Genomic DNA, 57,671 nt, shown 5'->3' on the forward strand with positions numbered 1-57,671 from the left:
GGTGACCACCATCGACAAGGACGTGAGAACGTACGGCCTGGAAGGCAAGGTCGAACGCTTCGTCGGCGCCAACTGGCTGTTCGGTTCGGCCTTCAACTGGGTCAAATCCGAGGAGAAGGTCGGAGGTGAATGGGTCGATACCAGCGTCACCGAGGCCAGCCTGCCCACCGCCACCCTGTATGGCGAATGGTCGGACGTCGATACCCGCGCGCGCCTGCAGGTCAACCGTGCCTTCGGCATCGACGACGCATCGGGCAACGAAATCGACGGCTTCACCACGGTCGACGCCACGGCCAGCCAGGACACGGCCTTAGGTACCTTCAGCCTGGGCATCGAAAATCTGCTCGACGAGAGCTACGTGACGATCTGGGGGCAACGCGCCGCCGTGTTCTATGAAGCCTATGACGCGCAATCCCTGTGGGATCTTCAGGGACGCGGGCGCACCTATACCCTGACCTGGTCGCACGCTTACTGATAACTACACCTACCTTTGCATCGCCTTCACCATGCAACGCCCATTATTGAAACGGGCGTTGCATGCTTCCCCTCGCCTTACTCTTTGTCTCCCCCTAAGACGGTACCGTCTCGAGATTTTTGATAACCGTTCTTATTTGAATTACGATTGCGCTCTAAGATTCTCCCGCTTGGGGTTCACCTGTAATGTTCAACGTCGACGCTGCCAGCTTCGAGGTCAACGGCCAGTGCCTATTGCACCCCACCGACCTCGCCTTCGAGGAAGGCAAGGTGTATGGGCTGATCGGCCACAACGGCTCGGGCAAGTCGACTTTGCTCAAGCTCCTCGCGCAGCAGCAGGCCCCGAGCCGAGGCGAGATCCGCCTCGACAAGCGCCCGCTCGCCGATTGGGGAACGCGTGAATTCGCCCGCCACGTGGCGTATCTGCCCCAGCATCTGCCCAGCGCCGACAACCTCTCCGGCCGTGAGCTGGTGGGCTTTGGGCGCTATCCCTGGCACGGCCTGCTGGGGCGTCTCAACGGCAAGGACAAGACGCAGATCGATCGTGCCATCGCGCTGACACAAACCGAGGCCTTCGCCGACCGTCTGGTGGATACCCTTTCCGGAGGCGAGCGCCAGCGCGTGTGGTTGGCGATGCTGCTTGCCCAGGAAAGCCGCTTCCTGCTGCTGGACGAGCCCCTGGCGGCACTGGATATCGCGCATCAGGTGGAAGTGCTGGCCCTGGTGCGCTCGCTGTGTCGCGAGCTGGGTCTGGGCGTTGTCATCGTCCTTCACGACGTCAACATGGCGGCGCGCTACTGTGATCACCTAACCGCGCTGCATAGCGGGCAAGTGCTTGCCCAGGGCGCACCCCGCGACTTGATGTGCGATGCCACGCTGGAAGCCATCTACGGTATCCCCATGCGCGTCATGTCCCACCCCGGCGGGGAGCACCCCATTGCCGTTTTGCACTAGGGAGTCGATGTGAGGCCATTTTGGAAGCGTGAAGGCCTGCGTCGCTCGCGGCTCGTGACATTGCTGACGCTGGTGCTGCTGGTCTGGTCTCACACCGCCAGCGCCGAGACACCGCGTATCGCCACCGTCGACTGGACCATCGCCGAAACGCTGCTGGCGCTCGGCGTGACGCCCGTGGGCGTGGCACAAACGGATGCCTACCGCGAATGGGTGGGAGCACCACCGCTGCCCGACGAAGTGGCCGACATCGGCCTGCGGGCGCAACCCAACCGGGAATTGCTGGCCCAGTTGTCACCCGACCGCATTCTGATCTCGCCGATGTTCAGCACCTTGAAGCCAAGCCTCGAACGTATCGCACCGACGGATACCGTCGCGCTCTATACCCCGGGTAGCGATCTGTGGACGCGACTGAAAAACGCCACCCGCGAGATTGCCGCCATTGCTAACCGCGAGGCGGAGGCAGACACGCTGCTCGCCTGGCTGGACGCCCATCTCGCCCTCTTGCGGCAAACGCTCGCTAGCCAGGAGGTTGACGACCGCCCCTTGCTCGTCGTGCAGTTCATCGATGACCGTCATGTGCGCGTGTTCGGCGAACATAGTCTCTACAACGCTGTCATGGCGCGCCTGGGCCTGGAAAACGCCTGGCAGGACGCCACCAATTACTGGGGCTTCGCCACCGTGGGCCTGGAAGCATTGGCCAAGCTCGATGATGCACGCCTGGTCGTGATCGAGCCAATGCCCGTCGGCGTCGACGAACGCCTCGCGTCGAGCGCCCTGTGGCAGCACTTGCCTTCCGTACGTCGCGACGACGTGCTCACGCTGCCACCGGTATGGAGCTTCGGCGGTGCCCCCTCGGCGGCACGCTTCGCCGATCACCTGAGCCAGGCGCTCATCGACGATGCAAAACCGCCGACCCATGAGGCGCCCGATGCGTGACTGGATCTCCCGTTCCTTGCCGTTCCCGCATTTCGTGCTGACCCCCGCGCGGCTGTGCACGCTGCTCGCGCTGGTGTGTCTCGTCCTGAGCGGCCTCTCGTTGGCGACGCAACTACCCGTCGCGCAGTGGTCGCAGGCACTGTTCGTCCCCGATGAGGACAACATCGACCAGTTGCTGACGCACTACAGCTGGCTGCCGCGCTGGACCATCGCCCTGCTGGCCGGTGGCGCCCTGGGCATCGCCGGGGTCCTTATGCAGCAAGTATTGCGCAACCCCTTGGCCGCACCCACGACCCTGGGTGTCGCCACCGGGGCGCAACTTGCCTTGTTGCTCGCCACCCTGTTCGCACCGGGGCTGCTCGTTCTCGGCCGTGAGTGGGTGGCTGTGGCGGGCGGCGGTCTGGCCATGGGGCTGGTGTTCGCGCTGGCCTGGCGACGTGGTCTCGCACCCATGGTGGTGGTACTCGCGGGGCTGGTGGTCAACCTTTATCTGGGCGCGGTCAGCACCACGCTGATCCTCTTCCATCAGGAAGAGCTGCGCGGCCTGATGGTGTGGGGCGCGGGCTCGCTCTCGCAGAACAGTTGGGACGGCGTGCTCTACCTGCTCCCGCGATTACTCATCGCGCTTGCCCTGGCCGCGCTGATGCTGCGTCCGCTGGCGATTCTCGAGCTCGACGACGTCAACGCACGTAGTCTCGGTGTCTCGCTCAAGCACCTGCGCCTGATGAGCCTGGGGCTGGCGGTCTTCATCACCGCCTGCGTGGTCAGCGTGGTGGGCATCATCGGCTTCATTGGCCTGGCGGCACCGGCCATCGTCCGCCTGCTGGGCGCGCGCACGCTGCCCCAGCGCTTGCTGTGGGCACCGATTTTAGGCGCCTTGCTGCTGACCACGACCGATCAGCTTTTGCAGCGCTTTTCCAGTGCACTCCCCACGATGATTCCCACTGGCGCGACTACCGCCGCCCTGGGCGCGCCGCTGCTGTTATGGTTGATTCCGCGTCTCAAACTGGGGGGCGACCGCCCGCATGCCGCGCCCATGCTGACGGCGCCGCGTCGTCGGCATCCGATGCGCCTGCAGCTGGTACTGGGGTTGTCATTGCTGGTCGCGCTCGCAGCATCCCTGCTGCTCGGCCAGGACGCTCAAGGCTGGGCCCTGCCCTCGTGGTCGGTGTGGCAAGCCACCCATGAATGGCGCTTGCCGCGTACCCTGGCGGCGGCGGGTGCCGGGACGCTGCTGGCCCTGGCCGGCACGCTGATCCAACGCGTCACCGGCAATCCCATGGCCAGTCCAGAAGTCGTCGGGATCAGTGGCGGCACCGCCATCGGCCTGATCGGCGTGGTCATGTTCGTGCCCGGTGTGGGCCTGCCGATGCTACTGATCGCCGGCACCCTGAGCGCCTTGGTGACGCTCGGGGTACTGCTGCTGATCAACCGCCGCAGCGGCTTTCAACCGGAGCGCGTGCTGCTAACGGGGATCGCCATCACCGCCCTGTTCGACCCCCTGCGCAGCATCGTGCTGGCCAATGGCGACCCGCGCACGCAGCAACTGCTCGCCTGGATGTCCGGCTCGACCTATTACGTCGATACCGCCCTAGCCGTCGCCGTGGCGGCCAGCGCCGTGGTACTGACGCTGGCATTGCAATGCCTGGCGCGTTGGCTGGACCTGTTGCCGATGGGCAACTCCAGCGCCCGCGCGCTGGGGGTCAACGTCGACCGGGCACGTCTTTCCTTGCTTGGCGTCGTCGCCCTGCTCACCGCCGCCGCCACCCTGGTGGTCGGACCGCTTTCCTTTGTTGGCCTGCTCGCACCGCACATGGCACGCCTGCTGGGGGCATCGCGGGCACGCACTCACCTGCTCGCCGCCGCCTTGCTGGGTGCGCTATTGATGGTCCTCGCCGACTGGCTGGGGCGTCAGTGGTTGTTCCCGCAAGAGATCCCCGCCGGCCTGATGTCCTCGCTGATCGGCGGCGCCTACTTCATGTGGTCGCTGAGGAAGCTCTAGGGAAAGATGGAAGATGGAAGATGGAAGATGGAAGATGGAAGATGGAAGATGGAAGATGGAAGATGGAAGATGGAAGCCAATAGTATCGGCACGTGAAGTATGACGATCAAACAAAATGGCCCGGTAGATCCCGGGCCATTTCCTTACCTTCTCTCTTTCTGACTTCTTATAACTTGACGCTTACCAACGATACTTGAGGCTGCCGATCACGCTGCGTGACTCGCCGTAGTAGCACCAGGAATCACACCCGCTGATGTAATCTTTATCGGTCAGATTGGTGACATTGACCTTCGCCGTCCAGTCGGGGGTGATGTCGTAACTGGCCATGGCATCATAAACTGTATAGGAAGATACCTCGTCGTCACGATTGGGATCAGCATTGACGCTTTCACCCACGTAACGCGCACCAGCGCCAACATCTAGCCCATTAAGCGCACCATCCTCGAAGCCATAATCCAACCACAGCGAGGCTTGGTGACGCGGCGTTAACCCCGCGCGAAATTCACCACGTTCGGGATCTTCAATGGTGGTATCCAAGTAGGTGTAAGCCGCCGTCAGCTGAAGCTGCTCGGTCAGATAGCCCACGCCTTCCAGCTCAAAACCTTGTGAATGACGTTCGCCGCCTTGTGACTGAATGAACTGATCGTTCGTATAAAGCGTATTGGTTTCCTTGAGATCGAACACAGCGGCGGTCATATAGCCATCCAGCCAGTCGGGGGTGTACTTGATCCCGGTTTCCCACTGCTCGCCTTCACTCGGCTCGTAAGCTTGTCCTTCCGGACCGCGCCCAACTTGCGGGCTAAATGACTCGCTATAGCTCAAATACGGCGAAAGTCCGTAATCGCCCAGATACATGACACCGCCACTGAACGACAGCTGGTTCTCGGTCTCATCATAATCATTCGCAGAGGGGTCCTCACTATAACTTTCCACGCTGGCCGAGTCGTGGCGCACGCCCCCCAGCAGAATCCAGCGATCGCCTACGCGCAGTTGATCTTGGATATAGACGCCGATCTGCGCTTTTTTCTCTTCGGCATGATACCGCAAGTTCCCTGGCGAATAATTGCCGTACTCAGGATCGAACACATCAAAACCTGAGAAATCCCCCGTGCCATCACCATTTTGATAATCGACATCGAAATTTTGGTAATCGACACCCAACAACAGGGTGTTCTCGGTGTTCGCGGTAAACCACTTGCCTACCAGACGGTTGTCCACTGTAAAGGCGTCGTAACTACCATCACGATATGTCAGATAACGGCCTACCGTACGACCGTCTGTGTTGAGCATCGTATCCGGTGACAATGACCGCAGAGTGAGATCCATGCTGTTATAGCGCAGGTTCTGCTGGAATTCCCAGGTGTCATCGATCTTGTGCTCGAGCTCATAACCCAAGGAGATTTGCTCACGTTCCTGACGCTCGTAATCCGGCTCGCCCAGATTGGTCTCGCGGTCGATACGCCCGAACTCGGTCCCTTCCAAGGAGCCATCTACCGGACGGAAGCCCTTGCTCGGCGTGCCGTGGTCCTTCATATAACTGGCCATGAAGGTCACGGAGGTGTCGTCGGAGAGATCCACAGCCAAGCTCGGCGCCAAATACACGCGCTGGTTGTCGGTGTGGTCCAGCGCTCCATCGCCCTCGCGGAATAACCCGACCATGCGATAGCGCATGTCGTCGGTACCCGCAACCGGACCGGAGGTATCAATGCCCACTTGACGGTGGTCCTTGTTGCCGCCCTGAATCTCGAACTGGCCCTGCTTTTCTTCGGTGGGACGCTTGCTGACCGCGTTCACCACACCTCCTGGAGGCGCCTCGCCGTAAAGGATCGACGCGGGCCCCTTGAGCAGATCGACGCGCTCCAGACCGAAGGGCTCGGTCACCCACCAGAAGTAACCGCCTTCGCGGAAAAGACGCAATCCATCCTGATAAGTCGAATCCTCACCGCTGAAGCCGCGGATGTTAAACCAATCGACGCCGTTATCAGTGCCGTAAGGCGCCGACTGCACCCCGCTGCGATAGCGGAAAGTCTCGTCGTAGCTATTAACGGCGCGTTTATCGAGTTCATCGCGACCGACTTCGGACACGGAGCGCGGCGTTTCCATTGGCGGCGCGGCAACTTTCATTGCCGTGGCTGTAACCACCACGGTATCGGATTCTTGCGCGTTGGCATCTTGTGCCTGCGCCGCCAGCGGGCAGCTCAGCAGCAACGTTGCCATGGCCAGGCGATGTGCAGGGGATGACAACACGTTGATCGGCTGCGACGAGGAGAGGGAGCGGGACATGAGGTTTCCTTGTGACGTTTTATTAGCAGACGGCAGGGAGCACGCGTCAAGCAAAGCCTATCGCATATGATAAGAATTGTGATTTGTTTTCACAATGACGAACGTTCAACGCACGCCCTGCCCCCTTCGCGCATTGCCTGTATAAGCTCTCGATCGTGCCACTGTGCCGCAGCCAAGGCGTCGAAATTCCCCCAAGAGAAAACGTGGCATGACGCCCCTCCTCCCCGGATCATGCGATGCATCTATATTGCAAATAAAAAGAATTATCATTATCATAAAGATTCAAAACCCATAACAGCAAATCATCACGTCACATCCAGCAAGGGGATATCGGTTACCATGCAAGCCTTCCAACGACCACGACATAGGCAGCTCTCACTGCTCCCATTGGTGCTCGTCTCTGCTCTGCCGGCCACGGCACTGGCCCAAGCCTCCACGAGCACGGAATCGCAAGATGCCAACGACCAGGGGCTGGATCCACTGGTCATCACCGCGACCCGTAACCGCAGTAGCGAAGGCGAGACCCCGCAGAGGGTCACCGTCATCAACCGCGAGCAGATCGAGCAGCAGTTGGCGATCACTCAGGATCCCGGCCAGGTACTCAGCAACCTGATCCCCTCCTACTCGCCCAGCCGTCAGAAGCTATCCAGTGCAGGCGAAACCTTCCGCGGCCGCTCGCCGCTTTTCATGATCGACGGCGTGCCACAGTCCAACCCACTGCGTAATGGCAGCCGCGCCAGCTACACCATCGATCTCTCCATGGTCGAGCGAATCGAAGTTATTCATGGCGCCAGCGCCGAACAAGGCCTGGGCGCGACCGGCGGCATCATCAACTACGTGACCAAGCGCCCCGAAGGCGCCGGGGTAAGCCAGCATGTCGGCGCCAGCCTGACCAGTGACGACGATTTCGAGTCGGAAGGTTTCGGCCACAAGTTGGACTACCGTCTCAGCGGCCAGACCAGTGATTGGGACTATATGTTCGCCGCTAGTCGCCATAAACGTGGTGTCTTCTACGACGGCAACGATGACGAAGTAGGCATTGCCTATCCCGGCGAGTCGCAGAACTCCGAGAGCTATGACTTGATGGCCAAGGCGGCCTACTGGATCGACGACAACCAGAATGTCGAGGTCTTGATCAATCGCTTCGAGCTCGAAGGCGAAGGTGACTACGTACCAGTGGCCGGCGATCGTGACGCCGGCGTTGCCACCACCGCACGCAAGGGAGATCCGGATGGCGATCCTGGTTATAACAAGGTCACCACTGCCCAGTTGTCCTACGAGAACCGTGACTGGCTTGGCAATGAGTTGAATGCCCAGCTCTATACCCAGCGTTTTCGTGCCCAGTTCGGTGTCAGTTCCGGCTCATTCCCCTACCCGGACGACGCGGGCAATATCCTCTATGATCAGACACGCAACGAGTCCGACAAGCTCGGCGCCAAATTCACCCTGAGCCGCGACGAGCTGCTCGACGATCGCCTCAAGCTAACCACTGGTATCGACCTGCTGCAGGATGATACTCGCCAGATGCTGGTCCAGACCGATCGCACTTATGTGCCGGAAACTCGCTTCCGCAATGCAGCAATGTTCCTCCAAGGGGACTACTCCCTGACCGATGCGCTCAGCTTGCATGCTGGGGTTCGCCAGGAATATGCCGAGCTGGAAGTCGACGACTTCTCGACCATCGATCGCAGCAACGTGACCCAAGACAACGTCAGCGTCGAAGGTGGCAAGCCCGACTTCAACGAGACGCTCTACAATGCGGGCATCGTCTATCAGGCCACCGACTGGGCACAGGTCTATGCCAACTATTCCGAAGGCTTCGGCATGCCCGATGTAGGCCGGGTACTGCGTGGCCTCGATACGCCCGGTCAGGGTGTCGACTCTCTGCTGACGCTGCAGCCTCTCGTCACCAAAAACCGCGAGATCGGCATGCGCTTCGACTGGGATCGCTATGGCCTTGAGCTGAGCTACTATGAATCGGACTCTGACTATGGCGACCGCCTCTCCGAGGAAAACGGCACCTGGGTCGTTAACCGTGAAAAGACCGCAATCCAAGGCTACGAGATCACCGGCGATGCCCAGGTGAATGACGCTCACAACTTGCGGCTTACCTACACCCACGCCGAGGGCAAGTCGGACCAAGACGGCGACGGCAGCGTGGATACTAAGCTGACCGGCATCAACATCGCGCCGGACACTCTCAAGCTGGCCTGGAGCGCCGCCTGGAACGAAAAACTCTCCTCGCACCTGCAGTACAGCCGCTACTTCGACCGCAGCGTCGACGATCCCGAGCTCGAATTCGACGGCTACGGCCTGATCGACGCCTCGCTGGCTTATAGCCTGCCAGTGGGCCGTACCAGCCTGGGTGTGGAAAACCTCACCGACGAGGACTACTTCACCTATTATTCCCAAGCGGCCAGGGTCAGCGACGAATATTACTTCAAGGGCCGGGGACGTACTTTCACCCTGAGCTATCAGCTCGACTTCTAAGCAAAAACATCCGACAGATCTGGCTTGTTGAGCGGCGCCTCCATGGCGCCGCTTTTTTGTAGCGCATCATCTTTTACGCAAAGTGTGCCGCAGACGCGCCATCAGCCAACTCGAGAGTCGCCTTCTCGAAATCAATCGCAATTGATAATATTTTGCATTAAAATGCGCATCGTGTCATTATCCTACTCCATGACGCATTCCTCATTAGCGTTATGCTCGAGCGATGCCCTCTGTACTCCCATCAAGTGAGTATCCATGCCGCATGCTACCCAGCATGGCGGAAAGGTACTGTTCAGTGTGCTGCTGGGTACCTTTACCGTCAGCCTCAACAACAGTGCCCTGAATCTTGCCGTCGCCGAATTGATGGCTACCTTCGATGCCAGCGCCACACAAGTCAGTTGGGTGGTAACGCTGTTCATGATCACCATGGGCATGACCATGCCGCTCACCGGCTATCTCGCCGACCGCTTCGGTCGTAAGCACGTCTACCTATTGGGTCTGTGGGGGTTTCTGGCCGGCTCGGCGCTTGGCGCCATGGCCCAGAGCTTGGCTGGCATCATCCTCGCACGCGGACTGCAGGGGGTGGCAGCGGGGCTGATGATCCCTCTGTCTCTGTCACTGATATTCTCCGCCTACCCCAGCGATCAGCGAGGCCGCGCCAGCGGAATATGGGGTTTCGCGGTGATGCTCGCGCCTGCCATCGGCCCCAGCGTCGGCGGGCTGCTGCTAGAGGTCAGTCACTGGCGGGCCCTCTTCCTGATGAACATGCCGTTCGCACTGCTGGGGCTCATGTGCGGCTATCGTTACCTCCCAGCGGAGCCCCCCAATCACCGACGTCGGTTCGACCTGCCGGGCTTCGGGCTGATCACCCTGGGAATGGGCACAGTGCTATTTTCCCTCAGCCGAGTGGAGACGCTGACGGACCTCTTGCGCGTCGAGGCCGTGCTGACGCTCGCAGTCGGCCTGCTGGCACTCGTGCTCTTCGTGCGCGTCGAGCGGCACGCTGACACGCCCTTGCTCGACCTCTCACTGTTTTCCCATCACGGGTACCGGCTCAGCGTCATCCTGGCCTGCTTGCAGTCCATCATCCTGTTCGGCTGCATCCTGCTGGTGCCGCTGTGGATGCAAAATACGTTGGGCTTCGGACCACTGACCACGGGGCTGGTATTTCTGGCCACTGCGCTGGCCGCCGCCGCCTGCTCGCCCATTGCAGGACGTCTGATCGACCGCTATCCGCCACAGTGGTGCATCGGCGCCGGACTGATGATCACCATGATAAGCTTGGCGGGGCTCGCCACTCTGACAAAAGCCACGCCCGTGTGGATGATCGGTGCCTGGATGGGCCTGCGCGGCCTCGGCCTCGGCTGCGCCTATCTGCCCTCCACCACGGTGGGCATGCAGGAACTCCCCGAGCCCAGCGTCGCCCAGGCCTCCGCCATGAACAACATGTCCCGCCGCCTGATCTCTTCGCTCGGCATCGTCGCACTTTCTATCTACTACGATACCGCCGTGCAGGCTTCACTGAGCCAGGGCATTTCCTATACCGAGGCGAGTGCCTCTGCCCTGCACCATGCCTTCATGGCACTGGCGACGATCGCCGCTTGCTGCCTACCGCTGGCCTGGCGACTCGGCCGCGCCGTGACACGAAACGACGCTGCATCGCTAGACGCTGTGTCATCATCTGATCGCGACTCCAATCGTTTCTTGAAGACCGCATCCGCCAGGAGGCCGGAATGAAAGCTCGCATCCAAACCCGGCGACTATGTCTGGCGGCGTTGCTGGCGTCACTCATCCCGATAGCGGCCAACGCCGACGATGCACGCGATGGACGCACCGTCACCAATGCGTTCGGCGACACCCACATTCCCGCTCGCCCGCAGCGTGTCGTCACCCTCTACCAGGGCGCGACGGATAGCGCGGTGGCGCTGGGCATCACGCCGGTCGGCGTCGTCGACTCCTGGCTGGAAAAGCCCATGTATCGCTACTTGCGTGATGATCTCGCAGGCGTGGAGCACGTCGGCCTGGAGACCCAACCCAACCTGGAGAAGGTCGCCTGGCTGGAACCCGACCTGATCGTGGCCACGCGCTTTCGCCACGAGCGGGTGCGGCCGCTGCTGAAGAAGATCGCGCCGACGGTCGCGACAGACACCGTCTTCGATTTCAAGGCCACCCTGAGGCTGATCGCCGAGGCTACGGGACGAGAAGCCCGCGCCCATGAGCTACTCCAAGAGTGGGACGCGCGCGTGGCGGACTTCCGCCGAAGAATCGCCGACAAACTGGGCGACGCCTGGCCACAGAAAGCCGCAGTAGTGCGCTTCAAGAGCGACCATGTGCGCATCTACTCGACGGGATTCGCCGGCTCCATCCTCAATGAGCTGGGTTTCGAGCAACCCGACTCCCTGCACGACCAAGGCTGGGGTATGAAGCTTACCAGTGAGGAAAACATCCCGGTCATGAATGCCGATGTGATCTTCGTGCTACTGGAACCGAACGATCCCGCCATCATGCGGAACTATCAGCATTGGACCTCTCACCCTCTCTGGAAGCGGCTGGATGCCGTGCAAGACGAGCGTGTCTTCGAGGTGAACGCGGTGGACTGGATCATGGGCGGGGGCATCCTGGCCGCCAATGCCATGCTGGATGATCTCTACACGCATTACGGGCTGGATGATCCTCATGAGTTCCCGACGTCCACCACTGCCTGCGCCGATGGAACGTCCATGAAGCCTCTCGCCCACCACGAGGAGCCAAGCGCATGCTGAATCATCGTGCCTCCCGAATCGTGGGGCTCTTGATAGGCCTGGTACTGGTCGCGGCGTCCTTCGCGGCAAGCGTCATGCTGGGCACTACGGATATCGCACCGCCGACTTTCATCCAAGCTTTGGTGCACTACGACCCCGCTCGGGTCGCGCATATCATCATTGTTACGGAACGCCTGCCACGAGCGGTCATCGCCGCCCTGGTCGGCGCCAGCCTGGCCATCGCCGGCGCTCTGATGCAGACCATGACCCGCAATCCTCTCGCTTCGCCGGGTATCCTGGGAATCAACGCAGGCGCCATGTTCTTCGTGGTGATCGCGGTTTCGCTGCTGCCCCTCCACACTCCGGCCGAATATGTCTGGGCGGCGCTGCTGGGCGCCCTGGTCGCGGCCTGTCTGGTGGCCATGCTGAGTCGCGGGCGCCAGGGGGAGCTTTCATCGCTGCGGGTCGTGCTGGCGGGCGTGGCCGTCACCGCCATGTTCGTCTCGTTCAGCCAGGGCCTTTTGATCGTCGACCAGCAGAGTTTCGAAAGCGTGCTCTACTGGCTGGCCGGTTCCGTATCCGGACGCGAGCTGTCGGTAGTGATACCTCTGCTACCGCTCTTCGGCATCGCCCTGCTGCTATGCATGCTGCTGGTCCGCCATGCCAATGCCCTGATGCTCGGCGATGACATGGTCGAGGGCCTTGGCATGCGTCCCGGCATCATCAAACTGTTGCTGGGCCTGGTGGTGATTCTGCTCGCCGGGAGCTCGGTCGCGCTCGCCGGCATGATCGGTTTCGTCGGCTTGATCGTGCCACACATGGCGCGGGGGCTCTTCGGCGTCGACCATCGCTGGCTGCTGCCGGCCTGTGCCCTGCTGGGCGCGAGCCTGTTGCTGCTGGCCGATGTGGCCTCGCGCTTCCTGATGCCACCTCAGGATGTGCCGGTAGGCGTGATGACGGCGTTGATCGGCACACCCTTCTTCATCTACTTGGCACGCAGGAAGCAGGCCTGACCATGACGCATTCCGCCTCCCTGACACGGCCAGACAACGACACCGTCGCCACGAACCGCACTATCATCCTCAGCGCCCTGCTCGCGCTAGTACTTCTGGCCAGCATGGGGCTCTCGCTGAGCCTGGGCAGCTTCCCTACCTCGTTCGACCAGATAGCGCACGCGCTGACCGCGCCGCAGGACAGCGACATCGCCTTCATCGTCTGGGAACTGCGCCTGCCGCGCATCCTGCTGGCGGTGTTGGTGGGGGCGGCCCTGGCCGTGGCCGGCGCTATCCTCCAGGGCATCGTACGCAACCCGTTGGCCTCGCCGGACGTGATTGGCATCACCAGCGGCGCTGCCATGGCCGCCGTGACCTTCCTGGCACTATTCGGTACCGGCCTGAGTATCCATTGGCTGCCGGCCTCCGCGCTGCTCGGGGCGGTGTTCTCCGCCCTGCTGGTGTTCTTGCTCGCCTGGAAGGGGGATATTTCACCTTCGCGCATGGTGCTGGTCGGTATCGGGCTCTCCGCTGCGATGGGCGCCATCACCACTCTGTTGATCGTGATCAGTGACGATGCCGCCGCCATGGTCGCCTACGTGTGGCTGACCGGCAGTCTCTATGCCGCCCAATGGCAGGACGTGCTCGGCATGCTCCCTTGGCTACTGATCGCCGTTCCCCTGTGCCTGACCTATGCACGCCATATGGATGCCATGGCGCTGGGCGATCACGTGGCCGTGGGGCTGGGCGTTAACGTGTTGCGCAGCCGACTGGTGCTGATGGCCTGCAGCGTAGCGCTGGCGGGCGCGGCCGTGGCCTTTGCCGGGGGGCTCAGCTTCGTGGGCTTGATCGCCCCCCATATCGCCGCCCGCCTAGTCGGGCGGGGATTCGGCCGATTGGTCCCTGCCAGCGCCCTGGTGGGGGCGCTGATCGTGCTCTATGCCGACCTGCTGGGCCGAGTGGCGTTCCTGCCCAAGGACCTACCCGCCGGCATCTTCGTATCGGGCGTGGGCGCACCCTTCTTCGTCTATCTGCTGCATCGAAGCCGCTATCAGAATCATTGAAGCGATTCGCCCATCATCACTCACTCTTCATCGCTGATACCCGTGGCAGATAAGGGAACCCCCATGTTTCATATCGCTCCCCGTCAGGACACCATCACGGCGGCGCAACGGCAACGCTATCGAACCATTGCCACTTCCACCCTGGGACATTTTACCGACTTCGGTGCCATCGCCACCCTCTCGCCGCTCCAGCGTCCCGTGCGACTGCTCGGCACGGCACTAACGGTCAGAATTCCCCACGTCGACGGTAGCATCATCCGTGAAGCGCTGAAGTTGGCCTGCCCAGGCGATGTGCTGGTGATCGACGTGTCCGGCGATCAGCATCGCGCCTGCTGGGGCGAATTTCGCGCCTATGCGGCACTACGCAAGCAACTCGCAGGCGTTGTCACCAACGGTGCCATCACCGACCGGGATGCCCTTTCCCGGCTAAACCTGCCCACCTATGCTCAGATGAGTAGCCCACTGACAACCCGCGCGCTGGAGCTGGAAGGCGAGATCAACACTCCAGTCACCATCGACGGGGTGACGATCAACCCGGGAGACCTTGTAGTAGGCGACGACGACGGGCTTTTCGTCATTCCTCCGCATCGTGCCGATACACTCGCCGATGCCGCAGAACATAAGCAGGCTCAGGAGGAAGAGAAGCGAAACGCCCTCGCAGTCGAGTTTCCCGAATGGTTTCGCTGAAGTAACCGCTGCGCAGAAAACGCCACCTGTATGAAAAAACCGCCCGATGCTATGTCGGGCGGTATAGGTATCAAACCTCAGGCCTCGGTCAGTGCCTCTTTGATGCTTTCACTGGCCTGTCGCCTCACCCGCACGAAAGGATTACAGGTCGCGCTGGTGCCAAAGGGCATGCTGCCGGGCCCGCCGGCACGCTCGATGATCGGCGCGATGACCCGTTTGTAAGGCCATTGCTCCCTCTCGAAGAGCTGCTTCTTGAGCATTTCGCGATCATGATCGTCGAAGAGCAGAGCGTCGATTCGAGCCTCGAGACGCATCGCCATTTCCCTCCACAGGTCATCCCGCGACAGCGTGTAGTGATCCGCCAGGGTATCGATGATCGCGCGCAGATTGACCTGGATCGCCAATGTCTGCAGCCAGAACAGCAGAGCCTCTAAGCTATCGTGATAGAGAGTGTTGGCATGGCCGGGCTTGATGCAGTAGCAAGGATCCTGCATGCCATGCCGCTCGAGGCGGTCGACGCTGATCCTCAGCGAATCGTGATCGCGCAGCAGCAGTCCCTGGCACTGGCCGTCTCTGAAGACCAGCACGGCGTTCTGGCCATGCACTTCCGCCAGCATGCCGAGCCGCAACATGCGCAGGTTGATGTCGAAAAACACCTCGCAGAGCTCGCCGAATAGCCCCTGCACCGAGACAGCAGTGGCCGCCATGCCGCGCTGCGCCAGCCAGTCGTCGACCACATGGTGCTCGCCGCCCGGCAACGGGGTCCCCAACGTCGCCATGGGCACCAGGCGAACGCCGGGATCGTCCAGCAGTTCGGGGGGATAGCTGCGCACCATGGCGGACAGATGCCTGGGAGCCTCGTCGAACAGCGTCGTCTCCTCCGGCATATATGCCCACCATTTGCCCTCGTCGCACAGATAGAGCGTCTCGGCGAGCCGGACGTCTTTCTCCCTGGCTTGGTGCAACAGGCAAGCGCTGAGATCGCCGTTGAGCATCTTGACCGCCGGCAGGTAGCGCGAGGCGCCGAGCGAGTGGATGGCCATCGGCAGCTTCAGGAAGTGCGGGCTCGCCGTGGTGGGGGCCAGCGAACGCAGCGAGGACGTCGCGAACCAGGGCTCCGTGACCGATTCCAGCGAGACGCAGTCTCCCGCCGCGAAGGCCGCTTCCAGCCAGCGAGGCAGCGCATGTTCGTGCTGCCAGGGATGCACGGGGATGGCGACGTGGGTCCGGAGCAGGCCGCGCGCTGTCATTTCACGCTCGAGCGCCTCACGGCCTTCGTCATCGGTGAGCCACTGTACCGGCTCGGCACCAGCCTCGTCGACGCCGGCACCGGTCATGACCTGATCGCGGGCCAGTGCGACCCAGCGCAACGTGACAGGCGCATTGAATTCGGCCATGTAGGCACGATATTCATTCTCGCTGAGCCCTTGCTTGGCCTTGGCCGTGGGATGGTAGGGCCGGTCGAGCAACGATGCCCACTGCTCCATGATCGCGAAATGCTCGGTCGTATCACGGGACGGCAAATCATGCGTTTCTACCCGGTGCGCCACGGAACTTTCCGCCTGCCAGAGGCTGTCGACTAGCGCCTGGAGGAACACCCGCTGTCCCTGCCCCAGGATCTGATCGTTATCCTGCGTCACGGCACCGAAGACACGGCGCATGAAGGTGACCGGATCGAGCGCATTCCACTCCCCGCTCTCGTGATCCAACAAGATCACGGGGGTCCGGGGCACTTTTTCCCACGCCTGGGCGATACCGCGCTGCAACAACATGCCAATCCCGTTACCTCGACCCTGCGGCCAGTGCCAGAATCGCGTCGAAGGATCGTCGACATGACCTTCGAACACCGGCAGTTGGGTGATCCAGTGATCGATCTCGGTGGTGACCAACCAAGCGGCCCCTAAGTCATCCAGTAGTCCTTCGACCAGCAGGCCGTCCACCAGCGACTGCATGATCTGCGCCTGGGCATGGCGCTGGGCATCGAGAGCTTTCATGGTCGTGCGCTCCATGGGGGATTCGGAAATGGGAGTATCGGAAATGGAACCCTGCACCGTCGGTGATCTCATGCTCGGGTAGCCTCGCTATCCAACGGCGCCCGAGCATCGTCGAGCGCTCGCTGCAGGGCGCGAAAGGCAATCCCACGCTCGTCGCCCAACATGAAGGTGTCGACGCCGCGCGCCTGCCACCGAGCCTTGGCTTCGGGATTACGCAGGAAGGCGCAATAAGGGATGCGATGCTCACTTGCAGTGTGCTGGACCGCTTCCAGTGCCTGGACAACATCAGGGTGGCCGGTCTGCCAAGTCACGCCCAGTGACTGGGATAGGTCCGCCGCCCCTTCCAGCACCATGTCGAGCCCCGGAACCGCGCAGATCGGCTCGATCTCTGCCACGCCGCGATGGCTTTCGATCATGGCGACCACCATGATCTCCCGATTGGCCTCAGCGACGTACTCGGCAAGCGACGCCTTGCCGAAGCCTCCAGGCCGCCCGGCATTGAGGCTGCGCTCGCCCTCTGGCGCGTACTTGCACGCAACCACTGCGCGCTCGAGGGTCGCGGCGTCTTCCACCTGAGGCAACACGATCCCTTGGGCACCACCGTCGAGAAGACGCAGCAGTGTCTTGGGGTCGGCATCCGCCACCCGCACCAGCGGTGTCAATTGGTAGCTCTCGGCGGTACGAATCATATGCTCGATGGTTTCCGGGTTGATCAGCACGTGCTCGGTGTCGATCACCACGAAGTCGAAGCCCGCCTCTGCGATCAACTCGATGGAAGCGGCCGCCGGCAGGGAGGCCAGAACCCCATGGACCTCCCTGCCCTCGGCTAACGACTGCTTGAGTCGGTTGGTCCTCAGCATGCAGCCTCCTTACCGGGCGCGAAGGCCGCCAGCGGGTTGGGAACGTGCTTGATCTGGGGGGTGTCATCACCGAACAGGCGACGTCGGGCCAGGGCTTCCACCTCCCACCACGGTGCGAAGACATCGAAGCACCGGTAGCGCTCGGCATGCTGAGGGTGGGCGCGCTGATAGGCCTTGATCACGTCCGCCGCCATGGACCAGAACCGCGACTCTTGCAGCCCGAAATGCCGCTGCAGGAAGATCGCCATCTCCGCCAGGGCAATGAAGAAGAAAGCATCGCAGGAGTAGTCCCGAACCGCCTGCGGGTCATCGGTGACGATGAAGGAGTTGCGGTTGAGGGCAGCGTGGCGCTCGGGGACGGGCTGCAGGTCCGGCGCCAGCTCGGGGCGCGCCAGATGCGAGGGGCTGAAGCGCACGCCATCGTGGAAATCCTTCAGCGCCACCCGGAGCGGCCAGCCGTCGCGATGAATGACCACGATATTCTGGCCATGGGACTCCATGCCCACGCCCTCGGCGAACAGCAGGTGGATGATCGGCCAGGTGGCGACATGCACCAGTTGCCGGGTCCAGGCGTCCAGCCCATGGTGTTCCACCCAGGGCGCGATGAAAGGGCTGACGGGCATCCCCTCGTCATCGCGAGTGAACTGGCTCAACCCATTAAAGGGCACGGCCTGCTCACCGTCTTGCAGAAACTCGTCGATATTCTGGCGCCAGATAGCACCAACCTTGCCGTACACGTCGTGGTAACGAGCGTCCGGGAAGGCCCGCTCATCCAGCGCCACGCCCGCCACTTCGCCGAGAATCACGAAGCCTGCGGCTTTGGCCGTCTCGTCGGTGGCGATGAGCCGCTGGAGCCATGCGGTGATGACGGGGGCGTTGGTGACGGTATGACGTGCAAGTATTCGCGTGCTCGAGGTGTTGGTGATGTTCATCGCCAACTTGAGATAGGGGCGCTGCGTGTCCTGTGGGGCCAGGGTGCGAATCGACTGTTGGGCGGTGTAGACCGTCTCGCCCTCGCCGAGCAGGGCGACCTCACCGCGGGCGAGCTCCGGATAGAGTGCCGCCACCAGGGCGTTTTCCCACTGCCAGGGATGCACCGGCATCAGCACGACGTCGTCCCTCATCATCTGGCGTCTGGCGAGGTAATCGTCCAGGCGTGCCAACACCTGCGCACCGGCGTCTTTCGTGACGCGCTCGGCGAGCGCCAGCCCGTCGATGGCTCCCCGATGCGCCAGGCGCGTCGGCACGGCCAGCCACAAGACCTTCAACGGCTGGGCGAACTCCGGCCCGTAACGCTGATTGTCACGCAGTGAGAAACCCAGCCGTGACTTATAGCAGGGGTGGTAGCTGTGCGCATCAGTGAAATACTGCTCGAGGGCGTCGGCATCCAGGGTCTGCGGAGACGCGTGACAGGGCACCGGCCACGCGGATGACTGCATGTCTTTGATCAGGGTCTGCGTCAGTTCATCGACGAAGCCGGGCTGAATCGTCACATCGCCCAGCACCGCCTCGAGATCCTCGAGGAACTGCGGCAAGCTCACCGGCACGGAGTCATCCTCCGCCTCCTCGACCACCAGCGACGAGTGTTCGAGGCGGATCAGACGGAAGCTATGGCATCGCCAGCCGCTAACCCGATAGCGACGCTTACCCAAGGTCAGGAAAAAGATTGTGGCCACGCAGCCCCCAGCCTCTGACTCGGCGACGGCCCCATGGGGCAGTACGTCCTCGTAGAGCAAGGTCTGCAAAAGCTGGCCGGCAACGCGCTGCTCGATGCGAGCGTAATGACGCCAGTCCGATGCATGAGCAAAGGGCAAGGCAGCGCACGGCCGAGCTTCGGCCTTAGCGTCGCTGGCCGAAGCCAGCGGCATGACACGTTCATGAGATGACATGGTGCACCTTCAAAACCTGGAAAATTGACACGTGAAATCCCTCGCTCAGTTCACCGGCTCGGCGTACTGACGCCTTCGACTCGAGGATTCGCTGTCCTCGCGGGCGTTACGGATGAATATCTGATCGGGACGTGGATGGCACAGGAAGTCCGCATGGGAGATGTTGTAGCCATAGGCACCGGCCAGCGGCAGTACCAATAGATCGCCCACCGCCACCCCGGACAGCGCCTGACGACGGCTCAGCACGTCCTTGGGGGTACACAGCTGCCCCACCACCGTCCATGGCCGACGCTCTCCCTGGTTCACGCGGTGAGTGTCGCGCGGCAGGTGAACGACCGGATGATCGTGCCCTTGGGCGGCGGGCAGGCGAAACTGGTGCGTACCGCCTCGACAGACGACGAAGCCCTCTCCATGGCTGATCTTGGTATCGAGCACTTCGATCGCGTAGTAGCCGCAGAAGGCGGTGAGGAAACGGCCGATTTCGAAACGCACTCGCGGTGGTTCATGCATGGCCGCCAGATGCTGACCCAAAGCCTCACACAGGCCGGGCCAGTCGAACTGTTCGGCAGGCTGGAGATAGTTCACGCCGATACCGCCTCCCACGTTGAGCTGGGTGACGCGCTCGGGGTGGCGTGCCAACGCTCGCCACTGTGGCCAGCGCTCCAGATAGGAGGCCAGCAGCCGCTGGTGACGCCGCTCGCAGGTCTGGTGCGACATGGCGTGAACATGAAAGCCGACCAGCGTCAGGTTCGCAGCGTCATCGACAGCCCGGATGGCTTCGATCAACTGCGCCTCGTCGATGCCGAAAGGCGTGGCCGTGCCGGCCATCCTTAGACGACTGGAGAGGTCTTCGGGCAGAGCGGGGTTGATGCGCAGCAGCACCGGTTGCACGCACTCCAGCGAGGCCGCGACTGCCTGCAGGCGGGCTACTTCCCCGAGACTTTCGACATGCAAGGCCTCGGCGCCTCGTGTCATGGCCTCATGCATGTCGGTATCCAGTTTGCCCGGGCCGGAGAGCACCCAGGGGCGCGGCGTCGAGCAGGCGCAGGCCCGCGCGATCTCGCCGCCGGACGACAGTTCCAGCCCGTCCACTACGGGTGCCAGCGTATCGAGGATGGCCGCCTCGCTATTGGCTTTGATGGCATAGTAGAGCTCGACGCCCGGGGGCAACGCCGCCTTCATGGCACAACCATGCGCGGCGAGCGCCGGAAGGTCATAGAAGAATGCCGCCATGGGCTCGCGGCACGCTTGTCGATGCGAGGCGATGGCATCGAGCACATACTCGGGAACGGTAACGGGCTCACCCATAGGCCACCTCCTGGCCCACGGCCCGAGTGACACACCAGGGATTGGGCAATGCCACATACTCGGCCTGGCGGTCCGCTTGGGCCATGAGCCTCAACTTGAAGTTAGTCTTGCAGGGCAGGTCACCGCCTTCCAGCAGTGCATCCAGCTCGGGGGCGGACGTACCCAGGGTCTGGCGAACGCGATGCAGTTCGTCCAGGGTGTCCTGCCACAGCGCATCGCCGAGGGCCGGGCGCTGCCAACTCAGCGCCAGGATCGCTTCGGCGACATGATTGACGAGTAGGCAATAAGCGATACGGTTCCAGCCCTTCTCGCGAGAATAGGTCATCGACTCCCTGACGTGGGGATGCAATGACTCTCCAGTGAGCCAGTCCACTCCCTTGTCATGGGTCAGCTTGACCCCTTCGAAGTCGCGCAGCAGCATCTGCCGGGGCATGCCCTGATCATGGATCAGCACGCAATTCTGCAGATGGGGTTCCATGACGATGCCATGCCGAAAGAACAAGCCCATGACCGGTGCCACCAGCGTACGCAGGTAGGCCTGGAACCACGCACGGGACTGCGCTTCCGAGGGCAGTGCGTCGTGTCCCTCGGCTGACGTCGTTCTTGCGATGAAAGACAACACCAGGGGCACCAACTGCGCATCGCGGGCAAAAAGCGTCGCGCTGAGCAGGCAGCGTTCCGGCCGGAATCGCTGACAGAAGTTTTCCCGCAGAATCACGCCAGTCTGCTCCCGAAACCAACGCTGATCGGCCTCGTCGCCCTCGGGCGGCGCCCAGTGAAGCGTCGCCGGTTCCTGTGCCACGCATAGCGCCTCCAGTGCCGCGTCTTTCGACTCGGCGAGCCGATGCATGATGCGATCGATGACCAGCGTGCTTTCCAGCTCGTACCAAGCATTCTTGCGCACACAGTTGGTGATGCGCACATTGAGCGATCCCTTGATGAACCAGGGATGTCCCTCGAGATACCAGGTACGCATGGAAGCGGTAGGGGCAGCGTGCCAACGACTCGGCCCGAGATCGCCGATCACCTTTTTCTGGATCATCTCTGCCACCCGAGCATGCTGACGGAAGAGATCAGCCTGAACCGGGTGCATGCTGAGCACCACACGATCGAGATCCTCGGCGCGGCGCTGATCTGCCGCATGCGGCAACACATCCAGGGCATTCAGCCTATTGGCCTGGACGCTCAGCCCGGCCACGGGAAAGGAAAATTCGTGCAGGGCCGTGGTGGCACCGAATTCGGGGGAGTAGGCAGGTTTCTCGTCCTGCAGCAGTTGGGGCGGCCATTGCCGGGCCTTGGGCGTGGGATGATTGGGATGCCCAAACCACAGCCCCTGCTCACTGCAACGGTAATCCACCAACGGATGAAGCCTAGGCTGTTCGACGGCATGCGCGACGATGGTCGTCATGACGTCCTGGCTTTGCACGACTTGGTCGCACAATTCCTGATTGAGCGTTCCCTCATTCCACCGGCAGTGCTCCAACAGCGCAGCGATCAATTCCACCATTTCAGGGGCATGCCAGCCGGTACCCTCTGCCTCTCGCAGATAGACCTCGGAAAGATAGAAGTGACTACCGATGACCGAACGTCGGTCCACCATCACGAACAACGACAACGATGCCGACCATTCGATCAGCAGAGGCATGCCATGCACCTGCTCCGGAAGTCCATCGCGCCGAGTCGGCCATCGATGGAACACCGTGTCATGAGGGATTGCCACTTCCTTGATAATGCAATTCAGCAACGCATGCATGGATGCGTGTCGGCTTATCTCGCCAGGTAAGCGAGAGAAACGGGCGTAGCTCATGTAGCCTCCGCAACAATACCTTCCTTTTGAACCTCACCTGCCTCATGGCCAACCGTGCCGTCAGTGCAAGGCTTCTGCTGGCAAGTAAGTCCGCGCTTCCCTCGCTAGTCACTTTGCGAAGTTGTACTGGATGGTCGTGCTTGTTATGCCGATCGAGCGATGAGAACCAGCGATATGCCTAGTCACCGAGGTGGTTGCTTAGGCAATCCCATTCAATAATGAGAATGATTATAATATAGATTAAAGTCAAGGCTAGCGCATGTCCGCCGACACGAATCATTAGCTCCCTATCGTGGTGGAAGGCCTAGCGGACGAACATGCCTATCAATATTGAAAATGAGAATTTTTTGCCTTACGGTTGGCATCCAAGGGATCCTGTAAACGAGCTATCTTCATGCCCTCGATACCTGCCAAGCTGCCGCGTCTGACAGGCGAAGCCCTATGCGCCGGGTACGAATCCCGACGCGTATTGGATGGCGTCGATCTAGCAGTGGCCGAGGGCAAGATAACGGTATTGCTGGGCCCCAACGGCAGTGGGAAATCGACGCTTTTGAAGACGCTGGCGCGCACGCTAATACCCAGCGCCGGACGCGTCTGTCTCGATGGTGAAGACATCCATCGCCGCAATACGCGAGAGGTGGCCCAGCGCCTGGGCATCCTGCCGCAAGGCCCTTCCACACCGGAGGGATTGACGGTCAGGCAACTGGTCGGCATGGGGCGCTTTCCTCACCGGCGGTTGTGGCGACAGGATACCGCGCAGGACGCTCGCGCTATCCGCGAAGCGATGGCCTATGCCGATGTCACGGCGTTCGCCGAACGCAGCGTCGATGCGCTCTCCGGCGGTCAGCGGCAGCGGTGTTGGATCGCCATGGTGCTGGCCCAGGAAACCGATCTGATCCTGCTCGATGAGCCCACCACCTTCCTCGATCTCAAGGTGCAAGTGGACTTGCTGGAGCTGTTATCCCGCCTGGCCCACGAACACGGTCGCACCCTGCTGCTGGTGCTGCACGACCTCAATCTGGCGGCAGCCTACGCAGATCAATTGGTAATGATGCGTGAAGGTCATATTGTCACCAGTGGGGCGCCAGAGGACGTATTCACGGCCACCAACCTCAAGCATGTCTTCGATCTCGATGCCCATGTGCTCGAAGACCCCGAGACCGGCAGTCCGATCTGTGTACCGCACAAGAAATGTGGCCCTAGGCCTCGTCTGAAAAGTCGACGAGCGATGATCAGACAAGGCAAAAATTGGTGAAAAGACGGAGTTTACAAGTCGTAAATGAGTACTTTGAGCCCATTTTTAACGCCGTACGATCGAGCGCAGGCACTTTTCAAACAGTGCCTAATCGGCGTACCCAGTTCACCGACCACCAACGCTGTGTTTCATGAGCCACCGATTCTGCGCCGATCTCAGCCGTGAGCAGCATGATCCGCTAGCCGGCAGCGCCGCCCATGCTGAACGCAATCTGCTGATCAGTTGGCCTCGCGCCAAGTGGACACGCAACCTGCGTCATGCCCACGACATGCCGGATAGCCTGATACAAACCCTCGATGCCATCGCCGCCGACGGGAGGCGAATCAATCTGATTCATCGACGTGAGCAGGCCGACGATAGCCATCAGATATTTCTGATGCCCGAACGCCGACGGTTTGTAGTGCCTCGCGAGGCACTGGAGGCGTTTCTGGCCGCGTGGGAGTCAGGGTCGCCACTGACAGCATGGGAGGGAGAGCCGGTCAACCATGACCTGCTGCTTTGCTGCACCCACGGCAAAAAGGACAAGTGCTGCGCCAAGTATGGTTACAAGACCTACAAAGAGTTGGCCCAGACCGTCACGGATCACGGGCTACCCTTCGAGGTGTGGGAAAGCAGCCACTTGGGCGGGTGCCGCCTCGCCGCCAGCATCATCCTACTCTCGCCGGTGCGCAAGTACGGCCGCATTACACCGCAGCAGGCATTACTCTTCCTGCAAGCGGAGGCGCGAGGCCGACGCTTCCTGCCCGGCTATCGCGGCGATTCCCGACTGGAACCCGCGCAGCAGTGTGCTCAGCTCGCAGCCCTGGCCTTTCTGGAACGACGATACCCCCAGGCCAACTTGACGTTACAAGACGACACCGGCGACGAGCATCGGCGATGCATCCTGTGGCGATGGGAGCAAGATAGCGCGCATGGTCGGCTGCAGACCGTATGCGAAACGACGACGATGCTGCGTGTCGACATGTGCTCTGATCTGGACGATGGCCCCTCCGAAAGCTTTGTCTGGCATGCCACCGAGGTCTCACCCGCATGACAATGGGAGGCCGCTGCCAGCAGTCGTCGTCCCTCACACCTCGCCTGATGTGTCTTCGAGCCGTGCCACTGCATCACGGCTGACGCGGTCGCGCATCTCGCCGGTCAGTTCACTCAACTGCCCCGCGCGCATTTCCAGTAGCCGGTCGGCGTGCTGGAAGTAGTGATCGTCGTGGCTGATGGCGAAGACGGTCTTGCCGTATTCGCGCAGCATAGGCAACAGCTCGCGGTAGAAGATACGCCGGAACTGTGGATCCTGATCCGCCGCCCATTCGTCGAGCAGCAGGATATCGCGCTGTTCGGCCACCGCCAGGAGCAATGCCAGGCGCTTGCGCTGCCCCTGAGACAGCTGCGTGTCGGTGACCCGCCAGCCATCGAAATGCAGCTTCTCGCCCATGCCCAGTCGCGCGATCCAGGCGTCGGTCAAGGCCGTGTCCGGCGCCTCGCCATCGGGGCCGATCACCTGATCGAAGAGATGGAAGTCGGTGAACACGGCGGCGAAGCGACTGCGAAACGCTTGCCAACCCTCTTCATCGACGGGCCGTCCATCGATGAGGATCTCGCCGGCATATGGCTGATAAAGTCCGGTCAGCAGGCGCGCCAGCGTCGATTTGCCACTGCCATTGCCACCGATCAGGAATACCAGCTCACCGCGCGATAAGGTGAGATCGACCGGGCCCACTTCAAATCCGCGACCATGCTCGCCGGCAGCATAGGCAAAGGTCACGCCGCGTAGCTCTAATGTCTGCCAGTCGCCGTGCGCAGCGTTATCACCGAATTCGGCGCTATACTCGGTCAGCTCCAGTGCCTTGAGCTTGTCGAAGGCGACCTGGGCACTGAGCAGCGTGGGCAAGGCTCCGACCGCCTGGATCAAGGGTGTGCGCAGGAACAGCAGGGTCAGCGAATAGGTCGCCGCCACGTTGGTATTGGCCCAACCGAGGCCATTGGCGAGGAAGAACACCATGCCGATGGCGCCCAGCATCATGATGTTCGACCAGTTCACTGCACTCAGGTGGAAAGTGTCGGAGCGGATGATGTGATGCCGATAGGCCTTGGCATCGCGCTCGTAGACATCCTCGTAAAGCGACCGCGCGCGATCGCGATTGAGGGCCAGTTCCTTGCGACCGTCGATTACCGCCTCGTAATCCTTGTAGAGCCGGTCTTCGGTGTCGCGCACCTTCCCCAGATGGCGATACACATGCGAGACCAGATACCATCCTCCCACCACGGTCACCGCTACCCAAAGCGCGGTGATGAACAGCATCCCCGGCGAGAGCCAGGCCAGATAAGCCGCTGAGCCCAGCGTCAGTATTACACCCTGCACCAGCTCGGGAAGTCGCACGAAGGCGGTGGTGATATTACGGATGTCGCTGGACAGGCTGGCCAGCAGGTGCGCGCTGCCCAGTCGCTCGAGTCGTTCGATGTCGGTATCCAGAATCCGCTTGATCAGACGTCCACGCAGGCGATAGACGAAATGATGGCCAAGCACGGTCAGCGCCAGTTGCGAACCGAGCGTCACCGCCAGCAGCAAGACGATTAGCCCCAAGAACTGAGGCAGTACCACAAGTGGGTCGCCTTGGGCCTCGATCAAATACCGGTTGATAAAAGCGATGACCCCGATACCGAGCCCCGCGCTGGCCAGGCTCAACACCATGACACCGATGAACGGCCAGCGATAATCGCGGTAGACGACGCGCAAAAGTTCCATGCAGTTCTCTAAACGTTTTTTGAAAATAGCGACGCGCCGCGTTATACGCGACGCTGGTGAATGTCAGCGTGGTCCACGATTCTTGCCAATTATCGCGCCACGTCAAGGTAAAGGATTCTCGTTTTCGTATGCACGTTGCAACGATTCACCACGATTGGCGACAATAACACCCTATATGGCACTTTCCGCGACCCTCACAGTCGCGTTCAACATCGTCCCGTCCACTTCCACAGCGTGGACACAGACCCTTAATCAGGCTCACGCATGCTCGCCCAACTCTTCGCTGTCATGGCCCCCGTCTTCGTGGGCGCCAGTATCGGATTTTTCTGGATACGCCTGGGATATGCGTATCCCACCGACTTCGTCACCAAACTGGTCTTCAATGTCGGCACGCCGTCATTGATCCTCGCCTCGCTCTCCGGGGCCAACATCGATGCCCACACCTTTGGGCGCACCATGCTGAGCACGCTGGGCGTGCTTCTGATCATGGCACTGGCGACCTGGTTGATGGCCATGCTGCTGCGCAAGAACTGGCGCGTGCTGCTGGCGCCCATGATGTATCCCAATACCGGCAACATGGGCTTGCCGGTGGCGCTTTATGCGTTTGGCAACGAGGGCTTCGCCTATGCGATCACCGTGATGGTGACCGTCGCCCTGGTGCAGTTCACCTTCGGGGTGATGATGATCAGCCGCAGCAATCCGCTGAAGAGCCTGCTGCGCACGCCCACCGTGTATAGCATTCTGCTGTCGGTGGCCATCCTGCTGACGGATACCGACCTGCCGTTGTGGATCGACAATACCGTGGAGCTGATCTCCGGCTTCACCGTCCCCTTGATGCTGATCACCCTTGGCGTCTCTCTGGCCAACATCCAGGTGCGCAGCCTGTCTTCGGGGCTCGCCTTCAGCCTGCTGCGCACGGTACTCGCCGTTTGCGTGGCCTTCGGCGTGGGCTGGCTTCTAAACCTCCCGCCCCTGGCGCAAAGCGTGCTCGTGTTGCAAATGAGCATGCCGGTGGCAGTCTATAACTATCTCTTCGCACAACACTCACGGCGCGAGCCGGAATATGTTGCCAGCCTGGTATTTTGTTCCACATTACTGGCCTTTATCTATGTGCCGCTGCTGCTGGCGCTGTTCATGTAGCGTGCGTGTACTGACGCATGGCGTGTAATTGTCAAGGCACACATCCCTGTTATGCTTCATAATGAATGCGACGCACAGGAAGCGTTCGCGTTGTTGGCAAACGTTCAGGAGGAACCGCCATGAATTGGGATCAGATAGAAGGCCGTTGGACCGAGGTCAAAGGCAAGGCCAAAGCATCCTGGGGCGAAATGACCGACGATGAACTCGACCAAGTCGCCGGCAAGCGTGATCAACTGATCGGCAAGCTGCAGACCAAATACGGGATCAGCAAGGAAGACGCCGAAAAGCGCGCCGACGACTGGGCTCGTTCGGTCTGACTGCCCATCTCGCCAGTGATTCGACACCCGTCGAATAGATATAACCGACGAAGAAGGAGCTTCTCAATGCGACACTCACTGCATCGCATGACGCAAACTGCCGTTCTCATCGGCGGCCTGAGTCTGACAGGTGCCGCTTTCGCGCAATCTCAATCCCAGCCCCAAGGGCTCTACTCAGGCGATGAGCTGATGGATGCCGATGTTTTCCTCGCAGAAAACCCCAACGAAGATGTGGGTGACGTCGAGGACGTGCTGCTTGGTGAGGACATGAGTGTTCAAGCCTTGGTCATCGAAACCGGAGGCGCCCTCGATCTCGGCGATACGCATCGTGTCGTCGACCGTGACGACTTCACTTTGAAAACCCAAAACGCCGACGACCTCGACAACTTGGACTATCGCGTCACACTCGATATGACGCGTGATGACATCGCCAAGCTACCTGAGTACGACAACGACTGGTGGCAGAATGCCAAGGGACAAGCCCGCCAGGCATGGACAGATACCAAGCAAAGTGCCAAAAGCGCTTGGCAAAGCACCAAGTCGGCCACCGCGGATTTGCTGGACAATGCCAGCGACGCCCTCAACGACTGATCATCAGGTTCTCCGCCCATAAAGGGTGAAACCATGAGAAGGCCCGCCACCATGGCGGGCCTTCTTCATGTCGACTGACGGCACCCATATTATCGAACCGCCACCTTGGGTGGGGAGGCGAAACATGAAAAGGCCACCCGAAGGTGGCCTTTTTCGCGAAGCTTGTATCACTTGGCACCGGCACGAAGTGCGACGATACCGCAATATCCTCGATTCGCTTACTGTTGCTGGCCTTGGACCATGCCCTGAACGCGCTGCATGAGCTGCGGATCCTGCTGGATCGCCTGACCGATGGAGTTGAACTCTTCGACACTCATGCCGCTATCTTCAACAACGCTGACCATCTCTTTATTGGCCTTTTCACGAAGCTCTTTCTGCTTGTCTTCGCCATCCGCATTCTGAAGCTGTTTGGTGTACTTCTGGGAAACTTGAGAAATTTCTTCAGATGCATCGGCGAACTGCTGAAGCTGTTCGTCAGAAAAATCCTGAGAGGACGCGCCCTGAGTCTGGGTGGTCCCGCTTGCTGCCGGGTCTTCCTGCTGTGCCATGGCGCCCTGTGCCGCTACCATTCCGGTCGTCAGCATAGCCGCTGAAACAAGAGCAGTGATCCGTTGCATGAATACCTCCAGGTTATTGCGTGTGCGTGGCCATTGTGACGCCACTGTAGTGGGTGAGTTCACATTTTTTATGTAACAGGGTGTGAACATTCAAACAGCACCCAACCAGGCCGTCAACGCCTCGATACCATGACGCACGGTGGCCAGTTCGGGAACGGCCATCGCCGATTCGGGATCGTCGGGACACTCACGGGCCAATAGCGACTTACCATCGAAGTCCACGTAGGCCAAACGCGCCGTCAACTGCGTCGGTTCACAGCCAAACGCACTGCCCGGTAAAAGCGCGATACCTGCCTCTTCGAGCAGCGTCGCGGTCAACTCGGCACTGGTGGTAATCCCACGCACTCGTAGTACCTCGCGGTACGCGCTGAAATCGGGGAACAGATAGAAGCCGCCATCCGGCGCATGCGTGCGAACCCCGGCCGCTTCGAGGCGTTGCGCGCACCACTGCCCAATCACCCGCAGCCAGCGCCTCTGCGCGTCGAGATAGGCTTCCAGCGCCGGCGTAACGCTATACGCAGTGATCGCCGCCGCCTGGACTGGACTCGACACGCTCGACCAGGTTTCCGAAGCGATGCCCAGCAACCGCGTGAGCAACTCATCGCCCAGCGTCTCGGGCAGATTCAACACGCCCAGGCGCCATCCGCCCGCGCCGCACCATTTGGAAAGCCCACTGGTGGTCAAAGTACCCTCGGGGTAATCGCGTGCGAAGGGGCGATGCGCACCGCGATGATCGAGCGGCCCGTAGATCTCATCAGAGAGCACCAGCACGCCGTGGCGCTTGGCAACCGCAGCCAGTTGACGCTGCATCTCAGGCTCATACGACAACCCAGTAGGATTGCCGGGGGCGTTGAGAATGAGAAGACTCAAGCCAGGGCCATGCTCGCGGCAATGCCGATCGAGCTGTTCGGGGGTCACCAGCCAGCGACTCTCGAAACTCGTTTCCAGGCGTACAGCCGACTGCCCTGCCAGTCGCGCCTGTGGCGCATAGGAGACCCAGGCCGGCGCCGGAATGAGCACTTCGGCGCGCGGTAAGGCCTTCATCAGCGCAAATAGCAGTAACTTGCTCCCCGGGGCGATCAATACGCGTTCGGCTCGCCAGTCGGTACCGTCCATATGGCGATGAAACGCCGCCACCTGCTCGCGCAGCGCCGCCATGCCCTGCACCGGCAGATAGGCCTTGTCGGCGGCATGTTCAGCCAACGTTTCCACCGCCGAGGCGAAGACCGGAAACGGCGATTGGCCGAAACCGAACTTGATGATGCGCCGCCCTTGCGTTTCGAGTAGACGCGATTGCTCATTGATCAAAAGCGTATCCGAGGCGGCGGTGGCATTCTGATCGCCGGCATACCCCCAGCCCAGCCAATCGGCGGCGCTGGTAACTGGCCTTGGGGCATCCGAAAGAGGCGCGGAAGTGGTCATGGCAAACTCCAGAGAAACGATGTTAAGGCGAGTACATCACTCGACGTGTAGACGCGAGATCAGTGCCTCGCGCTGGCGCAGGGCGAGCACCGCGTCGTGCCCCATCTCGCGGGCCACGCGAGACAGCAACAACTCGACGAGCATGAACAGGCTACTCATGGGGTTGAAGAAGAAAGCGCCCTCGGCCGGCGCAAGCAATGTGGACACGGCCAACGTCGCCAGCTGCGAGCTGGAATGATTCGTCAACGCCAGCAGCGAGGCGCCCTGTTCCACCGCCAGCCGGCAGTAGTCGGTGCTCATCCGCGACTCGGGCCGAAAGGCGATACCGATCACCAGATCGTCCTCGCCCAGCCGCAATGCTTGCTCGACACTGACGCCAGCGTTCCCTGAGACCAAGTGCACACCGTCGCGCAGATAATCGAGGTAATACGCCAGGTAATGCGCAGCCCCGAAGCTGGCGCGCAGGCCGATGACGTGAATTCGTCGTGCTTTCTGGATATTGGTTGCCGCATCGGACAATTGCGTCGTGTCCAGCGCATCCACGGTGGCCGAGAGATTCTGCATCTCCTGCTGCCATAGCGCGCGGTCGTCGGCCAGCACGTCGCCCTCGGCCCGGGGCGTCTCGCCGAAATCCAGCAGGCGCTGGGCACGTGTGGAATAGAAGGCGCTATCGCTGAGATCTTCACGGAAAAGCGCCTGTAGCGCCTTGAACCCCTCCAGGCCGAGGGCATGTGACAACCGTGTCAGCCGTGAAGGATTCACGCTGTGGTGCTGCGCCAATTGCGAGATACTCGACAGGCTCACCGCCTCGGGCTGGGCCAATAGAGCCTCGAGTAATGCAAGCCCCTTGGCGGAAAGCTTCAGATCGGCGGCGTCGCCGCGTCGAGCACGCAGCGCCAGCAGTTGCAGATCGGCGTAGCGACGAGGTGGCCAATCAGCATTGTCGGCAGGCATGGCAGGCTCCTGGAGTGATGTTGCTTCCAGATTAGATGCCACTCCCCGAATTTGCAAATTACTTTGCAAAAAGGGAAATAAATTATCTTATAACTGCCAATATCTCGATTCCGGGTATCAACGCCAGCATGCCAACTGGCGAAGATGCGCGTCACGTGCCTGCCCCGCCGCCACCGGCGTCAGCCATACCTCGATGCCCGGCTGGCATTGTGCCAAGCGCGCGCAGGCCAGCGGCGTCAATGCGCCAAGGCGTGGATAGCCGCCGATTGTCTGACGATCGTTGAGCAGCACGATAGGCTGGCCATCGGCGGGCACCTGGACGGCGCCCAACGGAATTCCCTCGGAGACCATCCCCTCCCCCAGGTAACGCAGTTCGGGACCCGTCAGGCGCACCCCCATACGATCGGCACGCTGATCGATGGTCCAAGCAGTATTAAAGGCCTCGAATACGCTGGCACCGCTGAAATCGGCAATCTGCGCGCCGCCTACCAGCGCCAACGTCACGCACTCTCCATCTCCAGATAACGTGCCCACGCCCGAGGGCAGCGTGCGTTCGCGTCCCGCGTCGTCCCCCGCCCATGTCAGGCAATCGCCTTCGTTCAGCACGCGCCCCTGGCCATCGAGCCCGCCCAGACTTTCGCGCACGGTGCTGGCCACACTGCCGAGCACCGGCACGGCATCGAGTCCGCCGGGAAAGGCCAGATAAGCGCGCAGGCCAGCCCGAGGACTCTCGAACGCCAGCCGCTGCCCGGCAGCGATAGTGACACAATTTCCTGGCGCCAATGGCGCATCGTCGAGGGTCGCGCCCAGGTCAGCCCCCGTCAGGGCCAGCGTCGTCGAGACCTCGGCGTACAGGATCAAGCCGCCCATGGTAATTTCCACGCCGGGGGCTTGCGGCGCGTTACCCAGCAGCCAATTGGCCCATCCCAACGACACCCAGTCGGCGGCACCGCCCTGAGTCACGCCGAGATGGCGTACCCCGAAGCGTCCACCATCTTGTAACAACGTCAGCGGCCCCGCGCGTTCGACGATCAATCCCTTCATGTCTGAGCCTCCGTGGGGGTGTCGCCGCGCTCAGCCAGCGGCGTCGGATCGCCACCGCGTTCGATGAACGCCTCGCGGGAAATTGCCTCGAAACGCACCTTGTCGCCGGGGCGCAACAGGCTGTAGCCCTCCCGATCGCGCCCAAACAGCGCCACGGGCGCGCGCCCAAGGATGTTCCAGCCGCCAGGCGAGAGCGTGGGGTAGACCGCCGTCTGGCGTTCGGCGATGGCCACGCTGCCGGCGGCGACTTTCTGGCGTGGCGTCTTCAGGCGCGGCGTGGCCAGCTCATCGTCGAGACGGCCCATGAAGGCGTAACCGGGCGCGAAGCCCAGCGCAAAGACGCTGTAATCCCGCGCGCAGTGCCGCGCGACCACGTCCTCGTGGCTAACGCCAAGACGCTCGGCGATGCGCTCGAGTTCCGGGCCGACACTGACGTCGTACCACACCGGAATCACATGCCGCTGACCTTCGCCACTCGTTGCCGGCGTCAGGCCCTGCAGCGCCTCGCTTACCCAGGCACGAGCGGACTGCAGATCAAGACGTTGGATATCGTAGTGCACCAGCAGTGTGGTGTAGGACGGCACCAGGTCGATCAGTGCCTCGCCGAAGGTCTCGCGCAGAGCGCGGTCAGCGGCCAGCATCCACGGCATGTTCTCTTCATCGATGTTGTCGAAGAGGCGCACGATGAGACTGTCCATACCCACCGTTTCGATACTTGGGTCGCTCACCGGCTCACTCCCGTGCCAGGCCATCGAAAGCGTCACGAATGGCGCGCACGGCAGCCACCGACTCGGCATTATCACCGTGGACGCAGAGCGTATCGGCGGCCAGACGCAGCATGCTGCCGTCGTTGGCGGTCAGCGCCTCGCCCTTGGCAAGCCCCACCGCCTGCGCCACGATGGTCTCGCGGTCATGATGCACGGCGCCCGGCTCGCGTCGCGAGACCAGCCGTCCCTGAGGGTCGTAGGCGCGGTCGGCGAAGCTCTCGAACCATAGCGTGACGCCCATTTCCTCGGCCAGCGCACGCATCGGCGCCGGATCCGCGGTGGCCATGGCCAGCAGCGGCAAACTGCGATCATAGGCCAGCATCGCGCGCATGGCGCCACGCATCAGTTCGGGGTCGCGGGCCATGTCGTTGTACAACGCCCCGTGCGGCTTGACGTAGCTCACGGTCGTGCCCTCGGCGCGGCACATGCCCTCCAGCGCGCCGATCTGATACAGCATCATGTCCTCGACTTCGCGCGGCGAACACGCCAACGAGCGACGCCCGAAGCCTTGTAGATCGGGATAGGCGGGATGCGCACCGACACACACGCCGTGCTGCACGGCCAACGCCACGGTACGTCGCATGATGTCGGGGTCGGAGGCATGAAAACCACAGGCGATATTGGCGCAATCGACATAGGGCATGACCTCGTCGTCGAGGCCCATTTTCCAGTTGCCGAAGCTCTCTCCCATGTCGCAATTGAGAAGCGGAAGGGACATGAACGTGACCTCTTTTATTGTCGTCGGCTTTCACGAATGCAGGATTTCACTCTAAGAAAGCCCACGTGGCCCGGTCCAATCGTTTTTCGTGATGCGTGATATCGGCGCAGCCTTTCATCGCCTCGACGTCAAGGGAAACCAGTTGACGGCGACTAGTGGACGGCTAAAGAATCGCCTTTCGCATATCCCAATCACAACAGATCCAAGGAGGCCTTCATGGCTGTCAGCGATCCTTTCCATCTCGCCGTTCAGGTCCGCGATATAGACGAAGCCCGGCGTTTCTACGGCGACTTCCTGGGCTGCCCCGAAGGCCGCTCATCGGAGAGCTGGGTCGATTTCGATCTCTTCGGCCACCAGTTCGTCTGTCATCTCAACCCCGCACTGAAGGACACCGCCGTCGCCAGTCACAAGAATCCGGTGGACGGCCATGGCGTGCCGGTGCCGCATTTCGGCGTGGTGCTGGAAATGTCCGCCTGGCAGGCCCTGGCCGACAAGCTACGCGCCCATGACATGGCCTTTGAGGTCGAACCCTACGTGCGTTTCAAGGGCGAACCCGGCGAGCAGGCCACCATGTTCTTCTACGATCCTTCCGGCAACGCCCTGGAGTTCAAGGCCTTCAAGAACCGCGAGGCACAACTGTTCAAGAAGGCGTAACACGGTGCGGTTCTTAACTTCGCCGCTCGGCCATCCGGGCGGCGGCACTCGCAGGATTAACGATGTTCGATTTCAAAGAACTCGAGGCCTTCGTCTGGGTGGTGCGCCTGGGCTCGTTTCGCAAGGGCGCAACCAAACTGTATCTGACCCAGCCGTCGATCTCGGACCGTATCACCCGGCTGGAAGAGAGCGTCGGCGACTCGCTGCTCGACCGCTCGGCGCGCCCGGTCCAGCCGACGCTTCGCGGCCGCGAGTTCTTCACCCATGCCGAGCGCCTGCTCGACGGACGCAACGAGGCCATGCGCCTGTTTCAAGACGAGGAGTCGTTTTCCGGTACGCTGCGCCTGGGCGTCATCGAGACCATCGCCAGCAGTTGGTGTCCGACCTTCATGCGCCGGCTGGCCGAGCGCTATCCACAACTGACCATCGAACTGACGGTCGACATGTCCCCGCTTCTACACCAGCGACTGGCCGAAAACGACCTCGACATGCTGTTCGCAATGGATGGCACTGTCCCCGGGGTGTCCGCCATTCAAAAACCATTGTGTACCTTCGAGATGGGCATGTTCGCGGCCCCTGAACTCGCCGCCACACTACGCCACAGCGACATGAACACCTTTGCCGACACGGCGTTCATCTCTTTCAGCAAGCAGGCACGACCGTACAGTGAGCTGGTGGCCTACCTTACCGCACTGGGCATCGACACCCCGCGGATTCACCGTACGAGCACCTTGATGACCATCATGCGCATGAGTATCGAGGGCGTCGGTATCGGCGTGTTACCGGTCGCTACGGTACGCGAGGCCGTGGACGCAGGCAGCCTGGAGCGCCTGCCACTGGAAGAGCCCTTGCCGCCGATGATCTACGACACCATCTGGCGCCGCTCAAATTATCCGAGCTTCTGCGCCAGCGTGGCACGCCTGGCCAAGCAGTGCGCCGCCGATTACGCCCAAAATCACGGAAAGCTTTCATCACCGGCCACTATGAAAGGCTACGTCGATACTTGACATCAGAATTAACGATTTGACGCCAACGTATCGCCACTTGAAGAATGAATTCGTCTTCCAAGTTCAATAACAATGAGGAATTGAACATGCGTACGATGCACTCTTTCGCCTGGCTGGCGGCAATCGGCTCGCTCGGCATTGCCAGCAGCGCCATGGCCGCGCAATGGAACCTCGCCACGCCCTACGGCGATGCCAGCTTTCATACCCAGAACACCAAACAATTTGCCGAGGACGTCGCCGATGCTACCGACGGCGAACTGGATATCAATGTGCATAGCGGCGGCTCGTTGATCGCGCACTCCGAGATCAAGCCTTCCGTGCGGCGCGGCACCGTACAGGCGGGCGAAGTGTTCCTGTCGTCGCTCTCCAACGAATCGCCGATCTACGAAGTGGACACCTTGCCGGGACTGGCCGGTAGCTACGAAGACGCCTACGACCTTTGGCAAGCCTCCAAGCCGATCATCACCCAGATGTTCGCCGATGAAGGCCTGATGCCGCTTTATGCCGTGCCATGGCCAGCACAGGGCATCTATACCAACTTCGAACTGACCGATGCCTCACAGTTCGAGGGGCTGCGCGTGCGTGCTCCTAACATCAACACGCAGCGCTTCGTCGAGAATCTGGGTGGCTTGCCCACCGAAACCGAAGAGGCCGATATTCCCACCGCGTTCAGCACCGGGCGCGTTGACGCCATGATTACGTCGGTCTCCACCGGCAAGTCGATGTCCGCCTGGGACTATGTCTCGCATTACAGCGACGCCAACCTGTGGTTGCCCAAGAACATCGTGTTCGTCAATAAGCGCGCCTTCGACCAACTCGATGACAAGACACAGCAAGCCGTGCTGGATGCCGCCGCCGAGGCCGAACGGCGTGGCTGGCAGGCCAGTCGCGAGGACAGTGCCGAGAGCGCCAAGGCCTTGAAGGAACACGACATCACGATTTCCAAGCCCAGCGGCCAGTTGGCCAAGGATCTCGAGGCCGCCGGCGACTCGCTGTTCGAAGACTGGCGAGAACGTGCCGGCGATCAGGCCAAGACACTGATCGAGCGCTACCGCAAGCGCCAGGCCGACGACTGACGCGTCACATCCGACCCAAGACGACACCTGACTCTTCGTGATCGCCATAATGCATGGCGGTCGCGAACGGGACGTGACGTCTTTGCCCCCGATCCGTGAGTGACCGACATGACCTACCGACTCGACAAACTCTATCGCCTCGGCGCCTGGGGCGCCGCGGCCTGCATGCTGGCAATCTGTGCCATCGTCACCGTTCAAGTGCTACTGCGCTGCCTGGATGCGCTGCTGGTCTTGGTGGGCAACGCGCGCCTGGGGCTCGAAATTCCCGGCGTCTCGGAAATGGCCGCTTATCTGCTGGTGGGCGCCACTTTTCTAAGCATGGCCTATACCTTTACGCACCACGCGCATATCCGAGTGACGTTGGTCATTTCACGCCTGCCGCCGCGTGCTCGCGTATGGGTCGAGACGCTCTGTCTGCTGGTGGCACTAGCGCTTAGTGTACTGCTCACCTGGGAACTGGTGGGCTTGGTGCGTGAAAGCCTCGAATACAACGATGTCTCCTCGGGATTGCTCGCCATTCCACTATGGATACCGCAAAGCGTGCTCGTCGTCGGCATCGCATTGATGTGCGTGGCGCTCCTCGAAACCTTGTTGGGTACCCTGCGCACGGCTTTAACAGCCCCTGCTGCCTATGTGGCACCCGAGCCACAGGACGGTGAATCATGATCCACCATACGCGAGAGGATGCCTCGTCATGCTGACCCTCAGTCTCGTCACGATCCTCGCCCTGGCGCTGCTGCTCGGCGGCGGCGTATGGATCGCCTTTGCCCTGCTGGGAACTGGCTGGATCGCCCTGACGTTCTTCGGCAGTTTCGAGCCCGGCCCCATTCTGGCGTCCGACTTCTGGGGCGCCAGCTACGGCTGGGACTTGACCGCTCTGCCAATGTTCGTATGGATGGGCGAGATCCTGTTTCGCTCGGGCCTTGCGGACAACATGTTTCGTGCCCTGGCGCCCTGGCTCAACCGCCTGCCGGGACGCTTGCTGCATTCCAATATCATTGGTAGCGGCCTGTTCGCTGCCGTATGCGGCTCCTCGGCCGCAACCTGCGCCACGGTCGGCAAGATGACGTTGCCCGAGCTGGAACGCCGCGGCTACGACGGCAACCTTGCCGTCGGCACGCTGGCCAGCGCCTCGACGCTGGGCCTGCTAATTCCACCCTCGATCATGATGATCGTCTACGGCGTGGTGACCGAGCAATCCATCTCGCGGCTGTTCATCGCCGGCATTCTGCCAGGCTTGCTGCTGCTGGGGCTGTTCATGGCCTACCTTATCGGCTGGTCGTTGCTGGTCGGCAACCGCCAAGGGCGTGCCGGCAAAGGTGCGACTCACATGCCGCTCGGAGAAAAGATTCGCAATAGCGCCCAGTTGATCCCACTGCTGGCGCTCATTGGAGGTATCCTGGGCAGTATCTACGGCGGGCTCGCCTCACCGACCGAAGCCGCCGCCGTGGGCGTGGTGCTGTCGATGCTGATCGCACGAGGCAACGGTCATTTCAACAAGACCATCTTCCTCGACTCGCTCTTCGCGGCACTGCGCACGGCGTGCATGATCGCCTTGATCATCGCCGGCGCCTCGTTTCTTTCGTCGGCGCTGAGTTTCACGCAACTGCCGATGGAACTGGCCAACCACATCGCCGATATGGGCCTCTCTCCCACCATGCTGCTGGCGGTGCTAACGCTCTTCTTACTCGTGCTGGGCTGCTTTCTCGATGGTATTTCGCTGATCCTGCTGGTCACGTCGATCATCATGCCGTTGATCGAAAGCGCGGGGATCGACCTGATCTGGTTCGGTATCTATCTGGTCATCGTGGTGGAAATGTCGCAGATCACGCCGCCGGTCGGCTTCAACCTGTTCGTGATTCAGGGCCTCACCGGCAAGGACATCATCACCATTACCCGCGCGACCCTGCCGTTCTTCCTGCTGATGATCCTCGCCGTGGTGCTGTTGAATCTGTTCCCCGAGATCGTGTTGTATCTACCGCAGGCGATGAACTGACCAACACTCTCTTCGGCTACCACGCCAACGACCGCTGGAATGCTCCAGCGGCCGTTTGCGTTCGGGTCAAAATAGCCCGAAGGACTTACAACGGTTTAACGCTCGGCACCGACGCGGCGGCGTCCTTGGCCAGCGGGTTGCGCAGCGGCAAGGCGAACGGCTTGGCGTCGATCTCGAAGACATCCCCCGGCTGGGCGCTGATGCCGTCGCTGAAGCTCAGCGTCGCAGTGCCGAAAAAGTGCACATGGACATCACCCGGCCGACAGAACTGCGCGTACTTGAAATGATGTGCCTCGAGATTGGCGAGGCTGTGGCACATGTTGTCCTCGCCGGAGATGAACGGCTTTTCCCATAGCACGCCACCGTCGCGCCGGATGCGCGAGGTGCCCTGTACGTCGCTGGGCAATTCGTCGACGAGGAGCGTCGGCCCGAAGGAACAGGCACGCAGTTTGGAATGCGCCAGATACAGGTAGTTCTCACGCTCGGTGACGTGATCCGAGAACTCGTTGCCCAGCGCATAGCCGATGCGACGCGGCGCACCGTGGTTGTCGATCAGATACAATCCGGCGACTTCCGGCTCCTCGCCGCCATCCAGCGCGAAATGCGGCATGTTCAGCGCCTCGCCCGGGGCCATGACGATGCCGCCATCGCCCTTGTAGAACCACTCCGGCTGCACGCCGAAATCGCCCGCCGCGGGTTTGCCACCTTCCACCCCTTTGCGGAACATCTTCATCGAGTCGGTAAGCGGCTGCTCGCTCTTGTCCGCCTCGTTCATCTGGCGGTGCATCTTGTCGCGCCCCTCGGCACTGCCGAGATGCGTCAGGCCGGTACCGGTCACCAACAAGTGCGCCGGATCGGGATGGTCGAGCGGCGCCAGCAGTTGCCCTTTATCGGACAGCGCCACAGCGTCAACGCGTGCGTCTCCCGGCCACTCATCGATCAGCGCGGCCAACCCAACGCCACGCTCGAGTGCGATATGCGCCAGGGTCAGCACGCTTTCCGCGCCTTCCAGACGGCGAGCCTGCGTAGGGTCCTCGTCGATCGCCAGGACCATGCGATCTCCACTGTCGAGTCTGGCTTGTGCGAGTTGCATGTATTGGGCTCTCCTGAAGGCCGAGTCAATGGCATGGCGAGCGCAGTCATGATCGCCACGTTGCGCCCGCCATCGATAGTAATACAGTTTGCGTTGAAAAAAGAATCATCCCTTGGCGCGCCGGGTCTGCTTCCAGCGGTCAAACATCACCGCCAGCAGCAGGATCGCCCCACGCACGAGATATTGATAGAAGGTGGGCACGTTGAGGAGCCCCATGGCGTTCTGCACGCAGCCCATGATCAAAACGCCGACCAGCACGCCGGTGATCGAGGCGACGCCACCGGACAACGAGACGCCACCCAGCACACAGGCGGAAATGACCGCCAATTCGAGCCCCATCGAGGTGTTGGGGTCACCAAGTCCCATGCGTGAGGCCAGCAGTACCCCGGCGATACCCGCGACGACGCCCTGCAGGGCGAATACGGTAATCTTCAGACGCCGGACATTGACCCCAGCCAAGCTCGCCGCCTCGGCATTACCACCGGTCGCCAGGGTGTTGCGCCCGAACGCCGTCATGTTGAGCACGATACCAAAGACTACGAAACACGCGATCATGGTCCACACCGGCAGCGTCAGCCCTAGAAACGAGGCACTGCCCAGATCGAAGAAGCTCGGCACCGTGACCATGACCGCATCACCGCCGGAAGTGATATAGGCCAAACCGCGCACGAACTCCATCGCGGCCAAAGTGGCAATCAATGAATTGATGCCAAACTTGGATACCACGAAACCATTGAAAGCGCCCACCGCGCCGCCGGCGCCCACCCCGACGAGCACGCCGATGAAGACGCTGCCCGAAGTCGAGGTCACCACGGCAGCCACCACACCGGAGAAAGCGACGGTCGAGGCTACCGACAGATCCACCTCGCCGAGTGCTAGCACCATCATCATGGTGGTCGCGATGGTCCCGATCAGGGTGACCGAGAGCAGCAAGCCGACGATATTGCGACCGGTCAAAAAGTCCGGCACGAAAATCGCCAAGGCGATAAAGAGGACGAAAAAGATCGCAATCAATCCGGAGGTATCAAGCAGCGTGCGCAATGCCTTGGGCCGCGGTTTTGGCGCCGTCGACGAAGTATCGGACGCGGCCAGTTTGTCTGTGCTCATGTGGTCAATCTCTTCATGTTGTTAGCGGGTGAGCAACGCGGTTGGGCAGCAACTCAAGCGGGAAGCGCCAGTCCCAGGAGACGCTCTTGAGTCGCCTGCTCGCGGGGTACAATATCGACCAGGGCTCCATCGCGCATGACGCCGATGCGATCACAGATCGAGCTGACCTCGGCGAGGTCGCTGGAAATCACGATCACGCCCTTGCCCTGTTCCGCCAAGTTATACAATAGGGTGTAGATATCACGTCGCGCCCCCACATCAATGCCCCGCGTAGGCTCGTCCATCACGAACAAGTCGATCTCCTCCGCCAGCCAGCGCCCGACAATCACCTTCTGCTGATTCCCTCCCGAGAGGGTGTTGATCGGTGTGCGATGGTTCGGCGTCTTGATACTCAAACGCTGGATATAAGTCTTGGCGTTATCGGCTTCGCGCCCAGCATGACGAAACACGCCCCAGCGCTTGAAGAAACGCCGACAGCTGATATTGAGATTGTCGGCGACACTCGCCACGGGAAATATTCCCTGGGATTTGCGGTCCTCGGGGCACATGGCAATGCCCGCACGAATCGCCTCGCCCGGCGAGGTAAAGACGCCGGTCTTGCCGCGAAACGTCACTTCTCCCTGGGTGGCTGTTTCCACGCCGCATACCAGGCGCATCAACTCGCTGCGTCCGGCGCCGACGAGTCCAAAGAGACCGAACACTTCGCCGCGTTTCACTTCCAGGCTGACCGGCTCGTTCACACCGCGCCCCTGGAAGTCATCGATACGCATCAACACATCGCCCATGGCGCGCTCTCTAAAGCCATATACGTCTTCGATCTGACGCCCCACCATCTCCCCGACCAAGGTGTCCTGATCGACGCCTTCCAGCGTCTCGTGCGTGCGAATATGGCGACCATCGCGAAACACCGTCAGCGCATCGCACATCTCGAAGACCTCTTCCATGCGGTGCGTGACGTACAGCACCACGCGCCCTTCCTCGCGCAAACGCGCGACGATGCGCTTGAGTTGCCGCGTCTCCTGCACGGAAAGGCTGCTGGTGGGCTCGTCGAAGGCAATGATCTTGGCGTTGCGCAAGAGCGCGCGGCCGATCTCGATCATTTGCTGCTGGCCAATCGAAAGCTCCCGCACCTTGGTGGCCGGGTCGATTTCTCCCTCGCCGAGATCTTCGAGAATCTCCCGAGCACGCGCCTTCATGGTGCGGCGGTCGATGAAGCCGCGACGCTCCGGCAACTGTCCCAGCAACAGGTTCTCGGCCACCGACAAGTTGGGTGACAGAGTGAGTTCTTGATAAATGATCGCGATACCCTGAGCCAGCGCCTCCCGAGCGTTGGCAAAGACATACGATTGACCGTCGATCCATAGCTGACCCGAGGAGGGACGATTGACGCCGCTGAGCACCTTGAGCAAGGTCGACTTCCCGGCCCCGTTCTCGCCCATCAAGGCATGCACCTCGCCGGCTTTTGCAGCAAAACTCACACCATCGAGTGCCCTCACACCGGGAAACTCGACGGTAATATCGTCGAAACGAAGAAAAGCCTCGGACATACGGCACTCCTGAAGGAAAAAAGCATGCCCGCGCGCCGGGGCGCGGGCATCGGTCTTACAAGCCCAGCTCTTCCCGTACGTCTTGCCAGTTGTCCCGCGTCATCAGCTTACCGGTAGTTTCGGTATTGGCCGGCGGCTTCTCGCCCTCGGTAATCCACTGGTAGAGGTTGTCCGCCGACTGGCGCCCATGCATGGTCGAGCTCACGGCGACAGTACCGTGGAAGCCAGTAGGCGTCTCACGCGAGAATTCGGCGAACGCCGCGCCGGAGCCGTTGATGCCCACGCCAATGACCTGTTCCGGATCGAGTCCGTACTGTTCGCTCGCGCGCACGCCGCCCAGCACGCTCTCTTCGTTAAGCGCGTAGATCACCCAGTGCTCGAAATCACCACGCTTGGAGAACACCGGCGATGCTGCCGAAAAGGCGCTGCTGGTATCGGTATTCTGCTGCGGCGCATCGAAGATGTTGTCTTTCTTGAACCCGGACTCGAGCAGCGCGGCCGTGGCACCATCGGTGCGTTCTTTCGCGGTGGGCAATTCATAGTTGGTGATACGCAGCGCCGCGACCTCGTCCGGATCCCAGCCGCGGTTGTCCATCTCCTCGGCGATGGCGTTACCGACTTGTTCACCGATCTTGTAGCCGGACATCCCCAAGTGCGGCACGTTCTCCATCGGCTCGCCATCGCCGCCGATAAAGCGGTCGTCAACGGTCACCACTTTCATGCCATATTGCTTGGCACGGTTCATGATCGCTGGTCCCAGCCGCACATCCGGTGGACAGATCACGAAGCCCTGGGCACCTTGCGAATTAAGATTGTCGATAGCGCTGAGCACTTCCTGGCCGTCCTCGCCCGACAAGCGCACCACTTCGAAGCCTTTTTTCTCGCCGAGCTTGGTCGCGGCCTCTTGCTCATTGATGAACCACGCCTGCTCGGGCTTCTTGACGATAAAGCCCATCTTGACGTCCTCATTACTCTGGGCTTGTACCGTCAACGGTCCGGCGCTCAGCGCCAGGCCCACAGCCATTCCCAGTAGCGTACGTGTCATGGGGCGTAGCGTACGCGTCATCGGTGTTGTTAATGACATCCGGCGTCCTCCTGGATCCCTCAAAGGGGATTGTTGTTGTGTTGCTAAGAAGGTTACTTAACAGTCTGAACAATAGGCATCAGTGAAATAACCGGCTAATGCCACTTGACAGGAAGATCGATATCTATTTTGTTATTATTTTCTCCTGAGGCCAGACACCATGAGCTCCTTGCCCACTGACTGGTTCATGAAGGTGCGACTAAAGTTGCGCCATTTGCAGTTGTTCATCGCACTGGACGAGCTACGTAACCTGCACCGCGCCGCCGAGCGCCTGGGAATGAGTCAGCCGGCGGCGTCCAAGCTGCTGGGAGAGCTAGAGAGTCAGCTCGGCCTCGTGCTGTTCGACCGCCACCCGCGCGGCATCGCCCCCAACTGGTACGGCGAGACGGTGATTCGACACGCGCGCGGCATCCTGTCGTCGCTCCACCAGGCGGGCGACGAGTTGAACGCATTGCAGGCGGGCAGCGCGGGGAGTGTCTCGGTGGGCACGGTAATGGCACCCGCCGTCACGCTGCTGACCAGCGCGGTGGAGCGCGTGCATCGCGACCGCCCCAACCTCAAGGTCAGCATCGACGTGGATGTCAGTCACGAGCTGGTTCCGCGCCTCATGGAGGGCGAGTTCGATTTCGCCATCGCGCGAATTCCCTCGACGCTTCCGGCGGGCGATTTCGTCTTTGAGGAGATCGGCGAGGAGGCACTGTGCTTCGTATGTCGCGCCGACCATCCACTGGCCCAGCGCGAGTCGCTGAACTTGGCGGCGATGGTCGACTATCCCTGGGTGTTACAGCCACCGGGTGCCTTGATGCGCCAGCGGGTCGATCATCTGTTCCTGCATCACGGCGTGGCGTTGCCGCGCCAGATCGTCGACACGCCGGACATCCTGGTGGCTCTGGCAATGGTCGATAAATCGGATACCGTGACGGTCACCACACGACAAGTCGCGGAGCTACTCTGCAATCAACCGCGCTTTCGCATCCTCCCGTTCCCGGAAGCCCTGAGCGTGCAGCCCTACGGCCTGGTCAGCCTGCGCGAACAACGCCTCTCACCCGGCGCGGCGGCGTTGATGTCGACCCTGCGCGAGATCATCCGGGGGGAATGAATCATGCCCTCAGCAACGCAAGATTACTCATGGAAGGCGTCGACGCTAACGCGCTGGCCGAGCAGGAAGGCATCAGCGACATGCCGTAGCGGCGCGACATCGACATCGCTCTCGCCATTGGCGATAAGCTCGGCAAAGCGTGCGTAGAGTCCGGGATACTCGGCATCGCCGCCTTCCATTACCACCTCATCACCGATGGCCAAACGACTGCCGCCCTGGGTCAGCGATAGCGGTCCGGCATCGGTCTCGATGTGAATGTCCCAGGTCTGCGGCCCCGTCTGGCGCCAATCGAACTCTGCCCGAATGTCGGCATCATGTACATCGCGGAATGCCAGCGTCGCCGCGATCGGTCCCTGCCGATTAGCCGGCACTTCCAGCTCGCCCCGGGTGAGAAAGAACGGTTCAGGCAGAACGGCGGTGATGATCGACAGTGCGTTGATGCCGGGATCGAACACGCCCAGGCCGCCGGCCTCCCAGATCCATTCCTGGCCGGGATGCCAGCGGCGTACATCTTCCTTCCACTGCACATTGACCGAACTCACGCGACGCTCACTCAGCCACTCACAAGCCTGGGCGATCCCCGCCGCGTAACGCGAATGCCAGGTCGCGAACAGCGTCACGCCAGCGCGCTCGGCCTGGGCACGCAAGTCTTCCACCTCGCTGAGCGTCGCGCCGGGTGGTTTTTCCAGCATCACATGCTTGCCCGCGGTGATGGCGGCGCGCGCCTGGCGATAACGCACTTGCGGCGGTGCGCACAGCGAGATCGCCTGGATATCCGGGCGCTCATCGAGCAGGGTCTGGATATCACGAAAATGCGCGACATCCTCCAGCGACGCATTACGGCTAGCCACGGCATCGAGCGTGAACGCCTCATTGTCATGCAGGGCGGGCACATGCTGGTCGCGTGCGATCTTGCCGAATCCGACGATGGCCACGGAAGTGGAAATCATGAAAGCTCCTTATCTGATAAAGGCGACTGCAATGACAGCGGCCAGCACGATGCCAACGCTCACAAGCGTTCAAGGTAGGCGCTACCGCCCAGTTGACGCATTTGCTGCCGAATCCACTGGCTGCGTTGCTGAATGTACGTCGACGGCCGCGACGCACTCCACTCGCGCGGATTGGGCAGAATTGCCGCTAGACGACTGGCCTGCGCGGCACTGAGCTGATCGGCACTCACACCGAAGTAATGCTGCGCGGCAGCTTCCAGGCCGAACACGCCTCGGTCCCACTCAACGATATTGAGATACACCTCGAGGATCCGCTCCTTGGGCCACAGCAGCTCAATCAACACCGTGAACCAGGCTTCGAACCCCTTGCGAATCCAATTGCGGTCGGTCCACAGGAACAGGTTCTTGGCGGTCTGCTGACTGATAGTGCTGGCGCCGCGCAAGCTATCACCGCTGAACCAGGCGTCGAGCGCCTTTTGCATCTGGTCGAAATCGAATCCGTGATGCATGGGAAAGCGCTGGTCTTCGGAGGCGATCACCGCCAGCTTGGCATCGTCGGAAAGCCCCGCCCACGGTCGCCACTGCTGGTGGATCGCGATCGGTTCGCCACTCACCCACGACTCGATCTTGCGCTCCAGCATCACCGTTGAACCGAATACCGGCACCACGCGAAACACCAGCACCAGGAGCACCGATAGCCCCACGAAGCCGAATATCACGAACAGCAAAAAGCGCAGTCCCCTGCGCAACCAATCCCGCGTCATGCGTTAGCCTTATTTGATCGCATCATGACGCAGGAGTATATCAGGCCTTTTCGCTGGCATGCCGCCGCCGCATGTGCGGTGGCGGCATCGAACGTGCTCACGTCAGCACGGTAAACAGTACCCAGGCGAGGCCGAAGGCCATCAGCGAAATCGCAGTGGAGACCACGCTCCAGGTCTTGAGCATGGTTTTGGTTTCCATGCCCAGGAAGCGCCCAACCAACCAGAAGCCAGAGTCGTTGACGTGCGAATAGCCGATGGCGCCTGCCACCGTGGCTACTACCACACATGCCAGCGGCATACCGCTCAGCGAGGAATCGATCACCGCCGGTGCGATAATGCTCGCCGCCGTGGTCCCGGCAACCGTCGCCGACCCCTGCGCGATACGAATCACCGCCGCGATCACATACCCGGCCACGAGAATGGGCAGCCCCAGTGTCTGCAGACTATCGGCCAGCGCCTCGCCGATACCACTGGCCGTCAGCACACCACCGAACATGCCGCCCGCGCCGGTGATCAGGATGATGCTGCACACCGGAGCCAGCGCTTTCTCGATGGTCTCGTTGACGGCGCCCATGGCGCCCTTTTCATGGCCGCGCAGCAGCAACAGCCACATCGCCAGGCACAAGCTGATCAGCAACGCCACCGGCGTCTCGCCAATCAGCGTCAGCGCGCCAAGCACGGGATTGCCTTCCGGCAAGGTGCCCGCGCTGATCAACGTGGTGATGCCGGTATTCATGAAGATCAGCACCAGCGGCAACAACAACACCAGCAGAATCGTCGAGAACCGTGGTAGCGAGGTGCGATCGACTTCGTCGCTCTCGGCGCCGCCCATTAGATCCGGCACCGGGTGAAACGGCGTGCGCTTGGCCAGCCACAGCGATAGCTGATAACCCGCCAGATACCAGGTCGGCAGTCCCACGATCAACGCCACCAGCAACACCTTGCCGATATCGCCCTCGAGGAAAACCGCTGCCGCCACCGGGCCGGGATGCGGTGGCACCAACGCGTGCATCACCAGAAACGCCCCCGTCGCGGGCAGCGCATAGATCAGCAGCGACCCACGCAACTCGCGCGCGATGGTATAAATGATCGGCAGCATCACCACGAAGGCGGCGTCCAAAAAGATCGGGAAGCCGAACAATAAACTGGCGATGGACAGCCCTAGTGGCGCCTTATTCTTACCGCAGATGCGAATCAGCGTATCGGCCAATACCTTGGCGCCCCCCGAGATCGCCACGATGCGCCCAAGAATCGCACCGAAGCCGATCAACAACGCTACATTGCCCAAGGTCTTGCCGAAGCCGGAAAGCAGCGTCGGGAGAAGGTCGTCCAAGGTCACGCCGGTCGCCAGCGCCGTGGCGATACTCACGATCACCAGGGCAAGGAAAGGGTGCAGCTTTACCTTGATGATCAGAAATAACAGGACGGCGATCGCCCCCGCAGCCACGGCAAGCAGACCCGGCGTCGACAAAGAGAAAGCGAATGCGGTGTCCATACGGTCCTCGCATTGGTGGCTGAACGCCGCTCAGCGACGACGAGGCGCCAACCTAATGCGTAAACCGATAGCCATCTAATGCGTTTTGTGACTTAAAACGATAACTATTCGATTATCAGAATCGTATGCCTCCTAAAGACCGGGCATTGCACTTCCAGACCGCGACCAAAGGCGTAAGACCAAAGTCTTTATTTCGGTGTGAACTCACCTCAGCGCAGCCGATGGCCGCCGCGAGACGTGTCTTGGTCGCGCCCCGACCCGTTGAAAGACGACCTGACAAGCCGTCATAATCACTTAGCTGACAAAATATCGTCACGTTATCGGTTTGCCTGCTTGCGGTTTTCATGACAGCACGCCTGGCATGCGTAACGTTCACGACTCACAAGGACAAGGCTTTGCATTCTCTCTCGTTGGCACCCTCGTCACGGTGTCGCCGTTCCCGCTGTGTCGGCGGTCGTGCATGACGCAGGTCGATCAACTTTTCGAACGTTATGGTCCCCGCTACCGCCTCTGGGTCACCCTGACCGTGATGCTGGGGCTCGTGGCATTAGGCATGTCGATCACCATCGTCAATGTAGCGGTGCCTTACATAAAAGGCGCGTTCGGCATGAGCGACTCCCAGGTACAGTGGCTGTCCACCGGCTTTCTGGCCTCGACGACCGTCTCCCTGCTCGTCGCACCGTGGCTGGTCTCTGCCGTCGGCCAGCGCGCCACCTTCATCGGCTTGCTGATCGTGTTCATCGCCGCCTCGATTCTCGGTGGCCTTGGGCAAGGCATGGGCATGCTCATCGCTGCGCGCGTCATTCAGGGTGGAATGACGGGGCTGATCCGCCCGGTGGCCATGCAGGCGCTGTTCGCGGCTTACCCACCCGAGGGGCGCGGCATGGCGACCGCCATGTACGGCATGTGCCTGGGCCTGCCGCTGACGCTGGCCACCGTAATAGGCGGCTGGCTGGTCGAGCATTTCACCTGGCGCTATGTGTTCTTCATCACCCTGCCGATCTGCGTGGCGGCAGCCATCATGGGCTATTTCTTCCTGCCTTCGCGGGAGCAGAAAGGGCCGCGCCCGCCCTTCGACTGGGCCGGCGTCGTGCTGCTATTCGTTGCGGTGTTCTCGCTACTCGCTGCACTTTCCAACGGACAGCGCTGGGGCTGGTACGACCCACGCGTACCGACGCTGATCCTCACCGCTCTCGTCTGTGGCACCGCCTTCGTGATCTGGCAGAATCGCTCCCGGCATCCGTTGATGGATCTGGCGATCTTCCGCAACCGCGTCTTCGTGGTCGGTACTCTGGCGATGTTCCTTTTCGGCGGTACCTTCTACGGCATCATGTACTTGCTGCCGCAATTCGTGCAGTCGGTGCTGCATTACAGCCCGATCACCGCCGGACAGATCTTTCTTCCTTCCACTGCCGTATTGGGCGTACTGGTGCCACTGGTGGGCTGGTTGAGCGACCGTCATCCGCCGCATCGCCTGACGATACCGGGGCTTGCCTGCACCATGTATGCGGTGTGGCTGATGGCGCAGATGGACTGGAACACCTCGTTCGCGTACCTGGCGACGTCGATGGGCATTCTTTCCATCGGCATGGCCTCGTTTCCCCCGCCGACGCTTTCCAACGCCATCGCCGGTCTGCCCCGGCATTTGACCGGCCACGGCTCCGGGGCGATCAACTTCGCGTTGCAACTCGGCGGCGCACTGGGCACAGCAGCGTTGGTCATCCTGCTCGACCGACAGACGGCCCAGCACGGACAGTCCCTCAATGCCGGCGTCAACGCCGACAATGCGCTCGCCAACCTACAGCTCGACAAGCTCGCCGAGCTGGCTGGCCATTTCGGCACCTCAGCCACTCAGCAAAGCGCCATGGCCGGGTATCTGATGGAGCGCACCGAGACTATCTGGGCCTCGATCCTCGCCTACCAGGACGGCTTCTGGGTACTGACGGGAAGTCTGTTCATCGTCGCGATCCCCTCGCTTCTGCTCAGCCGTTGGCGCGCCACGACACCTAAGTGACCACGACACCTAAGTGACCACAACGTCCAAGCGACGCATGTTTCGACCAAGGACACTGTCTCATGACCGACGACACAACACCTCAGGAAACCCACAAACGCCGCCTACTGCCGCGCGGAAAATGGCTGATTCTGGCAATTCTCGTCGTGCTCTGCCTGATCTGGATCGGCTTCGCTATCGCCCACCGCCTGTCACATGTCAGTGCCCAGGACGCCCGCGTGATGGCCGACCAGATCACCGTCAGTAGCCGCTTGGACGGTCGCATCACCGACTTCACGCTCACTGAGGGCGATACGCTCAAGCAAGGCGACGCCGTCGCCTCGCTCTACAGCAAACCCGACAAGCGCAAACTGGCATCGCTTGAAGCCAACGTCGCCGCCCAGCGCGCGCAACTCGCCTACGAGAAGGCACGCTTAGCGACGGCCAAGAAGCAGCTTGAAGGCGGCATGGAGCTAACCCATCAAGATCTCGAGGCCAGCCAAGCCGCCGAGAAAGCCGCCCAGGCACGGCTCACCGAGGCCCAGCGCGAGTTCAAGCGCTCCGATGCCCTGTACAAGAAGAAGTCGGTCTCCGAGCAACGCCGCGATCAGGATTACTACGCCTACCAGGCCGCCAAGGCCGAGCACGCTCAAGCGCAGCAAGAAGTGGAAGTCAGCCAGGCACTGGCCGATAACGCCCAGGTAGGCTTCATCAATGGCTCGCAGATGCCGCTTCCCAACCCCGAGGTGCTCCGCCAGCAAGTGAAGATCGCCGAGCGCGATCTCGATTCGGCCGAGGCCAAGCGCGACCAGGAAGAGCTGCGCCTCGACGACCTACACGTCACCAGCCCGGTCGACGGCGTAGTCAACAAGACACTGGCCGATCAGGGCGAGTACGTCAGCGCCGGACAGCCGATCCTGATGATGCACGATCCCGACAAGCTGTGGGTCAAAGCCAACGTCAAGGAAACCGATATCGGCGAACTGCGCAAGGGCCAATCGGTCGCGATCACCGTCGACGCTTACCCGGACGCCACCTTCAAAGGCCACGTCAGCGTCATCGGCCGTGCCGCCACCAGCCAGTTCGCGCTACTGCCGGACCCCAATCCCTCCGGCAACTTCACCAAGATCACCCAACGCCTGCCGGTGCGCATTCAATTCGACGATGGGCCGACCGAGCTGATCGGCCCCGGGATGATGGTCGAGGTGGATATCGACGTCAGCGACGCCGAACCGCGCGATCACGGCTGATCGCAACGGGTCGAGAGCAAGCGATTGCTCACTTCAAGCCTTCGGCCTGCATGGCGCGCTGAACCGAGTCCCGCTCGGCGATGCGCGCCACATAACGCTGTAGATGGGGCCACGCGTCCAGCGAGATATCCACCACCTGCGTCCAACTGAGCACCGTGAACAGGTAGGCATCCGCCACGCTGAAGCGCTCGCCCATCACGTAGTCAGACGACGCCAGACGCTCGTTCATCAGCGATAGCCGCGTCTCGAGATTTTTTTGCGCGATGCTGCGCCAGGTGTCGCCGCTGTTGGGCTTGAAGAAAGGACTGAAGTTCTTGTGCAACTCGGTGGAGATGAATACCAGTTGGCCCAATAGCTCGAAATACGCCTTGCTACCCGGGGAAGGCGCCATCTCGGCCTCCGGTGCGAGGTTAGCGACGTAGAGAAGAATCGCTGCCGCCTCGGTCATCACCTCGCCGTCGTCCAACACCAAAGCGGGCACATACCCATTGGGGCTGATCGCCAGATAATCCTCGCCGCTTTCCGTTTTCTTGGCGGCCAGATCCACTTTATCGATCTCGTAGGTCAGCTCCGCTTCTTCCAGCGCGATGTGCACGGCCATCGCACAGCTACCCGGCTTGAGATACAGCTTCATATCATGCGCTCCATGATCGTCATATGGTGTTACAAGAGTGTGCGTTCACTTCGCCCGAGGCGCATCAAGTGCCTGGCAATGACGCGCTACCGACAGCGCCACCACGGCGCTGGCATCGGCGGTGATCTCACTGCCCCAGAATGCCGCGTAGGCGGCCTCGAAGTCGAGACGCTGCAAGCGCGCGCCAATGCGTGCCACCTCGTCGACAGGCAACGGAATATGGTTAGGATACGACCACATGAAGGATGCCATGCGGTCCGGCGTGACCAGCAGCGTGTCTCCCGTCAACAATAGCCCACGAGCTTCCCAATGCAGCACGCTGGCGCCGGGGAAATGACCGCCCAGGCGGTGCGCCGTCACTCCGGGCAGTACCTCCAGCGTCTCACCCTGCCACGGGTGCAACGTCTCGTCCGAACACATGATCCATTCGCGATCCGCTGCGTGCACATATACCGGGCAATCGAACGCACGCCCCCAGCCCGCCATAGTGGCGTAATAATGCGGGTGCGAAATGACGATGGCGCGCAAGCCGCCCAGCGCCTCGATCAACGTGACCGTCGCCGCATCCAGCAGGCTAAGGCAATCCCACAGCACATTGCCGTGGGGCGTGCGCAGCAAGAACGCCCGCTGGCCGATGGCGAATTTCGGTACCGTGGCCAATGCCAACAGCCCCGGTGCCATCTCGCGAAAGGTATTGGTATGCCCCGCCGCCAGGGCCGTCGGCGTCGTCCACTGCTGGCCCGACGCCGGCACGTACTGGCGCTCGTCCTCACACACCGGACACCGCGCCGGCGGCGTTTCACTCGCGGGATACTGCACCCCGCATGTCGCGCATAGAAATCCCGATGACATCTCCACGCTCCTCCCTCACGTTAGCGATTGGTCACGTTCTCGCCGCTAGCAGCGCCTCCGCCATCTCCACGAAGCCATCGCCATGGCTGGCATTGCAAAGCCAGCGAGGAGGACGAGGCAATTGATCGAGGCGCGTGACTAAGTTGGCAACGCCCACGCTCAACGGGTGACGCTGGAAAAGAGACGCATCATTGGGCGCATCACCGATGAACAAAACGCGATCTCGGCGCTCTTCGGGGCGAAGACCAAGGTCATGCTCAAGCACCCAGTCCGCCATGGTGGCCTTGTCATGATCGCCGAACCAGGCATTGACGTGAATCGAACTGGCTCGGGCACTAGCGCCGGCGTCCTGAAAAGCCGCGATTAACCGCGCAATCGCGTCATCATCAAGGGGCGCTACATCTTGCCCATGGTCGACAGCAACATCGGCCAGGCGGTAACGCTGATCAGCGGCCAGGCGGGCTCCGGGTACGGCGCGCATCGCTTGCTCGGCAATCGCTAGAAGTTGGTGCTGCTCCTCATTCAGTGCTGCCAGCGATCGCACGCTGTGAATATCCAGTCCCCCCGCCTGCGTGCGCCGGAATCGGAAGGCACCGCTTTCGCCGATTACTGCCGCGACCGGCCAGGCGCGAACGAGATGATCGCACCAGCCAGCGCAACCGCCGGTGACCGGAATCACTGTAATGCCGGCAGCATCGAGTCGCTCCAATGCGGCCAGCGTCGTACTCGGCAAACGACCATGGCGAGTCAAGGTATCATCGACATCGGTCAGCACCACCGACACACCGGCCAATGCCTCACGTGGCGCACATTGCAACGGTTGGGGAGCGGTCATGCAGTATCCTCGCAGGCAGTATCCGGGGCACGCGCCGATAGCGCGTTGTCGATAACCTCGAGAGTGGCGATATGAACGGCCACACCGGCACGTTTCAGACGCTGCGCCATGGCATCGGATGGCGCTCGGTCGGTGACGATGCCATCGAGTACGCTCAGCGGTGCCACCCGCTCGAGTACGGTCTGGGCGAATTTGGTGTGGTCGACGAGTAGGTAGGTCCTTTCGCTGCGCTCAATCAGCGTGCGCTTGACCCAAGCAGCGTCACGGTTAACGTCGAGAATGCCTTCCTGCGTCAAACCGCTGGCGCCGATAAAGGCGATGTTGGCGTGAAAACGGGTCAGATAGTCGGTCGTGTCCTGCCCGAAAATACCGCCTTCACGGGCATTGAAGTCGCCGGGGCACAAGATCAGTCGAGACGCCGAGGACGCCATCGCACGTGCTACCGGGTAGCTGTTGGTGATGACGGTCAGCGTTTGTCCGTTAGCCGCCAGTTGCCAGGCAAGCTGAGTAGTCGTGGAGCCGGCGTCGATCATCACGACCTGACCGGGCTCCACCAGCCGGGCAGCGGCATGGGCAATAGCCCGACGCTCGTCGACAGTCGCCCGCTCGCGTTCATCAATGGGCGGCTGGATTCCCATCGGGCGCGCCACGGCTCCGCCATGGGCACGGTCGAGTAGCTCCTGGTCGCTGAGTGCGTCCAGATCGCGGCGTATCGTCTCGGTGGTCACCCCAAAGCGCGAGGCAAGCGTCGCAATGCGCACATGGGGCGTATAGCGCAGAACCTCGAGAATCTGAGCATGACGTTCGTCCTTGCGCGGCTTGCGGCTCATGACGCTAAGACTCCTTAACACATTTAGCAAGGCTACCTGGGTCGCTGTTTCCCACACTTTAATCTGTGTTTCGCCACATTGTATTGCGACTATAGGCGAACAATGCTGCATTTTTGTTGTAAATACCAATTTAGCTAGTCTAGCCTCCAGATAATCCCAAACGAACAATCACAGTCAGGGATACAAGGAGTCCACGCCATGACCCACGATGCTTTTCACGCGTTTGAACACGCGCCATCCATCACTTTCACCAATGCCCTTTCTGCCTTGTTCCGCGGCGTACTGCGCCCTCGCAATCTCTTGGCAACGGCACTGCTGGCGACCCTGCCACTCACGGCTCAAGCAGCGGAGGATTGCTCGCAGCGAGGTAAACTGGCCTCGATCTACTGCGATACCAACGGCGATCTGGTCGCCGATGCACCCAGCGACCCCAACCAATACATCGATCCCGAGACGCTGGTCTTCGCCTACACTCCGGTCGAGGATCCGGCCATCTATGCCGATATCTGGGACCCGTTCATCGAGCATCTCAGCGAGGTGACCGGCAAGGACGTGCGCTTCTATGCCGTGCAGTCCAATGCCGCCGAGATCGAAGCCATGCGCAGCGATCGCATTCATGTTGCAGGGTTCTCCACCGGCCCGACGCCCTTCGCGGTCAATCTCGCCGGCGCCGTGCCTTTCGCAATCATGGGCTCCGAGGATGGCGAATTCGGCTATACCTTGCAGCTATATACGCGCAAGGACAGCGGCATCGACACCATGGAAGACCTGGAAGGTAAGCGCATAGCCCATACCTCACCCACCTCCAACTCCGGCAACCTTGCCCCGCGCGCGCTATTCCCGAAAGAAGGCATCGTACCGGGCGAGGATTACGAGGTGGTTTACTCGGGCTCGCACGATCAATCAATGCTCGGCGTTGTCGCTGGTGACTACGATGCCGCGCCGGTGGCCTCCGAGGTCGTCGACCGCATGGCGGATCGCGATCTTTACGATCCAGAAAAGGTCAAGATCATCTACGAGTCCAAGCCATTCCCCACTACAGCCTACACATACGCCCACAACTTGAAGCCCGAGCTGATCGACAAGATCAAGGAAGCGTTCTTTACCTTCGACATGCGCGGTACCGAACTCGGCGAGGAATTCGAGGGTGTTACCAAGTTCGTTCCCGTGACTTACAAGAAGGATTGGGAAGTCATCCGTGACATTCAGGAAGCCAACGACGTGGAGTACACCCCCGACAACCTCGATGGTTGATCCGCGCGATACGTTCAGCAGGCTTTCGTGAATACCGTTCGGGTGCCGTCACAGGCATCCGAACGAGGAGGATAAATATGTTGCGAATTCGGCAACTCGTAAAGCGCTACGGCCACGACGAGCCTGTATTGAAGGGGTTGGATCTCGAAGTACCCGAGGAATCGGTAGTTTCGATCATCGGCGCTTCAGGGGCTGGTAAAAGTACTTTACTACGTTGCATCAATCGGTTGGTCGAGCCGACCTCGGGAAGTATCGAGCTCAACGATATAGAGCTGACCCAGCTACATGGCAATGAACTCCGCAAGGCGAGACGGCGCATCGGCATGATTTTTCAGGGCTTCAACCTGGTCGACCGACTGACCGTCATGGAAAACGTGCAGTGCGGGCGCCTGGGTTATATCCCCTACTGGCGCGCCGCGCTACGTAAATACCCAACCGAGGACATAGAGCGGGCCTACACGCTCATGGAACGCGTAGGGATAGCCCAATACGCCAATAAACGCGCCGATGAACTCTCCGGTGGCGAACGCCAACGCGTCGGCGTGGTGCGTGCCCTGATGCAGAACCCGGAAATTCTGCTCGCCGACGAGCCCACCGCCTCGCTCGATCCTGTCAGCTCACGTCAGATCATGGAATTGCTGCAGACGCTCGCACAGGAGCTACAACTGCCAGTACTGATCAACATTCACAATGTCGCCGAGGCTCGCGAATATACGCAGCGCATCGTGGGAATGCGTTTCGGGCGACTGATTTTCGACGGCAAGCCCGAGGATCTCGATCAATCCGCAATGGATACCGTTTACAGCGGCACACCGGCGGACGACCAGCAACAGGCCGAACAGGACACATCCCGGGCGGTGGTCTCATGAACGACGCCACTCCATCCCGCACTTGGCGTAAACCGCCCTTCATAGCCAACCCGTGGCTGCGCTGGGGGCTGATCGTCGTCGCGCTCATCTACCTGAGTTGGGCAGCCTCCACCCTCCCATTCGACTGGGCGCGGGTCAGCCAAGGCATGGAGCGTGCAGCGCGTATATTCTCGGGTGCCTTTCCACCCAACTTTTCGCGTCACGACCTGTTGATCAAAGGCTTCCTGGAGAGTCTCCAGATCGCCATTCTCGCCACCTTGCTGGGGCTCGTGCTGAGCGTTCCGATCGCGTTCATGGCGGCACGCAACATCGCCATCAAACCGATCTACCTGATCGGACGCGCGTTGATCATCATCACCCGCAGCTTCCATCCGGTGATCGTCGCCATTCTGTTCGTCAAGGCGGTGGGCTTCGGCCCGGTGGCAGGTATCCTGACGCTCACCATTTACTCGATCGGCTTCGTCGCCAAGATGCTTGCCGAGCGCATCGAGGAAATCGATTGGGGGCAAGTTGAGGCACTGCGCGCCAGTGGCACACGCTATCTCACGGTGCTGCAATTCGCCGTGCTGCCGCAAATCATGCCACGTCAGATAGGCCTGTCGATCTATCAGCTCGACAGCAATCTGCGTGCTTCAGCCGTCGTGGGTATCGTGGGCGCAGGAGGTATCGGCTCCACGTTGATGAACGCCTTCGGTCGCTACGATTATGACTTCGCACTGGCCATCACGTTGGTGATCATCGCCGTAATTCTAGTCAGCGAGGCCATAAGTGGACGTATCAGGAGGGCGATCTGGTGACACAACCATCCGTGGCCGAGCGCGCCTGGTCGCGCTATAGCCCCCAGCAACGCTGGAAACATTTCGCCGGCCTTATCGTGGTGGCGCTGGCAGTCACTTGGTCGGTGGCGACCCTGGATGTCATCTGGGCTTGGGTCTGGGATGCGCCGCTGCAGATCGGTGACTTGTTTCGGCGCATGGTACCGCCGGAATTCAGCAACTGGCGGGCGATTTCCTGGGCACTGATCGAAACACTCAATATCGCCACCTTGGCGACCTTCGTGGCGGTGTTCGTGTCGCTGCCGATCGCCTACATCTCGGCACAGAACACGACTCCAAACCGGTTCACCTTGTGGCTGGGACGTTTCATCCTGGTCTCCAGCCGCTCAGTGAACACACTCATCTGGGCATTATTGTTCGTTGCGATTTTCGGACCGGGCGTGCTGGCAGGGATCATTGC

The 57,671-nt window shown here is 61.2% G+C and carries 51 protein-coding genes (2 of these 51 only partly in view); 27 read left to right on the forward strand and 24 right to left on the reverse strand.

Going from position 1 to position 57,671, the window contains the following annotated elements; translation table 11 throughout:
* From OP496_RS02305 to fhuB, 4 genes are all read left to right on the forward strand, one after another.
* Positions 1 to 475, forward strand: partial view of a TonB-dependent receptor gene (locus OP496_RS02305; RefSeq protein ID WP_280561760.1) — the 3' portion only. It extends 1,622 nt beyond the left edge of the window; only the last 475 of its 2,097 coding nucleotides appear in the window; its start codon lies beyond the left edge, outside the window; the stop codon is at positions 473 to 475.
* 185 nt (positions 476 to 660) lie between these two features.
* Positions 661 to 1,428 (forward strand): ATP-binding cassette domain-containing protein, encoded by a 768-nt coding sequence (locus tag OP496_RS02310; RefSeq protein ID WP_280561761.1) that lies wholly within the window; start codon positions 661 to 663, stop codon positions 1,426 to 1,428.
* Between the two features lie 9 nt (positions 1,429 to 1,437).
* Positions 1,438 to 2,364, forward strand: coding sequence for an ABC transporter substrate-binding protein (locus tag OP496_RS02315; protein ID WP_280561762.1), 927 nt, complete (start codon positions 1,438 to 1,440; stop codon positions 2,362 to 2,364).
* The gene (gene fhuB / locus OP496_RS02320) at positions 2,357 to 4,366 is read left to right on the forward strand and encodes a Fe(3+)-hydroxamate ABC transporter permease FhuB (protein WP_280561763.1); all 2,010 of its coding nucleotides are present in this window, start codon (positions 2,357 to 2,359) and stop codon (positions 4,364 to 4,366) included. Before OP496_RS02315 ends, fhuB begins: the two co-directional genes overlap by 8 nt.
* Before the next feature lie 180 nt (positions 4,367 to 4,546).
* Here the strand turns inward: fhuB and OP496_RS02325 are convergent, their stop codons facing one another.
* Entirely contained in the window at positions 4,547 to 6,649 is a 2,103-nt protein-coding gene (locus tag OP496_RS02325) for a TonB-dependent siderophore receptor (RefSeq protein WP_280561764.1), read from the reverse strand.
* Positions 6,650 to 6,988: 339 nt separating this feature from the next.
* Here OP496_RS02325 and OP496_RS02330 point away from each other — a divergent pair, with 339 nt between their 5' ends.
* The 6 genes from OP496_RS02330 to OP496_RS02355 all read left to right on the forward strand — a co-directional run bounded on the left by OP496_RS02330 (position 6,989) and on the right by OP496_RS02355 (position 14,623).
* Positions 6,989 to 9,139, forward strand: a complete 2,151-nt coding sequence (locus tag OP496_RS02330) for a TonB-dependent receptor (protein ID WP_280561765.1) — start codon at positions 6,989 to 6,991, stop codon at positions 9,137 to 9,139.
* Between the two features lie 255 nt (positions 9,140 to 9,394).
* Complete coding sequence (locus OP496_RS02335) at positions 9,395 to 10,876, forward strand: MDR family MFS transporter (protein ID WP_280561766.1); 1,482 nt, start codon at positions 9,395 to 9,397, stop codon at positions 10,874 to 10,876.
* Positions 10,873 to 11,901, forward strand: a complete 1,029-nt coding sequence (locus OP496_RS02340; RefSeq protein WP_280561767.1) for an iron-siderophore ABC transporter substrate-binding protein — start codon at positions 10,873 to 10,875, stop codon at positions 11,899 to 11,901. Before OP496_RS02335 ends, OP496_RS02340 begins: the two co-directional genes overlap by 4 nt.
* Complete coding sequence (locus OP496_RS02345) at positions 11,895 to 12,893, forward strand: iron ABC transporter permease (protein ID WP_280561768.1); 999 nt, start codon at positions 11,895 to 11,897, stop codon at positions 12,891 to 12,893. The genes OP496_RS02340 and OP496_RS02345 overlap by 7 nt, the downstream gene beginning before the upstream one ends.
* A gap of 2 nt (positions 12,894 to 12,895) precedes the next feature.
* Positions 12,896 to 13,936 carry an iron ABC transporter permease gene (locus OP496_RS02350; RefSeq protein ID WP_280561770.1) on the forward strand — a complete coding sequence of 347 codons (1,041 nt, stop codon included), beginning with the start codon at positions 12,896 to 12,898 and terminating at the stop codon, positions 13,934 to 13,936.
* A gap of 63 nt (positions 13,937 to 13,999) precedes the next feature.
* Entirely contained in the window at positions 14,000 to 14,623 is a 624-nt protein-coding gene (locus OP496_RS02355; RefSeq protein ID WP_280561771.1) for an RraA family protein, read from the forward strand.
* Positions 14,624 to 14,700: 77 nt separating this feature from the next.
* Here the strand turns inward: OP496_RS02355 and OP496_RS02360 are convergent, their stop codons facing one another.
* The 5 genes from OP496_RS02360 to OP496_RS02380 are packed head-to-tail and all read right to left on the reverse strand — an operon-like array spanning position 14,701 to position 22,319.
* Positions 14,701 to 16,689 (reverse strand): IucA/IucC family protein, encoded by a 1,989-nt coding sequence (locus tag OP496_RS02360; protein WP_280561772.1) that lies wholly within the window; start codon positions 16,687 to 16,689, stop codon positions 14,701 to 14,703.
* Positions 16,686 to 17,477, reverse strand: a complete 792-nt coding sequence (locus OP496_RS02365) for an aldolase/citrate lyase family protein (protein ID WP_280561774.1) — start codon at positions 17,475 to 17,477, stop codon at positions 16,686 to 16,688. Before OP496_RS02365 ends, OP496_RS02360 begins: the two co-directional genes overlap by 4 nt.
* Positions 17,471 to 19,366, reverse strand: coding sequence for an IucA/IucC family protein (locus OP496_RS02370; protein ID WP_280561775.1), 1,896 nt, complete (start codon positions 19,364 to 19,366; stop codon positions 17,471 to 17,473). The genes OP496_RS02365 and OP496_RS02370 overlap by 7 nt, the downstream gene beginning before the upstream one ends.
* A gap of 45 nt (positions 19,367 to 19,411) precedes the next feature.
* Positions 19,412 to 20,674, reverse strand: coding sequence for a type III PLP-dependent enzyme (locus OP496_RS02375; protein WP_280561776.1), 1,263 nt, complete (start codon positions 20,672 to 20,674; stop codon positions 19,412 to 19,414).
* Positions 20,667 to 22,319: an IucA/IucC family protein gene (locus tag OP496_RS02380; protein ID WP_280561777.1), complete on the reverse strand. Its 1,653-nt coding sequence runs from the start codon at positions 22,317 to 22,319 to the stop codon at positions 20,667 to 20,669. Before OP496_RS02380 ends, OP496_RS02375 begins: the two co-directional genes overlap by 8 nt.
* Before the next feature lie 556 nt (positions 22,320 to 22,875).
* On the opposite strand from OP496_RS02380, the gene OP496_RS02385 reads away from it, so the two are divergent.
* Both OP496_RS02385 and OP496_RS02390 read left to right on the forward strand, forming a co-directional pair.
* Positions 22,876 to 23,736 carry an ABC transporter ATP-binding protein gene (locus OP496_RS02385; protein ID WP_280561778.1) on the forward strand — a complete coding sequence of 287 codons (861 nt, stop codon included), beginning with the start codon at positions 22,876 to 22,878 and terminating at the stop codon, positions 23,734 to 23,736.
* A 130-nt stretch (positions 23,737 to 23,866) separates the two neighbouring features.
* Entirely contained in the window at positions 23,867 to 24,769 is a 903-nt protein-coding gene (locus OP496_RS02390) for a sucrase ferredoxin (RefSeq protein WP_280561780.1), read from the forward strand.
* A gap of 33 nt (positions 24,770 to 24,802) precedes the next feature.
* Here the strand turns inward: OP496_RS02390 and OP496_RS02395 are convergent, their stop codons facing one another.
* Positions 24,803 to 26,476: a multidrug ABC transporter permease/ATP-binding protein gene (locus OP496_RS02395; RefSeq protein ID WP_280561782.1), complete on the reverse strand. Its 1,674-nt coding sequence runs from the start codon at positions 26,474 to 26,476 to the stop codon at positions 24,803 to 24,805.
* Between the two features lie 264 nt (positions 26,477 to 26,740).
* On the opposite strand from OP496_RS02395, the gene OP496_RS02400 reads away from it, so the two are divergent.
* From OP496_RS02400 to OP496_RS02410, 3 genes are all read left to right on the forward strand, one after another.
* Positions 26,741 to 27,616 carry an AEC family transporter gene (locus OP496_RS02400; RefSeq protein WP_280561783.1) on the forward strand — a complete coding sequence of 292 codons (876 nt, stop codon included), beginning with the start codon at positions 26,741 to 26,743 and terminating at the stop codon, positions 27,614 to 27,616.
* Between the two features lie 119 nt (positions 27,617 to 27,735).
* A complete protein-coding gene (locus OP496_RS02405) occupies positions 27,736 to 27,933 on the forward strand; it encodes a CsbD family protein (protein ID WP_280561784.1) in 198 nt (65 codons plus the stop codon).
* A gap of 66 nt (positions 27,934 to 27,999) precedes the next feature.
* Positions 28,000 to 28,524, forward strand: a complete 525-nt coding sequence (locus tag OP496_RS02410; protein ID WP_280561785.1) for a PRC-barrel domain containing protein — start codon at positions 28,000 to 28,002, stop codon at positions 28,522 to 28,524.
* Between the two features lie 218 nt (positions 28,525 to 28,742).
* On the opposite strand, the gene OP496_RS02415 is transcribed toward OP496_RS02410, so the two are convergent.
* From OP496_RS02415 to OP496_RS02440, 6 genes are all read right to left on the reverse strand, one after another.
* Positions 28,743 to 29,141, reverse strand: a complete 399-nt coding sequence (locus OP496_RS02415) for a DUF4168 domain-containing protein (RefSeq protein WP_280561786.1) — start codon at positions 29,139 to 29,141, stop codon at positions 28,743 to 28,745.
* A gap of 90 nt (positions 29,142 to 29,231) precedes the next feature.
* On the reverse strand, positions 29,232 to 30,563 hold the full coding sequence (locus OP496_RS02420) for an aminotransferase class I/II-fold pyridoxal phosphate-dependent enzyme (protein WP_280561787.1): 1,332 nt from the start codon (positions 30,561 to 30,563) through the stop codon (positions 29,232 to 29,234).
* A gap of 36 nt (positions 30,564 to 30,599) precedes the next feature.
* A complete protein-coding gene (locus tag OP496_RS02425; protein WP_280561788.1) occupies positions 30,600 to 31,517 on the reverse strand; it encodes a MurR/RpiR family transcriptional regulator in 918 nt (305 codons plus the stop codon).
* Positions 31,518 to 31,634: 117 nt separating this feature from the next.
* Positions 31,635 to 32,561, reverse strand: coding sequence for a biotin-dependent carboxyltransferase family protein (locus tag OP496_RS02430; RefSeq protein ID WP_280561789.1), 927 nt, complete (start codon positions 32,559 to 32,561; stop codon positions 31,635 to 31,637).
* Positions 32,558 to 33,289, reverse strand: coding sequence for an allophanate hydrolase subunit 1 (locus OP496_RS02435; RefSeq protein ID WP_280561790.1), 732 nt, complete (start codon positions 33,287 to 33,289; stop codon positions 32,558 to 32,560). Before OP496_RS02435 ends, OP496_RS02430 begins: the two co-directional genes overlap by 4 nt.
* A 4-nt stretch (positions 33,290 to 33,293) precedes the next feature.
* A complete protein-coding gene (locus OP496_RS02440) occupies positions 33,294 to 34,046 on the reverse strand; it encodes a 5-oxoprolinase subunit PxpA (RefSeq protein ID WP_280561791.1) in 753 nt (250 codons plus the stop codon).
* Between the two features lie 216 nt (positions 34,047 to 34,262).
* Between OP496_RS02440 and OP496_RS02445 the strand changes: the two genes are divergently transcribed.
* The 5 genes from OP496_RS02445 to OP496_RS02465 all read left to right on the forward strand — a co-directional run bounded on the left by OP496_RS02445 (position 34,263) and on the right by OP496_RS02465 (position 38,779).
* Positions 34,263 to 34,700, forward strand: coding sequence for a VOC family protein (locus OP496_RS02445; protein ID WP_280561792.1), 438 nt, complete (start codon positions 34,263 to 34,265; stop codon positions 34,698 to 34,700).
* Between the two features lie 62 nt (positions 34,701 to 34,762).
* Complete coding sequence (locus OP496_RS02450) at positions 34,763 to 35,707, forward strand: LysR family transcriptional regulator (protein ID WP_280561793.1); 945 nt, start codon at positions 34,763 to 34,765, stop codon at positions 35,705 to 35,707.
* 86 nt (positions 35,708 to 35,793) lie between these two features.
* A complete protein-coding gene (locus tag OP496_RS02455) occupies positions 35,794 to 36,783 on the forward strand; it encodes a TRAP transporter substrate-binding protein (RefSeq protein ID WP_280561794.1) in 990 nt (329 codons plus the stop codon).
* Positions 36,784 to 36,891: 108 nt separating this feature from the next.
* Positions 36,892 to 37,449 carry a TRAP transporter small permease gene (locus OP496_RS02460; RefSeq protein ID WP_280561795.1) on the forward strand — a complete coding sequence of 186 codons (558 nt, stop codon included), beginning with the start codon at positions 36,892 to 36,894 and terminating at the stop codon, positions 37,447 to 37,449.
* Between the two features lie 28 nt (positions 37,450 to 37,477).
* A complete protein-coding gene (locus tag OP496_RS02465; protein ID WP_280561796.1) occupies positions 37,478 to 38,779 on the forward strand; it encodes a TRAP transporter large permease subunit in 1,302 nt (433 codons plus the stop codon).
* 85 nt (positions 38,780 to 38,864) lie between these two features.
* Here the strand turns inward: OP496_RS02465 and araD1 are convergent, their stop codons facing one another.
* From araD1 to OP496_RS02485, 4 genes are all read right to left on the reverse strand, one after another.
* Complete coding sequence (gene araD1, locus OP496_RS02470; RefSeq protein WP_280561797.1) at positions 38,865 to 39,872, reverse strand: AraD1 family protein; 1,008 nt, start codon at positions 39,870 to 39,872, stop codon at positions 38,865 to 38,867.
* Positions 39,873 to 39,977: 105 nt separating this feature from the next.
* Positions 39,978 to 40,979 (reverse strand): L-arabinose ABC transporter permease AraH, encoded by a 1,002-nt coding sequence (araH, locus tag OP496_RS02475; protein WP_280561798.1) that lies wholly within the window; start codon positions 40,977 to 40,979, stop codon positions 39,978 to 39,980.
* Positions 40,980 to 41,032: 53 nt separating this feature from the next.
* The gene (gene araG, locus OP496_RS02480) at positions 41,033 to 42,526 is read right to left on the reverse strand and encodes an L-arabinose ABC transporter ATP-binding protein AraG (RefSeq protein ID WP_280561799.1); all 1,494 of its coding nucleotides are present in this window, start codon (positions 42,524 to 42,526) and stop codon (positions 41,033 to 41,035) included.
* 55 nt (positions 42,527 to 42,581) lie between these two features.
* Positions 42,582 to 43,610, reverse strand: coding sequence for an arabinose ABC transporter substrate-binding protein (locus tag OP496_RS02485; protein ID WP_280561800.1), 1,029 nt, complete (start codon positions 43,608 to 43,610; stop codon positions 42,582 to 42,584).
* Positions 43,611 to 43,770: 160 nt separating this feature from the next.
* Here OP496_RS02485 and OP496_RS02490 point away from each other — a divergent pair, with 160 nt between their 5' ends.
* Complete coding sequence (locus OP496_RS02490) at positions 43,771 to 44,709, forward strand: LysR substrate-binding domain-containing protein (protein WP_280561801.1); 939 nt, start codon at positions 43,771 to 43,773, stop codon at positions 44,707 to 44,709.
* A 23-nt stretch (positions 44,710 to 44,732) separates the two neighbouring features.
* Here the strand turns inward: OP496_RS02490 and OP496_RS02495 are convergent, their stop codons facing one another.
* The 3 genes from OP496_RS02495 to OP496_RS02505 all read right to left on the reverse strand — a co-directional run bounded on the left by OP496_RS02495 (position 44,733) and on the right by OP496_RS02505 (position 47,918).
* Complete coding sequence (locus OP496_RS02495) at positions 44,733 to 45,659, reverse strand: Gfo/Idh/MocA family oxidoreductase (protein WP_280561802.1); 927 nt, start codon at positions 45,657 to 45,659, stop codon at positions 44,733 to 44,735.
* A 59-nt stretch (positions 45,660 to 45,718) separates the two neighbouring features.
* Positions 45,719 to 46,423, reverse strand: a complete 705-nt coding sequence (gene mtgA, locus OP496_RS02500) for a monofunctional biosynthetic peptidoglycan transglycosylase (protein WP_280561803.1) — start codon at positions 46,421 to 46,423, stop codon at positions 45,719 to 45,721.
* 97 nt (positions 46,424 to 46,520) lie between these two features.
* Positions 46,521 to 47,918: a GntP family permease gene (locus OP496_RS02505; RefSeq protein ID WP_280561804.1), complete on the reverse strand. Its 1,398-nt coding sequence runs from the start codon at positions 47,916 to 47,918 to the stop codon at positions 46,521 to 46,523.
* A 460-nt stretch (positions 47,919 to 48,378) separates the two neighbouring features.
* On the opposite strand from OP496_RS02505, the gene OP496_RS02510 reads away from it, so the two are divergent.
* A complete protein-coding gene (locus tag OP496_RS02510; protein ID WP_280561805.1) occupies positions 48,379 to 49,932 on the forward strand; it encodes a DHA2 family efflux MFS transporter permease subunit in 1,554 nt (517 codons plus the stop codon).
* Positions 49,933 to 49,994: 62 nt separating this feature from the next.
* Positions 49,995 to 51,161, forward strand: coding sequence for an HlyD family secretion protein (locus OP496_RS02515; protein ID WP_280561806.1), 1,167 nt, complete (start codon positions 49,995 to 49,997; stop codon positions 51,159 to 51,161).
* Positions 51,162 to 51,189: 28 nt separating this feature from the next.
* Here the strand turns inward: OP496_RS02515 and gstA are convergent, their stop codons facing one another.
* The 4 genes from gstA to OP496_RS02535 are packed head-to-tail and all read right to left on the reverse strand — an operon-like array spanning position 51,190 to position 54,312.
* The gene (gstA, locus tag OP496_RS02520; protein WP_280561807.1) at positions 51,190 to 51,795 is read right to left on the reverse strand and encodes a glutathione transferase GstA; all 606 of its coding nucleotides are present in this window, start codon (positions 51,793 to 51,795) and stop codon (positions 51,190 to 51,192) included.
* A 45-nt stretch (positions 51,796 to 51,840) separates the two neighbouring features.
* Positions 51,841 to 52,647, reverse strand: a complete 807-nt coding sequence (locus OP496_RS02525) for an MBL fold metallo-hydrolase (RefSeq protein WP_280561809.1) — start codon at positions 52,645 to 52,647, stop codon at positions 51,841 to 51,843.
* A 31-nt stretch (positions 52,648 to 52,678) separates the two neighbouring features.
* Positions 52,679 to 53,482, reverse strand: coding sequence for an HAD-IIB family hydrolase (locus OP496_RS02530; protein WP_280561810.1), 804 nt, complete (start codon positions 53,480 to 53,482; stop codon positions 52,679 to 52,681).
* Positions 53,479 to 54,312 carry a DeoR/GlpR family DNA-binding transcription regulator gene (locus OP496_RS02535; protein WP_280561811.1) on the reverse strand — a complete coding sequence of 278 codons (834 nt, stop codon included), beginning with the start codon at positions 54,310 to 54,312 and terminating at the stop codon, positions 53,479 to 53,481. The genes OP496_RS02530 and OP496_RS02535 overlap by 4 nt, the downstream gene beginning before the upstream one ends.
* 198 nt (positions 54,313 to 54,510) lie before the next feature.
* On the opposite strand from OP496_RS02535, the gene phnD reads away from it, so the two are divergent.
* The 4 genes from phnD to phnE (OP496_RS02555) form a co-directional block, all read left to right on the forward strand.
* Positions 54,511 to 55,566: a phosphate/phosphite/phosphonate ABC transporter substrate-binding protein gene (phnD, locus tag OP496_RS02540; RefSeq protein ID WP_280561813.1), complete on the forward strand. Its 1,056-nt coding sequence runs from the start codon at positions 54,511 to 54,513 to the stop codon at positions 55,564 to 55,566.
* Positions 55,567 to 55,643: 77 nt separating this feature from the next.
* Positions 55,644 to 56,435: a phosphonate ABC transporter ATP-binding protein gene (phnC, locus tag OP496_RS02545; protein WP_280561815.1), complete on the forward strand. Its 792-nt coding sequence runs from the start codon at positions 55,644 to 55,646 to the stop codon at positions 56,433 to 56,435.
* Positions 56,432 to 57,232 carry a phosphonate ABC transporter, permease protein PhnE gene (phnE, locus tag OP496_RS02550; protein ID WP_280561817.1) on the forward strand — a complete coding sequence of 267 codons (801 nt, stop codon included), beginning with the start codon at positions 56,432 to 56,434 and terminating at the stop codon, positions 57,230 to 57,232. The genes phnC and phnE (OP496_RS02550) overlap by 4 nt, the downstream gene beginning before the upstream one ends.
* A protein-coding gene (gene phnE, locus OP496_RS02555; protein WP_280561818.1) for a phosphonate ABC transporter, permease protein PhnE crosses the window boundary here: on the forward strand, positions 57,229 to 57,671 show its 5' portion. The gene runs 361 nt beyond the window's last position; only the first 443 of its 804 coding nucleotides appear in the window; it begins with the start codon at positions 57,229 to 57,231; the stop codon falls past the right edge of the window. The genes phnE (OP496_RS02550) and phnE (OP496_RS02555) overlap by 4 nt, the downstream gene beginning before the upstream one ends.

The organism is Chromohalobacter sp. 48-RD10, from assembly GCF_029889785.1.
In the GTDB taxonomy this organism is placed as follows: Bacteria; Pseudomonadota; Gammaproteobacteria; order Pseudomonadales; family Halomonadaceae; genus Chromohalobacter.

Bases quoted from the DNA above. Each gene is read 5' to 3' on its own strand.
- OP496_RS02310 (WP_280561761.1), top strand. From the start codon at position 661: ATGTTCAACGTCGACGCTGCCAGCTTCGAGGTCAACGGCCAGTGCCTA.
- fhuB (WP_280561763.1), top strand. From the start codon at position 2,357: ATGCGTGACTGGATCTCCCGTTCCTTGCCGTTCCCGCATTTCGTGCTG.
- OP496_RS02325 (WP_280561764.1), bottom strand. From the start codon at position 6,649: ATGTCCCGCTCCCTCTCCTCGTCGCAGCCGATCAACGTGTTGTCATCC.
- OP496_RS02330 (WP_280561765.1), top strand. From the start codon at position 6,989: ATGCAAGCCTTCCAACGACCACGACATAGGCAGCTCTCACTGCTCCCA.
- OP496_RS02335 (WP_280561766.1), top strand. From the start codon at position 9,395: ATGCCGCATGCTACCCAGCATGGCGGAAAGGTACTGTTCAGTGTGCTG.
- OP496_RS02340 (WP_280561767.1), top strand. From the start codon at position 10,873: ATGAAAGCTCGCATCCAAACCCGGCGACTATGTCTGGCGGCGTTGCTG.
- OP496_RS02345 (WP_280561768.1), top strand. From the start codon at position 11,895: ATGCTGAATCATCGTGCCTCCCGAATCGTGGGGCTCTTGATAGGCCTG.
- OP496_RS02350 (WP_280561770.1), top strand. From the start codon at position 12,896: ATGACGCATTCCGCCTCCCTGACACGGCCAGACAACGACACCGTCGCC.
- OP496_RS02355 (WP_280561771.1), top strand. From the start codon at position 14,000: ATGTTTCATATCGCTCCCCGTCAGGACACCATCACGGCGGCGCAACGG.
- OP496_RS02360 (WP_280561772.1), bottom strand. From the start codon at position 16,689: ATGAGATCACCGACGGTGCAGGGTTCCATTTCCGATACTCCCATTTCC.
- OP496_RS02365 (WP_280561774.1), bottom strand. From the start codon at position 17,477: ATGCTGAGGACCAACCGACTCAAGCAGTCGTTAGCCGAGGGCAGGGAG.
- OP496_RS02370 (WP_280561775.1), bottom strand. From the start codon at position 19,366: ATGTCATCTCATGAACGTGTCATGCCGCTGGCTTCGGCCAGCGACGCT.
- OP496_RS02375 (WP_280561776.1), bottom strand. From the start codon at position 20,674: ATGGGTGAGCCCGTTACCGTTCCCGAGTATGTGCTCGATGCCATCGCC.
- OP496_RS02380 (WP_280561777.1), bottom strand. From the start codon at position 22,319: ATGCCTCTGCTGATCGAATGGTCGGCATCGTTGTCGTTGTTCGTGATG.
- OP496_RS02385 (WP_280561778.1), top strand. From the start codon at position 22,876: ATGCCCTCGATACCTGCCAAGCTGCCGCGTCTGACAGGCGAAGCCCTA.
- OP496_RS02390 (WP_280561780.1), top strand. From the start codon at position 23,867: ATGAGCCACCGATTCTGCGCCGATCTCAGCCGTGAGCAGCATGATCCG.
- OP496_RS02395 (WP_280561782.1), bottom strand. From the start codon at position 26,476: ATGGAACTTTTGCGCGTCGTCTACCGCGATTATCGCTGGCCGTTCATC.
- OP496_RS02400 (WP_280561783.1), top strand. From the start codon at position 26,741: ATGCTCGCCCAACTCTTCGCTGTCATGGCCCCCGTCTTCGTGGGCGCC.
- OP496_RS02405 (WP_280561784.1), top strand. From the start codon at position 27,736: ATGAATTGGGATCAGATAGAAGGCCGTTGGACCGAGGTCAAAGGCAAG.
- OP496_RS02410 (WP_280561785.1), top strand. From the start codon at position 28,000: ATGCGACACTCACTGCATCGCATGACGCAAACTGCCGTTCTCATCGGC.
- OP496_RS02415 (WP_280561786.1), bottom strand. From the start codon at position 29,141: ATGCAACGGATCACTGCTCTTGTTTCAGCGGCTATGCTGACGACCGGA.
- OP496_RS02420 (WP_280561787.1), bottom strand. From the start codon at position 30,563: ATGACCACTTCCGCGCCTCTTTCGGATGCCCCAAGGCCAGTTACCAGC.
- OP496_RS02425 (WP_280561788.1), bottom strand. From the start codon at position 31,517: ATGCCTGCCGACAATGCTGATTGGCCACCTCGTCGCTACGCCGATCTG.
- OP496_RS02430 (WP_280561789.1), bottom strand. From the start codon at position 32,561: ATGAAGGGATTGATCGTCGAACGCGCGGGGCCGCTGACGTTGTTACAA.
- OP496_RS02440 (WP_280561791.1), bottom strand. From the start codon at position 34,046: ATGTCCCTTCCGCTTCTCAATTGCGACATGGGAGAGAGCTTCGGCAAC.
- OP496_RS02445 (WP_280561792.1), top strand. From the start codon at position 34,263: ATGGCTGTCAGCGATCCTTTCCATCTCGCCGTTCAGGTCCGCGATATA.
- OP496_RS02450 (WP_280561793.1), top strand. From the start codon at position 34,763: ATGTTCGATTTCAAAGAACTCGAGGCCTTCGTCTGGGTGGTGCGCCTG.
- OP496_RS02455 (WP_280561794.1), top strand. From the start codon at position 35,794: ATGCGTACGATGCACTCTTTCGCCTGGCTGGCGGCAATCGGCTCGCTC.
- OP496_RS02460 (WP_280561795.1), top strand. From the start codon at position 36,892: ATGACCTACCGACTCGACAAACTCTATCGCCTCGGCGCCTGGGGCGCC.
- OP496_RS02465 (WP_280561796.1), top strand. From the start codon at position 37,478: ATGCTGACCCTCAGTCTCGTCACGATCCTCGCCCTGGCGCTGCTGCTC.
- araD1 (WP_280561797.1), bottom strand. From the start codon at position 39,872: ATGCAACTCGCACAAGCCAGACTCGACAGTGGAGATCGCATGGTCCTG.
- araH (WP_280561798.1), bottom strand. From the start codon at position 40,979: ATGAGCACAGACAAACTGGCCGCGTCCGATACTTCGTCGACGGCGCCA.
- araG (WP_280561799.1), bottom strand. From the start codon at position 42,526: ATGTCCGAGGCTTTTCTTCGTTTCGACGATATTACCGTCGAGTTTCCC.
- OP496_RS02485 (WP_280561800.1), bottom strand. From the start codon at position 43,610: ATGTCATTAACAACACCGATGACGCGTACGCTACGCCCCATGACACGT.
- OP496_RS02490 (WP_280561801.1), top strand. From the start codon at position 43,771: ATGAGCTCCTTGCCCACTGACTGGTTCATGAAGGTGCGACTAAAGTTG.
- OP496_RS02495 (WP_280561802.1), bottom strand. From the start codon at position 45,659: ATGATTTCCACTTCCGTGGCCATCGTCGGATTCGGCAAGATCGCACGC.
- mtgA (WP_280561803.1), bottom strand. From the start codon at position 46,423: ATGACGCGGGATTGGTTGCGCAGGGGACTGCGCTTTTTGCTGTTCGTG.
- OP496_RS02505 (WP_280561804.1), bottom strand. From the start codon at position 47,918: ATGGACACCGCATTCGCTTTCTCTTTGTCGACGCCGGGTCTGCTTGCC.
- OP496_RS02510 (WP_280561805.1), top strand. From the start codon at position 48,379: ATGACGCAGGTCGATCAACTTTTCGAACGTTATGGTCCCCGCTACCGC.
- OP496_RS02515 (WP_280561806.1), top strand. From the start codon at position 49,995: ATGACCGACGACACAACACCTCAGGAAACCCACAAACGCCGCCTACTG.
- gstA (WP_280561807.1), bottom strand. From the start codon at position 51,795: ATGAAGCTGTATCTCAAGCCGGGTAGCTGTGCGATGGCCGTGCACATC.
- OP496_RS02525 (WP_280561809.1), bottom strand. From the start codon at position 52,647: ATGTCATCGGGATTTCTATGCGCGACATGCGGGGTGCAGTATCCCGCG.
- OP496_RS02530 (WP_280561810.1), bottom strand. From the start codon at position 53,482: ATGACCGCTCCCCAACCGTTGCAATGTGCGCCACGTGAGGCATTGGCC.
- OP496_RS02535 (WP_280561811.1), bottom strand. From the start codon at position 54,312: ATGAGCCGCAAGCCGCGCAAGGACGAACGTCATGCTCAGATTCTCGAG.
- phnD (WP_280561813.1), top strand. From the start codon at position 54,511: ATGACCCACGATGCTTTTCACGCGTTTGAACACGCGCCATCCATCACT.
- phnC (WP_280561815.1), top strand. From the start codon at position 55,644: ATGTTGCGAATTCGGCAACTCGTAAAGCGCTACGGCCACGACGAGCCT.
- phnE (WP_280561817.1), top strand. From the start codon at position 56,432: ATGAACGACGCCACTCCATCCCGCACTTGGCGTAAACCGCCCTTCATA.